Source organism: Bordetella ansorpii, from assembly GCF_900078705.1.
GTDB classification, from domain to species: domain Bacteria; phylum Pseudomonadota; class Gammaproteobacteria; order Burkholderiales; family Burkholderiaceae_B; genus Bordetella; species Bordetella ansorpii_A.
This window is the reverse complement of sequence record NZ_FKIF01000010.1, coordinates 569,636-627,306: the sequence shown is the minus strand read 5'-3', so window position 1 is coordinate 627,306 and position 57,671 is coordinate 569,636. Positions and strand designations below refer to the sequence as shown.

40 protein-coding genes are annotated in these 57,671 nt (G+C 69.1%); 20 read left to right on the top strand and 20 right to left on the bottom strand.

What is annotated here, in order from left to right; translation table 11 throughout:
- Positions 1 to 32 precede the first annotated feature (32 nt).
- The 5 genes from A6745_RS27135 to A6745_RS27115 all read right to left on the bottom strand — a co-directional run bounded on the left by A6745_RS27135 (position 33) and on the right by A6745_RS27115 (position 16,220).
- Positions 33 to 653 carry an RNA polymerase sigma factor gene (locus A6745_RS27135; protein WP_066134561.1) on the bottom strand — a complete coding sequence of 207 codons (621 nt, stop codon included), beginning with the start codon at positions 651 to 653 and terminating at the stop codon, positions 33 to 35.
- A 241-nt stretch (positions 654 to 894) separates the two neighbouring features.
- Positions 895 to 13,719 carry a filamentous hemagglutinin family protein gene (locus A6745_RS27130; protein ID WP_197488242.1) on the bottom strand — a complete coding sequence of 4,275 codons (12,825 nt, stop codon included), beginning with the start codon at positions 13,717 to 13,719 and terminating at the stop codon, positions 895 to 897.
- A gap of 145 nt (positions 13,720 to 13,864) precedes the next feature.
- Positions 13,865 to 14,866 (bottom strand): FecR family protein, encoded by a 1,002-nt coding sequence (locus A6745_RS27125; RefSeq protein ID WP_066134557.1) that lies wholly within the window; start codon positions 14,864 to 14,866, stop codon positions 13,865 to 13,867.
- Positions 14,867 to 14,982: 116 nt separating this feature from the next.
- Positions 14,983 to 15,492 (bottom strand): RNA polymerase sigma factor, encoded by a 510-nt coding sequence (locus A6745_RS27120; protein ID WP_066134554.1) that lies wholly within the window; start codon positions 15,490 to 15,492, stop codon positions 14,983 to 14,985.
- A gap of 2 nt (positions 15,493 to 15,494) precedes the next feature.
- Positions 15,495 to 16,220, bottom strand: coding sequence for a secretin and TonB N-terminal domain-containing protein (locus tag A6745_RS27115; protein ID WP_066134553.1), 726 nt, complete (start codon positions 16,218 to 16,220; stop codon positions 15,495 to 15,497).
- A 422-nt stretch (positions 16,221 to 16,642) separates the two neighbouring features.
- Here A6745_RS27115 and A6745_RS27110 point away from each other — a divergent pair, with 422 nt between their 5' ends.
- The gene (locus tag A6745_RS27110; protein ID WP_066134552.1) at positions 16,643 to 17,128 is read left to right on the top strand and encodes a nuclear transport factor 2 family protein; all 486 of its coding nucleotides are present in this window, start codon (positions 16,643 to 16,645) and stop codon (positions 17,126 to 17,128) included.
- Positions 17,129 to 17,263: 135 nt separating this feature from the next.
- On the opposite strand, the gene ntrC is transcribed toward A6745_RS27110, so the two are convergent.
- The 5 genes from ntrC to rdgB all read right to left on the bottom strand — a co-directional run bounded on the left by ntrC (position 17,264) and on the right by rdgB (position 23,463).
- Positions 17,264 to 18,754, bottom strand: a complete 1,491-nt coding sequence (ntrC, locus tag A6745_RS27105; protein ID WP_066134549.1) for a nitrogen regulation protein NR(I) — start codon at positions 18,752 to 18,754, stop codon at positions 17,264 to 17,266.
- Positions 18,754 to 19,818 (bottom strand): nitrogen regulation protein NR(II), encoded by a 1,065-nt coding sequence (gene glnL / locus A6745_RS27100; protein WP_066134546.1) that lies wholly within the window; start codon positions 19,816 to 19,818, stop codon positions 18,754 to 18,756. Before glnL ends, ntrC begins: the two co-directional genes overlap by 1 nt.
- Positions 19,819 to 20,014: 196 nt before the next feature.
- A complete protein-coding gene (gene glnA / locus A6745_RS27095; RefSeq protein WP_066134544.1) occupies positions 20,015 to 21,427 on the bottom strand; it encodes a type I glutamate--ammonia ligase in 1,413 nt (470 codons plus the stop codon).
- 173 nt (positions 21,428 to 21,600) lie between these two features.
- Positions 21,601 to 22,830 (bottom strand): radical SAM family heme chaperone HemW, encoded by a 1,230-nt coding sequence (gene hemW, locus A6745_RS27090; protein ID WP_066134541.1) that lies wholly within the window; start codon positions 22,828 to 22,830, stop codon positions 21,601 to 21,603.
- A 9-nt stretch (positions 22,831 to 22,839) separates the two neighbouring features.
- Positions 22,840 to 23,463, bottom strand: a complete 624-nt coding sequence (gene rdgB, locus A6745_RS27085) for an RdgB/HAM1 family non-canonical purine NTP pyrophosphatase (protein ID WP_066134539.1) — start codon at positions 23,461 to 23,463, stop codon at positions 22,840 to 22,842.
- Positions 23,464 to 23,576: 113 nt separating this feature from the next.
- Between rdgB and A6745_RS27080 the strand changes: the two genes are divergently transcribed.
- Positions 23,577 to 25,403, top strand: a complete 1,827-nt coding sequence (locus tag A6745_RS27080) for an EAL domain-containing protein (RefSeq protein ID WP_066134537.1) — start codon at positions 23,577 to 23,579, stop codon at positions 25,401 to 25,403.
- A 110-nt stretch (positions 25,404 to 25,513) separates the two neighbouring features.
- Here A6745_RS27080 and A6745_RS27075 read toward each other — a convergent pair whose 3' ends face one another.
- Together A6745_RS27075 and A6745_RS27070 are read right to left on the bottom strand one after the other, a co-directional pair.
- Positions 25,514 to 27,169, bottom strand: coding sequence for a methyl-accepting chemotaxis protein (locus A6745_RS27075; RefSeq protein ID WP_082853326.1), 1,656 nt, complete (start codon positions 27,167 to 27,169; stop codon positions 25,514 to 25,516).
- A gap of 128 nt (positions 27,170 to 27,297) precedes the next feature.
- Positions 27,298 to 28,221, bottom strand: a complete 924-nt coding sequence (locus tag A6745_RS27070; protein WP_066134531.1) for a LysR substrate-binding domain-containing protein — start codon at positions 28,219 to 28,221, stop codon at positions 27,298 to 27,300.
- A 151-nt stretch (positions 28,222 to 28,372) separates the two neighbouring features.
- Between A6745_RS27070 and A6745_RS27065 the strand changes: the two genes are divergently transcribed.
- From A6745_RS27065 to A6745_RS27050, 4 genes are all read left to right on the top strand, one after another.
- On the top strand, positions 28,373 to 29,536 hold the full coding sequence (locus A6745_RS27065; RefSeq protein ID WP_066134528.1) for an acyl-CoA dehydrogenase family protein: 1,164 nt from the start codon (positions 28,373 to 28,375) through the stop codon (positions 29,534 to 29,536).
- A gap of 8 nt (positions 29,537 to 29,544) precedes the next feature.
- A complete protein-coding gene (locus A6745_RS27060; RefSeq protein WP_066134525.1) occupies positions 29,545 to 30,942 on the top strand; it encodes an MmgE/PrpD family protein in 1,398 nt (465 codons plus the stop codon).
- A 221-nt stretch (positions 30,943 to 31,163) separates the two neighbouring features.
- The gene (locus A6745_RS27055) at positions 31,164 to 31,625 is read left to right on the top strand and encodes a DUF2844 domain-containing protein (protein WP_066134524.1); all 462 of its coding nucleotides are present in this window, start codon (positions 31,164 to 31,166) and stop codon (positions 31,623 to 31,625) included.
- Positions 31,622 to 32,950 (top strand): DUF3443 domain-containing protein, encoded by a 1,329-nt coding sequence (locus A6745_RS27050; RefSeq protein WP_082853325.1) that lies wholly within the window; start codon positions 31,622 to 31,624, stop codon positions 32,948 to 32,950. Before A6745_RS27055 ends, A6745_RS27050 begins: the two co-directional genes overlap by 4 nt.
- 137 nt (positions 32,951 to 33,087) lie before the next feature.
- Here the strand turns inward: A6745_RS27050 and rph are convergent, their stop codons facing one another.
- A complete protein-coding gene (rph, locus tag A6745_RS27045; protein ID WP_066134906.1) occupies positions 33,088 to 33,831 on the bottom strand; it encodes a ribonuclease PH in 744 nt (247 codons plus the stop codon).
- A 115-nt stretch (positions 33,832 to 33,946) separates the two neighbouring features.
- Here rph and A6745_RS27040 point away from each other — a divergent pair, with 115 nt between their 5' ends.
- Both A6745_RS27040 and A6745_RS27035 read left to right on the top strand, forming a co-directional pair.
- On the top strand, positions 33,947 to 34,894 hold the full coding sequence (locus A6745_RS27040) for a YicC family protein (RefSeq protein WP_066134522.1): 948 nt from the start codon (positions 33,947 to 33,949) through the stop codon (positions 34,892 to 34,894).
- Positions 34,895 to 35,231: 337 nt separating this feature from the next.
- Positions 35,232 to 36,860 carry a methyl-accepting chemotaxis protein gene (locus A6745_RS27035; protein WP_066134519.1) on the top strand — a complete coding sequence of 543 codons (1,629 nt, stop codon included), beginning with the start codon at positions 35,232 to 35,234 and terminating at the stop codon, positions 36,858 to 36,860.
- 31 nt (positions 36,861 to 36,891) lie between these two features.
- Here A6745_RS27035 and A6745_RS27030 read toward each other — a convergent pair whose 3' ends face one another.
- The 4 genes from A6745_RS27030 to A6745_RS27015 are packed head-to-tail and all read right to left on the bottom strand — an operon-like array spanning position 36,892 to position 41,007.
- Positions 36,892 to 38,001, bottom strand: a complete 1,110-nt coding sequence (locus A6745_RS27030; RefSeq protein WP_066134512.1) for a VWA domain-containing protein — start codon at positions 37,999 to 38,001, stop codon at positions 36,892 to 36,894.
- On the bottom strand, positions 37,998 to 39,089 hold the full coding sequence (locus A6745_RS27025; protein WP_082853322.1) for a DUF58 domain-containing protein: 1,092 nt from the start codon (positions 39,087 to 39,089) through the stop codon (positions 37,998 to 38,000). The genes A6745_RS27030 and A6745_RS27025 overlap by 4 nt, the downstream gene beginning before the upstream one ends.
- Entirely contained in the window at positions 39,067 to 40,080 is a 1,014-nt protein-coding gene (locus A6745_RS27020; RefSeq protein WP_066134509.1) for an AAA family ATPase, read from the bottom strand. The genes A6745_RS27025 and A6745_RS27020 overlap by 23 nt, the downstream gene beginning before the upstream one ends.
- A 12-nt stretch (positions 40,081 to 40,092) precedes the next feature.
- Positions 40,093 to 41,007, bottom strand: a complete 915-nt coding sequence (locus A6745_RS27015) for a S1C family serine protease (protein WP_066134502.1) — start codon at positions 41,005 to 41,007, stop codon at positions 40,093 to 40,095.
- A gap of 70 nt (positions 41,008 to 41,077) precedes the next feature.
- Between A6745_RS27015 and A6745_RS27010 the strand changes: the two genes are divergently transcribed.
- The gene (locus A6745_RS27010; RefSeq protein WP_066134499.1) at positions 41,078 to 42,133 is read left to right on the top strand and encodes a VWA domain-containing protein; all 1,056 of its coding nucleotides are present in this window, start codon (positions 41,078 to 41,080) and stop codon (positions 42,131 to 42,133) included.
- A 467-nt stretch (positions 42,134 to 42,600) separates the two neighbouring features.
- Here A6745_RS27010 and A6745_RS27005 read toward each other — a convergent pair whose 3' ends face one another.
- On the bottom strand, positions 42,601 to 44,901 hold the full coding sequence (locus A6745_RS27005; protein WP_066134497.1) for an NADP-dependent malic enzyme: 2,301 nt from the start codon (positions 44,899 to 44,901) through the stop codon (positions 42,601 to 42,603).
- 119 nt (positions 44,902 to 45,020) lie between these two features.
- On the opposite strand from A6745_RS27005, the gene A6745_RS27000 reads away from it, so the two are divergent.
- The gene (locus A6745_RS27000; RefSeq protein ID WP_066134496.1) at positions 45,021 to 45,998 is read left to right on the top strand and encodes a LysR substrate-binding domain-containing protein; all 978 of its coding nucleotides are present in this window, start codon (positions 45,021 to 45,023) and stop codon (positions 45,996 to 45,998) included.
- Positions 45,999 to 46,019: 21 nt separating this feature from the next.
- Here A6745_RS27000 and A6745_RS26995 read toward each other — a convergent pair whose 3' ends face one another.
- Positions 46,020 to 47,510 carry an AMP nucleosidase gene (locus A6745_RS26995; protein WP_066134905.1) on the bottom strand — a complete coding sequence of 497 codons (1,491 nt, stop codon included), beginning with the start codon at positions 47,508 to 47,510 and terminating at the stop codon, positions 46,020 to 46,022.
- A 165-nt stretch (positions 47,511 to 47,675) separates the two neighbouring features.
- Between A6745_RS26995 and A6745_RS26990 the strand changes: the two genes are divergently transcribed.
- The 4 genes from A6745_RS26990 (at position 47,676) to A6745_RS26980 (ending at position 51,099) form a co-directional block, all read left to right on the top strand.
- Complete coding sequence (locus A6745_RS26990) at positions 47,676 to 48,038, top strand: hypothetical protein (RefSeq protein WP_066134491.1); 363 nt, start codon at positions 47,676 to 47,678, stop codon at positions 48,036 to 48,038.
- 153 nt (positions 48,039 to 48,191) lie between these two features.
- Positions 48,192 to 50,282, top strand: a complete 2,091-nt coding sequence (locus A6745_RS26985; RefSeq protein WP_066134490.1) for a TonB-dependent receptor — start codon at positions 48,192 to 48,194, stop codon at positions 50,280 to 50,282.
- A 77-nt stretch (positions 50,283 to 50,359) separates the two neighbouring features.
- Complete coding sequence (locus A6745_RS28895) at positions 50,360 to 50,512, top strand: hypothetical protein (RefSeq protein WP_156513568.1); 153 nt, start codon at positions 50,360 to 50,362, stop codon at positions 50,510 to 50,512.
- Positions 50,509 to 51,099 (top strand): C40 family peptidase, encoded by a 591-nt coding sequence (locus A6745_RS26980; RefSeq protein ID WP_066134485.1) that lies wholly within the window; start codon positions 50,509 to 50,511, stop codon positions 51,097 to 51,099. Before A6745_RS28895 ends, A6745_RS26980 begins: the two co-directional genes overlap by 4 nt.
- Before the next feature lie 29 nt (positions 51,100 to 51,128).
- On the opposite strand, the gene A6745_RS26975 is transcribed toward A6745_RS26980, so the two are convergent.
- Positions 51,129 to 51,896: an SDR family oxidoreductase gene (locus A6745_RS26975; RefSeq protein WP_066134481.1), complete on the bottom strand. Its 768-nt coding sequence runs from the start codon at positions 51,894 to 51,896 to the stop codon at positions 51,129 to 51,131.
- Between the two features lie 147 nt (positions 51,897 to 52,043).
- Between A6745_RS26975 and gmk the strand changes: the two genes are divergently transcribed.
- From gmk to A6745_RS26945, 6 genes are all read left to right on the top strand, one after another.
- On the top strand, positions 52,044 to 52,676 hold the full coding sequence (gene gmk / locus A6745_RS26970; RefSeq protein WP_156513583.1) for a guanylate kinase: 633 nt from the start codon (positions 52,044 to 52,046) through the stop codon (positions 52,674 to 52,676).
- Between the two features lie 57 nt (positions 52,677 to 52,733).
- Positions 52,734 to 52,937, top strand: a complete 204-nt coding sequence (gene rpoZ / locus A6745_RS26965; protein WP_025516363.1) for a DNA-directed RNA polymerase subunit omega — start codon at positions 52,734 to 52,736, stop codon at positions 52,935 to 52,937.
- A gap of 20 nt (positions 52,938 to 52,957) precedes the next feature.
- Positions 52,958 to 55,243 (top strand): RelA/SpoT family protein, encoded by a 2,286-nt coding sequence (locus A6745_RS26960; RefSeq protein WP_066134475.1) that lies wholly within the window; start codon positions 52,958 to 52,960, stop codon positions 55,241 to 55,243.
- A 138-nt stretch (positions 55,244 to 55,381) separates the two neighbouring features.
- Positions 55,382 to 56,290, top strand: coding sequence for a DUF2167 domain-containing protein (locus A6745_RS26955; RefSeq protein WP_066134472.1), 909 nt, complete (start codon positions 55,382 to 55,384; stop codon positions 56,288 to 56,290).
- A 7-nt stretch (positions 56,291 to 56,297) separates the two neighbouring features.
- Positions 56,298 to 57,029: a site-2 protease family protein gene (locus A6745_RS26950; protein ID WP_066134469.1), complete on the top strand. Its 732-nt coding sequence runs from the start codon at positions 56,298 to 56,300 to the stop codon at positions 57,027 to 57,029.
- 21 nt (positions 57,030 to 57,050) lie between these two features.
- A complete protein-coding gene (locus A6745_RS26945; RefSeq protein ID WP_066134466.1) occupies positions 57,051 to 57,599 on the top strand; it encodes a hypothetical protein in 549 nt (182 codons plus the stop codon).
- Positions 57,600 to 57,671 lie beyond the last annotated feature (72 nt).

Genomic DNA, 57,671 nt, shown 5'->3' with positions numbered 1-57,671 from the left:
CGCCGTGCTCCCCTCGAGCCGGAGGGCGCCGGTCACCGGGATGCCAGGCGCGCGACCCCGCGCGGGCGGGCAGCGGCCGCGTGGGGGGACGCCGGCAGCAGGCCCGCCTCTGCCTGCCTCCGCCAGCGCCGGGGCAAGGCCCGCCGCGGACCGCTGACGCCTACCCGCACGGTTTCCCCGCAAGCCTGCGCGCAGTAGTCCAGGGCCTGCCGCAGCACGGTATCGACCCGGCGCAGGGACATGCCGTGCCGGTCCGCCACTTCGGTACGGGTCTGGTCTTCCAGCCGCAGCGCGGACAGCACAGTACGGTGTCCGGCCGGCAACCGATCCATCGCGCGCTCGAGCGCCGCCAGGCCAGACCGCGCCTGCGCAACGGTTTCGGGTCCCGGCGCGGCGTCGGGCAACGCGTCCATGCCGTCCTCGTCCAGGCAGTGATGCAGCCCCGGTCGCTGGGTCCGCAGCATGTCCATGGCCACGTTGCAGGCGACGCGATAGACATAGGCTTGCGGGTGCCTGATCGACGCCGGCACGCTGGCGTCTCCCAGCCGCAACCAGGCTTCGTGCAGGCAGTCGCTGGCCAGGTCCTCACTGTCCAGGCGACGTTGCAGGCGGCGCTGCAGCAGCGCATAGTTGGAAGCCAGGACTTCCCGCAACGTGGGAACAAAACCGCAGACATCCTTCGTCGCCTGCCCCTGTCCGTGCTGGCTTCGTGCCGGTAACGCCGCCTTGTGTAGGGGCTGGTGCCGGACCGGTTCCGCCGCACCGGCCGCATACCGGCAGGCGTCCCCTGCCCAGCCTCCGGTCGAAGCGATGCACCCATCGCCCCAGCCGGGATTCGGGCTGGACTCCCCGCCCCCGCTATGGATCCCGATCATGTCCATGACCTGGGTCGCCTCAACGCTCTTGCGCGAGCAGCCGGCGCTGCTCGTCGGTCAGGTGCGCCATCAGCTCGGGACGCAGCGTATCGCCATGCCCCAGCACCCGCACCCGGCCCCCGGCATCCGCGCTGGGCTCGACCGCGCGCGGCGCCGAGCCGCCCGGCGGCAGCGCCGGCCGCGAGGCGGGCTCGTTGCCGAAGCCCAGCACCTGCACGCTGATGATGGACGGCAGCGCCTTCTGGGCCGCTGCCCGCGACCGCGCCACGGCATCCTGCGCCGAGGTCGCCGCGCTGGTGGCGGCCGCGCTGGCGCTGGTCAACGCGCCCACGTTCACCGCGGCCACCACCGGAATGCCCTTGGACTCGCCCTGCACCTGGATGTTGGCCGCGTTGACCACCTGCAAGGCCGCGATGTTGACGTTGCCCGACACGCGAATTCCCGCTTCGCCCGCGTCGATCGTGCCCAGCGGCGCGATCAGGTCCACGTCGCCCGCCGGCACCTCCGGAATCGGATTCAGCGTGGCGATGCCGGCCCCGCTGCTGGGCACCGTGGGGCTGAGCGCCACGTTGCCCACGGCATCGTAGACGCGCCTGGGTGGCGTGTAGACCACGGTGGTCTTGGCGCCCCGGCCCGCGTTGATGTCGCCTTCGGCAGACCAGGCCAGCACATGACCGCCGAAGGTGGTCATGATGCGGCTCTGGCCCAGCAGGATGCTGGACTGGGCGTACATCTCGATATCGCCGCGGCCCTGGGTGACGACGCCGGCCGTGGACGGCGGCGCTTCGCCCTCCAGGCCCACGAGCTGCAAGCCGCCCGGCGTCAGCACCTGGATGCCGCCGCCGAAGTCGGTGTGCAGGCCGGCGCCGCCGTACATGGTGAAGTCGCCGCCATACGACACCGCCCGCCCCTGCGCATCCATTTCCGGGAAGAACGCACTGACGGCGCGCCGGCCGCGCAGGTAGCTGCCGAAGCGCGGGCCCGCCTCGTCGTTGTACTCGCGGCCGCCCTTGCGCAATTCGGCGAAGAACAACTGGCGTGCGTAGCTCTCGCGTTGTGCGGGCGCCAGGGCCTCCAGCGCGGCGCGCGCACCGTCCGCATCGCCTTCGTAGCCCTGCACGTCGCGCAGCCAGTTCACCAGGTACAGCTGACTTTCCTGGCGATAGTCCTCGGCCAGGCTGCGGTACGGCTGTTCCGTATCGGCGTCGCGCAGCGCCTGCCGCCGGGCCAGCTCGGCGGGGGCATCCTCCGTCGTGCCCGCGTAGCCGTATTGGGCGCGCAGCCAGCCGGCCAGCGTCAGTTCGCCGCCGTAAGTCTGCGCCACGCGGCCGGGCTGGCTATCCAGGCCGTTGCCGGGCTCGGACGTCATGGCATTGGCGGCATCCAGATAGCGCGCCAGGAAGCCCGTGTAATCGGGTCCCGCCGCGCCCACGCCCGCCAGCACCGCGATGCTGGCGCCCGGGCGCGTATCGCCGCGCACCAGCGGACCGAGGCTGCGCACGCTGGCCACGTCGTCCTGGCGGAACTGGCGGCCGGCCTGCAGCACCACCGCGCCCGGCCCCGCCACAGTGAAGCCGGCATGCACGATGTCGCGCCCGGCCTGCACCACCGATACGTCGCTGGCGTTGTTGTGCAAGGCGATCCCGTTGAAGTCCAGGATGTCGCGGCCGGCGCGCACCGCCAGCGGCGTGGCCGCCTCGAACCACTGGGCCAGGGAGACCGTCGTCCAGTCCTGGTAGCCGCGATTCAGCATCGAGGTCGTGCTGCCCGCCTTCACGCCCACCACGTCTCCGTCCACCGCATAGAAGCGCGCGGGCGTGCCGTCGCCGGCATGCAAGGCCCGCTCCTGCGGCGAGTTGGGACCGAAGACGAACAGCGGGTAGGAGCCGTTCGACGCGCCGCGAATGGCGTCCTTGGACGTGTTGGACAGCGTATCCGCGGCGGACAGCAGCCCCGACGCGAAGGCCGGCCGCAGCGGGTTGGGCAGCGTCGCGTCCGCGCCCGACAGGGTCACCGCGGGGCCGCCATTGGCCAGCACCGAGCCTCCCGCCAGGAACGACAACTCTCCGGACGCGGACGGCGCCAGCATCAGGGTATAGCGCCGGCTGCTCAGATTCGTGGGAACCACGGGCAGGATGACGTTGCCGTCGGCCGCCACCGCGCGCAGGACGGAGGGATAGACGATGTAGTAATTCGCGACGGTACTGCTGCTGGCGTAATGGGTGACTTCCCAGCCGAGATTCGACCCTTGTTCGTAGTTGCCGTGGACGCTGATCGGCACCAGATTGCCGCCCGCCGACAGCAGGTTCACCGCCGTGGCGCCAGTCCATAGCGAGAACCAGCTCTCGCCGCCGGCGGACTCGGGCTCGGCCGCGCCGATCTTGCCATAGGGCGTGGTGTTCAGGAGCTGCGTGCGGCCAGGATCGCCGGTCCCGGCCAGCACCAGGTCGCCGCGCGTCTGCAACCAGGCCGGCGCATCGCCCAGCATGAGCACAGGCCCCCCCATGCCCAGTCCGCCGGACAGCGCGAAAGGATCGCTGGCACGCAGGCCAGCCCCGTCGCCGTAGTACCGCGACACCGCGCCCACCTTGCCCGCCGACAGCGTCAGGTTGCCGCGCAGGTTGGTCAGCACGCCATTGAGATCCAGGTGGTCGATGGAGCCGCCGCCCGATCTGAAGGCCCCGCCGTTGCCTGTCGCGCCGTCGCTCTGCTGCGTGGCGCGCACGTTGGGATTGAGCGCGCCGCCGATGCGCAGATCCAGGTCGCCGCCGCCGGTCAACACCAGCTCGCCGTCGACAACGCGCCCGCTGCTGCCCACGGCGGCCACCAGGCCCTGCGAACGCGGGGTGGCGTCGGACAGGGACACCAAGGCATCGCCGCGCGCCTCGCGCACGCCGGCGTGGCGGTCGGCCGAAAGACTGAGATTGCCGCCGCCCAGGGTGCCGAACCCCGTGAAGCCCACCAGGCGCGGCTGGCCATCCACCCGTTCGAAGCGGTTGGCGTACGTACCGAAATTGATCCACCAACTGGTGGCAATGTCCTGCACGCCGGGGATGTCCTGGCCGCCCTGCCGCCAGAGCCAGTTGCCGACCGCCGAGCTGGCCTGCCGCGACCAGTCCTGGCCCGGATAGCTGACGCCGTTCTGGGCATTGTCGCCCCACGCATCGCCATACACGTCGCGGCCCGCGGACACCGTCAGGTTGCCGCCCTGGTCGGGATACCAGGCGCGGTAGACCGACATGGCCTCGGCGAATCCGCTGTCCTGGTAAGGCCCCAGCGCGCTGCCTTCGGTGACGCCGCCGCGTGCCAGTTCGAAGCGCGCATCCGCGGCGCCCACCGACGTCGGCGTGCCGGCGGTGTAGACACCATAGACGGACATCATGCCCACGTCCCGACCGGCCGCCATGGACAGATCGCCCGTGCCGGTGCGCAGCACGCTGAAGGAAGGCGTGCCGTACCGGTACGCGTATTCGGTGATGACCTCGGGCTCGCTGCCCGCATCGCCCACGCAAAACCCGGCCGTCGCGCAGGAGTCCTCGAACGAGATGCCGAACCAGTCCATCCAGCCCAATTGGTAGTTCGTCTGGAACCAGTTCTCGGCCTCGGCGTAGGTCATGCCCAGCAGTTCGGGCATGGCGTTGGCGTCCACCCAGGCCTGCGTCAGGCGTGGTCCGCTGCTGGCGGTGCAATTGCCGCCGTCATGCGAGCAGAAGTCCTCGAAGGACTCGCCGAACCAGTCCATCCAGCCCATACCGTAGGTTTCCTGGAACCACGCCTGCGCTTCGGCGGCCGTCTTGCCCGCCAGTTCAGGCACTCCATAGGCAATCGCCGCAGCTTCCGACAGACGCATATCGCCGCCAATGATGGTGCGCCGGGTAAAGCTGGCCAGACGGCCGTAGTGGGTATCGGCCAACACGATGTCTCCCGTGCCCAGCGCATTGCGCGAGCGCACGTCGGCCGACTCCAGGTCCGACCCCGCCACCAGTGTCAGGTCCCAGGACGTGGCCCCCGCCGGCAGCATGGGCGCCACCGCCCAGTTGCGGCCCTGCGTGCCGTCGGAATCGACCGGGCGCAGGTTGACCGGCGCGTCGCCCGGCAGTTCGACCTTGGTCTGCGACGGGATGATGGCGCCGCGCGCCAGCACGATCTGCCCGCGGGCCGTCAACGCCGTCGGCAGCGCGATGCCCTTGGGCCAGGTGAAGGCCTGCACGCTGGCGGCGCTGCGCAAGCGGAAGCCCGCCCCCAGTTGCGCGCCGCTGCCCAGCGTGACCGCATTTTGCAGAACGGTGCCCGCCGCCAGCACCGTGCCGTCGGCCAGCGTGACCTGGCCGGTCAGCACCAGGCCGGCCGACAGGGCCAGCTCGCCCGCCAGGGTGACCCCCACGGGCAGTTCGGTGCCCGCGGGCAGCGTGGCGGCCTGCGCGGGCAGGTCGTAGTTCAGCGCGCGGCCCGCAGGGAAGACCGTGCCCGTGTCCAGGGTGACACTGTCCACCGGGATGACGAGGTCGCCGCCGAACGGGGTCTGCCCGGTCGTCGGGTTGTAGCGGCCTTCGACGAGCAGCCAGCCCTCCTTGTCGTCCGGCGTGTCGGGCGGCGGCGCGAAACCGTCGTTGATGCTGCCATGGATGTTCAGGTTGCCGCCGGCGCGCAGCACCAGCACGCCGGGCTCGCCGAAGCCGCGTCGCGAGATATCGGCATGCGGTCCGTAGCGGTAACCCGACAGGTCCAGGTCGCCCACCACCGTGAGATCGCCGTCCGCCGTGGCGCTGGCGATCTCCACGCCGGGACGCAGCCGCGCGCCCAGGCGGGACAGCGTATCGCCCAGCGCCGCGTTGCCGCTGGCCAATTGCATGAAATCCAGGTTCTCCTTGTGGATGCCCTGTTCCTCGTTGCCGAAGTAGCCCTGCGAGATCAGTTGCGGCCGCTTGTGGTTGATGTCGAGCTCAGCCGCCAGCGGCGCATCGGTATAGCGGCGGAAGGCGTTGACCGCCACGAGGCCGGCGCCCTGGATGACGGGCGTACCCGCCACATTCAGCGCCACGCCGTTGGCGCCGTCGCCCGATCCGGCCAGCGCGCCGCGCGCATCGTTGCCGCCCGTGCGAAGCACGTTCAGGTCCAGCGTGCCGCGCATCACGCCGTCGTGCCGCTCGGGCTGCGCGGTGCCTGCCCGCAGGTCGAAAGACGCGCCCGCGCCCAGCGCCAGGGTGCCCTGGCGCGAGGTCAGGTCGATGATGGCGCGGTTCGGGCTGTCGATGATCTTGCCGTAGCTGTCGCGGCGCAGGTGCGTGCCGTGCGCGTCCAGCTGGCCGTTGATCGTCAGGTCGCGTTGCGCGGCCAGGTAGATGCTGCCCACCTGCACGCCGCTGGCGTCGATGCGGCCGTTCACGGTGAGACTGCCGCCGTCGGCCACGATCTCGACGTGGCGCGCGCGCACCTCGTCGCCCACCGTCAGGTCGCCCTGCTTGACCTGGAAGCGCCGCGCGCCGAACGCGCCGCCGTCGTTCAAGCGGGTGTTCAGACCCTGGAAGTCGGCCAGGGTCTGCGCACGCAACGTGATCTCGGCGGCGTCGTAGGGCACATAGGTGCCGCCCGCGTCGTACAGGCCGCTGGCGCTGCCCAGCACGGCGCCGGCCAGGTCGAGGTAGCCCGCCGATGCCCCCAGCGCGCTCGCCTGCAAACGGCCGCCGCGGTTGTAGCGCGCGGACAAGTCGATCACCGAGCCGGCGGCCTGCGTGATGTCGCCCTCGGCGCTCTTCATCACCAGATCGCCGCCCCAACTGTATTGCTTGACGTCGTGCATGACGATCTCGCGGCCCGCCAGATCGAGATGGGCCGCGTCGCCCAGCACGATGTCCTGCTGCGCGTCCAGCGTCAGCTTGCCCGAGGGCAGCGCCACGGTGGTGTCCAGCGAGATGCGCCGCGCCGCCAGGCTCAGCGAACCGCCCAGGGCATTGCTCGTGCCGGGCGCGGCGCCCGTGCCCCGCACCGTCAGCGCGCCGCTGGCGCGCACATCCAGCACGGCGCCCGCCTCGGCGGTCAGCAAGGGCGTACGCACGACGATGTCGCCGCCGCGGTACTGCCAGCCTCGGCCGGCCTCGTAGCCATCTACCGCATGGTGCACGGCCAGGCTGCCCGTGTCCTGGGCCGTGATCCGCGTGGCGGCATCCAGCGTCAAGGCCGAGAAGCCCAGCACCAGACGGTTGGCCGGCACCAGCGAGGTCGCCGTGCGGTACGGCGCCGCGTCGAAACGGATGACGTCGGCGGAGATCGCCAGCGTGCCGTCGCCCAGGCGGTCCAGCACCGCGCCGCCAGGCGCGGCGGGTGTGTCGTAGCCGGGGATGCCGGTCGCCGGATCGGCCGTCAGCGATCCGGCCCACACCAGTTCATTGGCGCGGATCGTCGCCGTGTCGTCCGCCGCGCCATAGCCATGGATGGCCGGCGCGCCCAGCACCAGGCGCTGCAGGGACGACGCGCCATTGGCGACGCGTGTGTCGAGCAACATGGACCCGAACACGTTCACGGACTCGCCCGCCGTGAGGATCAGGCTTTCCAGCGCGGGCGTGCCCAGCGCCGTATTGCCGCGCAGCAGGCGGTCCAGCACGTCCTGGCTCATCGCCATGCCAGGCGGCAGCACGCCCGCCGCCTGGGCAGCCGCCAGCGACTGGGTCGATCCCAGGTTCAGCGAAGACACGCTCAGCATCAGGTTGCGCGTGCCGTATTCGACGGCCTCGCCCATCGAGAACACGCCGTTGGTGGCCACGGCGATCGAGCCCTCGGACACGATGCGCGCCATGCCCTCGCACTGCGACAGGCAGGCGCCCAGCTCGATGCGCGTGGCATTCTCGAACGAGGGCGGCAGCAACGTGACATCGCCGTTGGAGACGACCAGCGCGCCCGTGCCCTGCGTCTCGATCAGCAAGCCGTTGCGGGCATCCATCGGCATGGCGCCCTGGCGCAGGGTGCTCAGCGTGGCGCCCGGCTCGACGACGATGCGCCCTGCCGCGCCGCTGGCCAGCACGATCTCGGCGGCCTGCAGCGTGACGCCGTTGCGCACGATCACGTTGCCGCCATCGCTGCCGCTGCCCAATCCCTGGCGCCCCGAGCCGTAGGTCCCATACAGGGCCCCGCCCACGACCATCCGGACCGGCGCCAGGGCATTGAGCGCGCTGGCGGACACCGCGGCGGCGCGCTCGCCCAGGATGGGCGACTGTCCAGGCGCGAGCACTTCGATACCCTCGGCGGCGCCGCTGACCGTCAGCGTGCCGCCATAGCCGGCGCTGCCCGCCGCGGGCGCGAAGCGGGCCTCGCCGTCCACACGCAAGGCCTGTCTGCCGTTCATGCCCGCGCCGGCGCCCAGCGTCAGCGTCAGCGTGGCAGCGTCCGCCGGCAACATGGCGCGCGGAATGCCGCGACGCGCCGCATCGGCCAGCAGGAACTGCGCGTACGAGGTCTCGTTGTACTGCGCATGACGCCGCACCACGGCGGCCGGCGTGACCAGCAGCGTGTTGGCCAGCGCGTTGCGTTGGCCCGTATGGGCCGTGCCCAGGAAGCCCTGGGTGGCCAGCGAGCCGCCCCGCGTGCGCGCGGTGACGGCGGAAGCATGGGGCGCGGCCGCGCCGATCTCGACGCGGAAGGCGCCGGGCAACAGCGCATAGGAAGACGGCAGCAGCGTGTAGGTGCCGGCCGCCAGGCCGGGCAGCGCGTGCTCGATCGTCACCTGGCGGCCCACGGCCGGCAAGCCCGCGCCGGACTCCGCCACCACCGGCGCATACGCACCTTGGAAGGACGGCACGATGGCATAGACGCCGTTACCGGAGGATGCGAATCCCATGGCCGGATTGCTGTCGGCCATTGCATGCGCGAGGATGTCGATGGAGCCGCCGCGGCCGCTGACGAAGGCCGCGCCGCGCAGCTCTCCCCCACCCGAGAGATCCAGGACCGCGCCTGGCTCCACCGCGATCTCGACGCCGTCGATCGCCACCCGGCGAGAGATTCGGTCATCACTGGCTCGCCCGCCCGCCGGCGTGGGGTCGATCGCGGCGCCGGCATAGCGATAGTTGATGCCGTCGGCGGTACCCCCATAGGGCATGTCCAGGCCCACCGCGCTGACGGAGGTCACGCTGCCCGGCAGGAAGCTGACCTTCGACGGACCGATGTCGGTGCCGCTGACGGTGATCTGACCCAGCGGCGCGCGCAGCACGCCCCCCTGCTCGATGGTGGGCGCCTTGATGGAAAGCACGCCGAATGCCGAGTACGGCTGGTCGGGCAAGGTGCCATCGGCGCGGCGCAGGGTGAGCACCGCATCCGGATTGCGCACGTTGTCCAGACGGAACCCATAACCCACGGTGATCCCGCCCGCCGCGCCGGTCACCGGGTAGAGCTGCGCGGCCACGACGGTCAGGGTATTCGGCGCGGACAACAGCGTGCCATCCCCCGTCGAGACGGGAATGTTCCTGTGCAGCCGGATATCGCCCCGACTGGCGATCAGCACGTCGTCGTAGTGGTTGAAGTTCAACGCGCCGCGCAGGTCGATCAGGTCCGCGTCCAGGCGGGCCTGGTGGCCGCGCTTGAGCCAGCCCGTGGTCAGGCCAGGGATCGCCTCGCTCGGATAGGTGTACGAATCGCCGCCCTCCACGATCTGGAAGCCCGCCGCGTCCAGGAACAGGTGCGGCGCGGCCAGGCGCAGCGAGGTGCCGGCCGGCGCGTCATCGTGCACGGACGGCACGCCGACCAGGCGCAGGCTCTGCGGCAGGGAGAGATCCACGTCGCCCTGGATCAGGGTCGTGGCGAACAGCGAAAGGCTGCCGAAGCCGCCTGCCTGGATGCGGTCCACGCCCAGCGCAGCGGTGCCATAGGCCAGCGCCGGATCGCTGTCGCCCGCGCGCACCCCTTCGCCCAGCACGCTGTCGCCCTGCACTTGGGACAGCATCAGCGAACGGGGCGGCAGCACCTCGGGGCTCACCGAGTTCTTGAAGTAGAACGCGCCGCCCAGCGCCACGCCCAGCAGGCCGCCCGCCGCTTGCGCGCCGCCCGCGGCCGCCCGCAACCGGCCATCGAGATACAGGCTGTTGGCCGACGCCAGGATGATGTTGCCGCCCTGGGAGGCCACGGTCGTGGCGCCCCGACCCGGCAGGTCCAGCACCGCCTGCGTGCCGGAGGCGTCCAGCAAGGCGCCGGGGCGCAGGATCAGGTGACGGTCCATGTAGCGTCCGCCATGCGCGATCAGCGATCCGGTCTCCCAGTTCAGCGTACCGCCGATCTCGATGCTGCCGCCGTCCTGCACGATGCCATAGCGCCGGCCCAGGCGATCCATCGCCACATGGCTGCGTCCGGCCACGTCCAGCACGGCGTGCTCGCCGATCCAGACCGATTTCGCATTGGCCACGCCGTCGAACGCCGCAATGTCGGGGCGCACGTCGTCGATCGAGATCCGGCCGCCCGGCGCCACCAGGCTGCCCAGCACGGTCATCTGGTCCGCGCCGCGCAACGTGATCGACTGCCCAGGATCCACGGCGACCCGCGCGCCCTCGCTCACCTCGATGGCGCCGCCCTGACCGTTGCGCTCCGAGCGCAGCGTCAGGCTGGCGCCCTGGCGTTGCGTGAGCACCGCCTTCGCGGGATCCTCGTCGTAGAGCGGCGGTGTCCATAGCGACAGCGCCGCGTCGCGCGCCGCGCCCGGCGCGGGCGTCTGGCCTGAGGTCTTGCGATAGACCGGCATGGCCACGTCGATGGCCGCGTCCTCGGCCACCGTCACGCCGCCGTGGCCGTTCACGGTGTATTGGGCGAAGCCGGCCTGGAACAGGCCAGCGTCCAGCCACAGCGCATCGGCACCCTGCGCGGCCTGCCGCTGGCCGCCCAGCACGATGACGCCAGCGCTGGCCACCGACAGCGTGCCGCCACCGGCGATGCCGAAGCCTTGCACCTGGCCGTCGAAGGCCAGCCGTCCGCCCACGGGCAGGGTCTTGTCGCTGAGCACGTTGGCGGCCAGCGTGACGCTGCCACCGCGCCCGCCCAGCAGCCTGCCATCCGGCAGCAGGACGCCACCCGCCGACACATCGATCACACTGCCTTCGGCGCTGCCGACATCGCCGGTGCCCTGCAGCGACACGCTGCCGCCGTGGCGGTGCACGCTGGCCGCCAGGGCCTGCGCGCCGTCCAGGCCGTCGCTCCACAGGCCGCTGGCGTCCAGGCGTACGCCTTCGGCCACGTCCAGGCGCGTCGCCTGGCCTGCCTGCGGCGCCAGCCCCACGTTCTCGATACGCTGGCCATTGGGCTGGTTCAGCACATTGCCGGCCTGGATGCTGCCGCCACGGCTGACCACGTCGGCACGGATGTCCACCTGCGGGGCATACAGCGTGATGCTGCCGCCGGCCGCCGTGTTCAACGTGGCGTCGATGGCGATGTGCTCGCGTGCCGCCAGCCGGATGGCGCCCAGCGGCGATTGATCCAGCAGCGCGGTGTCCAGGCGCAGCACGCCTTTGCGGTTGTCGGGCAATGCGGCAGACAGATCCAATTCCTGTGCGATCGAAGCGACATCCTGCTCGACGACGATCCGACCGATGTTCTGGCTGGTCGCGCCCAGCGTGGGGACGAGGGTGCGATTGCGAGCGTCGTAGTAATAGCGCCAGTCGCCCACCACGAGCTGCCCGGGGCGCGACTGCGCGCCGTGCGATTGCCCGTAGCCCTCGGCCTCGGGCAGCGGCGCTTCCGTCTGCCGCGCGCCCTGGAACGTCTCGCCCACCAGCCTGCCTTCCAGCACCGCACTGGCCGTGGACACCACAAGCGTGCCCGCATCGCGGCCCACCGTATAGCCCGGCTCGAAACGCGAGGTCGGCGCGATCAGCGGGTTGTAGTAGTAGCGCGTGGCATCCTCGCCCCAGCGCGCCGACACGGCCTCGTAGCCGCGATAGACGCCCTTGTACAGCAGGTCGCCCGGCGCGCGGTCGGCCGTGTACAAGCGGCCGTCCTCGCCGCGCAGCCACGTCATGTTGATACGGCCGGACTGCACGTCCAGCGTGCCGCCCGACAGGTTGATGAGCGAACCCGCCTGCGTCACCACCTCGCCGCCGTCGAAGCGCACGAGGCCGCCCTGTGCCAGCCAGTGGCTGGCCGGCACCGAACGGTTGCTCAGGTAGCCGCCGACCTCCAGCAGGCCGCCTTTCGTGTACCAGCGCGCACTGTCGTAGCCGCCCGTGCCAGCCGGCACGTAGACCAGATCCCGGATGTCCACCCATGCATCGCTGTTGGCCAGCTTGCCGCTGTCGCGGTTGCCCGGCGCGTCGCGCTGCTCGTTGCCCTGGATGTTGATCTTGAGGTTGTTCGACTCCATCGACACCGGCACGCCGATCGCACCGGACACGTCGATCTGCGCGCCGTCGCGCACCAGCGTGCGCGTGCCGGCGCGCGCGGCCACCTGGCCGCCCGTGGCCAGCGTCAGCGTGCCCGTCTGGAAATCCACCGAGCCGGCGCTGTCGATCTGTACCAAGGAGAGATCGCGGCGATAACGGTCCGCCGCCTGGATGTCGGCGCTGGAGACCTGAGACGGCGCCAGCAGGCTGTCGCGCTGGCCATCCAGCGCCGTGGACGTGCTGGCGTCCAGCAGGATGGCGTTGACCGCGCCTTCGCGCAGCGTCACCGCGCTATCGGCGCCCGTGGCCGTCAGGTGGATCGTGCCGCGCGCGTCCACCGACGTCGTGGTCGCCAGCACGCCAGCCTGTTCGACCTGATTGGCGGCCAGCGTCACGTCGCCCAACGGCGACTGGATGAGACCCGTGTTGCGTACCGTGCCCCCACCGGACACCAGCACTTCGCTGCCGCGCGTGGTCGAGGCGAGGTTCCCTTCGGAGCCTTGCCCTCGGCGGATCACGAAGCTGTCGCCGGCCGCCAGCAAGGCCTGCCCGCGCGGCGCATGGATCGTGCCGGCCTGCTCCACGTCCTTGCCCAGCAGCAGCGTGTAACCGCCGCCTTGCGTCACCGTAGCCGGCACCGTGGTGCGAATCTGCGCACCTTGATGCACTTCGATCTTGCCCAGCGCCTCGGTGAACGTGGCCACGGTGCTGTCCGTCCCATAGATGCCACGATCGATGAACTGCTGGTCGCCGATCTTCGCCGCCGCCGCCACCAGGTTGCGCACGTCCACCTGCGCGCCGCCGCCGAACACGATGCCGTTGCGGTTGACCACCATGACCGTGCCGTCGCCCCGGATCGTGCCTTCGATCTGCGAGGGCCGCGCCTGCGGGTCGTTGACACGGTTCAGCACGGCCCAATCCGCCTGCTGGCGGAAATCCACCGTGGTGTTGCGGCCGACGTTGAAGGTTTCCCAGTTCAGGATGGCGCGGTCGCCCGTCTGTTGCACCGTCACCGTGGTCTTGCCGTTGGCCACGCTTTTCACCGGGGCCTGCGCGTTGCGCCAACCCGCGGTCAGCGCGTTGCTGTCGACCTTCAAGCCGCCGTCGATCAGGCCATCGGGAATGCCGCCGCCCGTCGCCACCGCCGCGTCCCGAGCAGCCGCTTGCGCGGCCTGCTGCGCGGCAATCGCCTGCGCCGCCACGTTCAAATTGCCGATCGAACGATCCAGCTTCTGCCGCGCGGCCGCCTGCTGGGCCGCCGTGCCGTTGCCCACGCCGACACCGGCCGACTGCGCCCGCGCCCGCGCATCGGTGCTGAACCCCGCGCCCTTGCTGGACCCCGACGCCGCGAACCAGGCCTGCGCCTGCGCATCGCCATGGCCGATGAAGCCGCCCGCGGCAGCCGCCAGGGCCAGCGCCACCGGAGCCAGGCGCAAGGCGCCGCCTCCCTTCAATCCGGATTGATGCTTCGCGTCACGCCCGACCATGCTGCCCATGTGCCTTTCCCGCCGAAAGTTGAGGCGGCCGATGCGGGCCGCCGTATCCATCCGGATCATCAGCCCCCACCTCGCGGCGCCGGCATGTCGATCCCCTTACCTGGAAAGACACGCGGGCTTTGGCAAACCCGTAAACTTTTTTGCGTCAGCTCAGCAACAGCACGCCCGCCGGCAATTCACGCGCGTGCAAGCCGAAAGTGTGCTGCAACTGCAGAATGGCTTCGTCCAGCACCGCCGTGCGGAAACGGCCAGACACCGGCGTCTGGCGCTTGGCGTCGTTCATCAGCACCACGCGGCCCGGCCGGTAGCGGTTGATCTCGTCCACCACCTGCGCCAGCGGCGTGCGATGGAACACCAGTTCGCCGCGCCGCCATGCGGACACGTCCTCGGGTTCGATGCCCGCGACGCCGCTGAGCGACTGATCGTCATAGACCAGTTGCTGGCGGGCCCGCAGCGTGCGCGCGCCCAAGGGATGCTCGACCCGCACTTCGCCATCCAGGCAACTGACGCAGGCCTGGCCGTCCAGATAGCGCACCTGGAAATGGCCTGTCTGCGCCCACGCCCGGCCAGCGCCCGCCTGCACGCCGAACGGGTCTCCGGGGCCGGTCAGGTCGATGGCCGCCTCGCCATCCAGCAGTGCGATGCCCGGCGTCCCATCCCGGCCCGCACGCCGGATGCGCGTGTCCGTGTTCAACACCACGTTGACGCGCTCGGCGAGCGCCACCGCGCGCTGCTCGCCGGTGGCGGTACGGTAATCGGCGCCCCACAGCCCCGGCGCGGGCCACAATCCCAAGGGCGGATGGAACACCGCCACGCCGGCGGCCGTGGCCATCGCCCCGGCCGCCGCGCCCAGGAAGGCGCGCCGGCCACGCCTGCGCGGGCCGTCCTTCAGCCGCTCATGCCGCGCCGCCGCGCGCGCGTCGGTGCGCAGCAGTTCGCCGGCCACGGGCTTCATGGCATGCCATTGGCGCCTGGCCGCCTCGAAAGCCGCCGCATGCGCGTCGCTGGCGCCTTGCCAGCGGCGAAACGCGCGCATTTCCGCCTGCGTGACGTCGCCCAGCACCAGGCGGTTGAGCCAGATGCCCGCTTCTTCGCGCAGCGTGTCGGGGTCGGGTGCCGCGCCGGCGTACGACGTGGATGCAGTCATGCGAGGGTTACCTTGGCCGGCCACGCCGGCGCGCCCGCGCGGCGGATGCGATGCCGCCGCACGGCAATATTCGGGTTTTCATAAGGAAGACACGTGAGCATGCTGAAACCCGCAAATTATTTTCTCGCGCCCAGGCGGGCGGCGAAGAAATCGTTGGCGCGCTTGAGCTCCAGCTCGACCGTGCGCAGCGACACGCCCAGGCGCTCGGCCACCTCTTTCTGCGTCAGGCCCTCCCAGCGCACCAGCAGCACCACGTCGCGGCGGCGCTGCGGCATGCGCTGCATGGCCGCCACCAGCTCGGCCATGTCCGAGCGCGCGGCGGCGATGTGCTCCGGTCCCGCAGCGGGATCGGCCAGCTCCAGCACCGAGTCCAGTTCGCTCTGCGGCACCATGGGGCTCTGGCTGCGGATGTCGTTCAACGCCGTATTGACGGCCATGCGCAGCAGGAAGCCGCGCGGATTGAGCACCGGCGACTGGTTCTCCAGCCGCTTCACGCGCAGCCAGGTGTCGTGCAGCGCGTCGTCCGTCAGGTCGGGGCTGCGCAGGAAATGCATCAGCCGGCGCCGCAGGTCGCCGTAGTTCTTGGACAGGAAGTCCAGCAGCAGGAGCCTGACTTCTTCGGACATGGCTAGCCGCGCGCTCCCGGGCAGTGGGCACGGTCGGCGCGGCCGGGCAGGATCAGCAGGGTGACGGGCTGGACCAGTTCCGCGGGCGGCGGCTGGCCGATGCGCACACTGCCCAATGCATCCAGCAAGGCGGCGTCGCGGCGCGGATCGCCGGTCGAGCCGACCAGCCGGGGATCGCCCAGGCGGCCGGACTGCGTGACTTCGAAGCGCAGCACCGACTGGTAGTTCGGCGCGGCCGTCAACGGCCGGGCGCACAGGGCCACCCAGACGCGGTCCTGCAGCAGTTCGTCGTAGGCCGCCAGGCGTGCCTGCGCCACGGGATTGCGGCCAGCCGCGTTGCTTCCCTCGTCCGCCGGGTCCGCCTGGCGGATGACGAAGGCGGCCACCCGGCCGGCAACGGCCTGCTGCGCGGCCAGGCCCGTGCCCGCCAGCATGTGGCGCAAGGCGCGCTCGGGCGTGTAGCGGCCGCGCACCGGCGCGGACGTGCGGTCGGCGACCATGGCGCTGCTGAACAGGGCCGAGCGGCCCGTCACGACGGCGAACTGATCCAGTGCGGCCTCCAGGGGCTGGGCGGGGATGTCGAAAAGCAAGAGCGCCTCGTCGGCGGACTGCGCGGCGTCGGCATCGACGATTGCGCCTCCCGCCGGCCAGGCGCACAGGGGCGCGGCCAGTCCGGCAACGCCCAGCGCCCAGGCGGCGGCCCGATGACGGTTCAGGGGGACGGGCATGCCTGCCGCACTGAAGCCCCGCACGGGGCGGCGCCGATGAACCAAGGGCATGCTGACGCTGCGAACGGTCGCACCGGCAATGTTCTTACCCCACCCTGAAAAACACCGCATTTTGCGGGCGAGGAATGACGGTTTTGTTACGGTTCGACGTTCGGTCATGCGCGAACCCGCGCCCCGCCGATCCTGCAAGAGCCCCGGGCGTCCGGACCGCGCGCCGCGGCGCCGGAGCGTCCCGCGAGTCCTGTCCTCTCGCGCACGGCCCGCCCGTTGCGGCATCGCCCCGCGCCGTCCCCTTCTGGACGGCCATCCATCGCATTGGGCAAGGATGGAAGAGAAACCCGCCTTCGCAGCGAACCGGCCGCTTCCTACCATGACGATAGGACGGCGCACGCCCGCGCCTTCTTCACCGAAGGAGATCCGGCATGGCAATTCGCACCTTTCCCCTCGCCCTGGCATCGGGCCTGCTGCTGAGCATGGCGCTGACCGTGACCGCGCACGCCGAATCCGCCCGCGGCGGCCCGGCGCAAGCCAACGAGAAACTGGTCAGGCAGGCCTTCGAGCGGTGGCGGCTGGGCCAGGGCTCCGTCTTCGACCTGCTGCACGATGACGTGCGCTGGACCGTGGCCGGCAACAGCCCGGTCTCCGGCGTCTACCGCTCGAAGAAAGACCTGATGAACACGGCGGTGGCCCCGATCACCGCGCGGCTGTCCACGCCCATCGTGCCGCAAGTACAGCAGGTGCATGCCCAGGGCGACGCGGTGATCGTGGTCTGGCAGGGCCGCGCCACGGCCAAGGACGGCAGCGCCTACGACAACAGCTACGCCTGGCACATGAGGATGCAAGACGGCAAGATCGTGGACGTCCTGGCATTCCTGGACACCTGGCGGCTGGCCCAGTTGCTGGACTGAAGGCACCCGCTTCGGGCGCCGTGCGCACGCCAGCCCGCATGGCGGCGCGGCGTGCCCTCGATGGCGCCCCGAAAAAAGGCGGGCCCCCGCAAGGGCCCGCCCACACCAGGACGAACAGACGACCGGCGTGTACGCCTATTCGTCCTCGATGCCCAGTTCGCGCAGCTTGCGCGTGATCGTATTGCGCCCGATGCCCAGGCGCGACGCCGCTTCCACGCGGCGGCCACGGCTGGCGTCCAGCGCGCTTTGCAGCAGGATCTTCTCGAACTGCCGGGTCAGCGTGGCCATGACGGCCGGCTCGCCGCGCTCCAGGCGGCGCTGGGCGTCGCGCAGCAGCGCGTCCTGCCAACTGCCGGCCGGAATCGGCTCATCCGGATAGACCACGCCGCCGCCCGTCACGGGCGACTCGGCCAGCGCCACCGCGCGCGCGGGCGGCGACACGGCGGGCGACTGCTCCACCGCGCGGATCTCGGGCGGCAGGTCGTTGCGGTCGATGGTCTGCCCCGGCGCCATCACCGTCAGCCAGTGGCAGAAGTTCTCCAGCTGCCGCACGTTGCCCGGGAAATCGAAGCGGGTCAGTACCGCGGTGGCCTCGGGCGTGAGGCGCTTGACCGGCACGCCCAGCGAACGCGCGCTGACGCCCAGGAAATGATTGGCCAGCGCGGGTATGTCTTCCACGCGCTCGCGCAGCGGCGGCAGCCGCAGGCGGATCACGTTCAGGCGGTGGAACAGGTCTTCGCGGAACAGGCCCTGCTCGACCCGCTGCTCCAGCGGCTGGTGCGTGGCGGCCACGATGCGCACATCCACGCGCACCGGCTGCGCGCCGCCCACGCGGTAGAAACTGCCCTCGGCCAGCACGCGCAACAGGCGCGTCTGCAGTTCGATCGGCATGTCGCCGATCTCGTCCAGGAACAGCGTGCCGCCATGCGCTTCCTCGAAACGGCCGCGGCGCAGCGTATTGGCGCCCGTGAAGGCGCCACGCTCATGGCCGAACAGCTCGGCTTCCAGCAGGTCGCGCGGGATGGCTGCGGCGTTCAGGGCCACGAACGGACCGTTGGCGCGCGCGCCATGGCCATGCAGCGCCCGCGCCACCAGTTCCTTGCCCGTGCCGGATTCGCCGGTGATCAGCACCGTGACCTTGGACTGGGCCAGGCGGCCGATCGCGCGGAACACCTCCTGCATGGCCGTGGACGAGGACTGCGTCATCATCCAGCGCTCGCCGGTCTGCTGGCCCTCGGCCTGCGCGGGCGACTCGTCGTGCGGCTCGGATTCCTGCATGGCGCGCTGGATCAGCGCGACCGCTTCGTTGATGTCGAAGGGCTTGGCCAGGTAATCGAAGGCGCCGCCCTGGAAGGCGGACACGGTGCTGTCCAGGTCCGCGAAGGCCGTCATCACGATGACGGGCAGCCCGGTATAGCGTTCCTTGATCTGGCGCAGCAGCTCCAGGCCGTTGCCGCCGGGCATGCGGATATCGGAAACCAGGACCGAGGGCGTCTCGCGCGTCATCGCGTCGAGCACGTCCGAGGCCTGGAAGAAACTACGGGTGGCGATACCGGCGCGCGCCAGGGCTTTTTCGAGCACCCAGCGTATGGCCTGATCGTCGTCGACAATCCAGACGGGTTTCATCAGAGTGGGGGCTCCATCGGTAGGACCAGCCGAAATTCGGTATGCCGCGGCCGCGACTCGAATTCGATGATGCCGCCGTGCTGTTGCACGAAATCCTGTGCCAGGCTAAGGCCCAGGCCGGTACCGCCCGGCCTGGCGGTGACCAGGGGATGAAAGATGCGGTCGCGGATGTGTTCGGGCACGCCCGGACCGTTATCGATGATGGACAGCACCAGCGCCAGCCGGTGATGCCGGTGCGCCAGCATCACCTGGCGCGCCACGCGCGTGCGCAGCGTGATCTGGGCCGGCGGCACGTCGGGGCCGGCCTTCTGCAGCACCAGTTCCTGCGCGGCATTGCGCGCCACGTTCAGCACCGATTGCATCAGGCGCGCGGCGTCGCCGTGCAGGTCGGGCACCGAGGCGTCGTAGTCGCGCACCAGGCCCAGGCCATCGCGGAACTCGGCCTGGATCAGGGCGCACACGCGCTCGCAGATCTCGTGGATATTGACCGGCTTGGCGTTCAGGGGCACGCGCTGCGGACCGCTCAGGCGATCGACCAGCGCCTGCAGGCGGTCGGCTTCGGAAATGATGACTTGCGTATATTCCGTCAGCGCCGCGCTGGGCAGCTCGGCCTCCAGCAATTGGGCGGCGCCACGCAGGCCGCCCAGGGGATTCTTCACCTCATGCGCCAGGTTGCGCAGCAACTCGCGATGCGACTCGATCTCTTCGACCAGGCGATGGTTGCGGTCGGCCAGCGTGCGCTGCTCGATCTCGCGGGTTTCTATCATGACGGGCCACGGTTGCCCGGTAAGCGCCACGGTGGTGACGGTGACTTCGACCGATTCGGTGGCGCGACGCAGGGACGTCAGTTGCCGCACGTCGGCGAACTTGCCCGCGACCGCTCCGTCGATGGAGGATTGCAGGTCTTCGGGATGGTCGTACAGGCCGACCGCGGAAAGCCCGCGCAACTGCTTGCGCGATCTGCCGAACAGGTCTTCGGCGGCGGCGTTGGCGTATTCGATATAGCCGCGCTCGTTCACGAGGAAGACGGACGTGGCGAGCAAATCAAAAGCGTCTACATTCATCGCTGAAGCACCAGAGCCGTGAGGCGGGCATCCTGCCGGCCAGGCCAGCCGGATGCCGCGGGAAACCACGGGCAGGCGCGAGGCCTGCCCGCGGGCAACGGCTTGCCGCAAGGCGGAAACGCCGCCTTGCGCGCCAGCGGGACGAGCCTGCCGGCCGTGCCGTGGGGGCTGGCCGCCAGGCCCGCCCCAGAGCCCATTACAGGCTGTAGTACATGTCGAATTCGACCGGGTGCGTCGTCATGCGCAGACGCTGCACGTCGGCTTCCTTCAGCGCCAGGTAGGCATCGATCATTTCGTTGCTGAAGACGCCGCCGCGGGTCAGGAACTCGCGGTCCTTGTCCAGGGCTTCCAGGGCCTGATCCAGCGACGCGCAGACGGTCGGGATCTTCGCGTCTTCGTCCGGCGGCAGATCGTACAGGTTCTTGTCGGCGGGATCGCCGGGGTGGATCTTGTTCTGCACGCCGTCCAGACCGGCCATCATCAGGGCCGAGAAGGCCAGGTACGGGTTGGCCAGGGGATCCGGGAAGCGCGTCTCGATGCGGCGGCCCTTCGGGTTGCCGACGTACGGGATGCGGATCGAGGCCGAACGGTTACGGGCCGAGTAGGCCAGCTTGACCGGGGCTTCGAAGTGCGGAACCAGGCGCTTGTACGAGTTGGTGCCGGGGTTGGTGATGGCGTTCAGCGCGCGGGCGTGCTTGATGATGCCGCCGATGTAGTACAGCGCGAATTCCGACAGGCCGGCGTAGCCGTTGCCCGCGAACAGGTTCTGGCCGTCCTTCCAGATCGACTGGTGGACGTGCATGCCGGAACCGTTGTCGCCGACGACCGGCTTGGGCATGAACGTGGCGGTCTTGCCGTAGGCGTGGGCCACGTTGTGCACGACGTACTTCAGGATCTGGTTCCAGTCGGCGCGGCGCACCAGGGTGCTGAACTTCGTGCCGATTTCCAGCTGGCCGGGAGCGGCCACTTCATGGTGGTGCACTTCGACGGGCACGCCCATCTGTTCCAGCACCAGGCACATTTCCGAACGCATGTCCTGGAACGAATCGACCGGGGGCACGGGGAAGTAGCCGCCCTTGACGCCCGGACGGTGGCCCATGTTGCCGCCTTCGAATTCCAGGCCGGTCGACCAGGGCGCTTCCTCGGACTTGATCTTGACGAAGGTGCCCGACATGTCGGTGTTCCACGTCACGCCGTCGAACACGAAGAATTCGGGTTCCGGACCGAAGTAGGCGGTGTCGCCCAGGCCGGAGGACTTCAGGTAGGCTTCGGCGCGCTTGGCCAGCGAGCGCGGGTCACGGTCGTAGCCCTTCATGTCCGACGGTTCGACCACGTCGCACGACAGGATCAGGGTCGACTCTTCGCGGAACGGATCCAGGTTGGCCGTTTCCACGTCGGGGATGAGCAGCATGTCGGACGCTTCGATGCCCTTCCAGCCGGGGATCGACGAACCGTCGAAGGCCTGGCCGCTTTCCAGCTTGTCCTCGTCCACCGTGTGGGCGGGCACCGACACGTGGTGCTCGCGGCCAACGGTATCGGTAAAGCGGAAGTCAACGAACTTGACTTCGTTGTCGGCGATCAGTTTCAGAACGTCTTGGGGGCTTGCCATGTCATCTCCATTGATAAAAACGTCGTAGGGCAAAGTCGGCCCGACTGGCAATGACATTCAAAGCAATAACCGTGCCAGGGCTGAACCTCGGGATTCCCCGCAGACGAGACCGGATTGGCCAAAACAAAGCACCACAACGGTGCAAATCATGGTGCGGAATGCACCAATATAGATCAATCGGTGGACAGGAACATTTCCTGCAGATCGTTCAGGAAGCTCCAACCCAGGGCAGTGGCGCGCAACCGGGTGGGATCGGCGTCCAGCAGGCCCCGCGACGAGGCTGCTTCCAATTGGTGCGCGATGGCGGCGAGCGACAGGCCGGTGCGCTCGGCGAACAGGCTGGCGGCCACCCCGTCCTTCAGGCGCAACGCATTCAGCATGAACTCGAACGGCAGTTCGCCGGCCCGCACCACGCGATCCTCGGCGATGTGGCTGCCGTCGTGGCGCCCTGCCCGCTCCATCCACGACTCCGGCTGGCGGGCGCGGGCCTGCCTGACGATACGGTCGTGAAATGACAGCTTGCCATGCGCCCCCGGCCCCAGGCCGAGGTAGTCGCCGAACTCCCAATAATTGACGTTGTGCCGGCTGCGCGCCCCCGCCCGGGCGTAGGCGGACACTTCGTAGCGCCGCAGGCCGGCGGCGGCCAGCTCGGCCTCGACCGCGTCCTGCATGGCCGCGCCCAGGTCGTCGTCGGGCAGGCCGTCGGGCGGGTACTTGGCGAACACCGTGTTGGGTTCGAGCGTCAGGTGATACATGGACAAATGCTCGGTGCCGAACGACAGCGCCTGGCGCACATCGGCCAGACAGGCCTCCAGGCTTTGATGCGGCAGCGCGAACATCAGGTCCAGGTTGACCCGCTCGGCGGCCCGCTGGGCCATCTCGATGGCGGCGCGCGCCTGGCCCGAATCATGGATGCGGCCCAGGCGCTTCAACTGCGCATCGTCGAAACTCTGGATGCCCAGCGAAAAGCGCGTGACGCCGCTGGCCGCGTAGTCGCGCAGGCGGGAGGCCTCGGCGGCGCCGGGATTGGCCTCCATCGTGATCTCGGCGTCCGGCAGCAGGTTCAGGCAGGCGCGCAGCATGGCCAGCAGCTCGTCCAGGCCGGCGGCCGACAGCAGGCTGGGCGTGCCGCCGCCCAGGAACACCGACACCACCTGCCGGCCCCAGACCAGGGGCAGCGACTGCTCCAGGTCGGCGCGCAGCGCATCCAGATAGGCCCGCTCGGGGATCTCATCCGCGGCGTGCGAGTTGAAGTCGCAGTACGGGCACTTGCGCACGCACCAGGGCACGTGCACGTAGACCGACAACGGCGGCAGGCTGGTCAGGGTGGCCGGGCCGGCCGGCATCACCGCGCGCGGCCGCGCAACGGTGCCTTCGGGATGCAGGATGATGGTGCGGGACATGCGAGGAAATCAGCAGAGAGCGAGCTTGTCCAACAGTTGGCGCAGCGCGCGCGCGCGATGGCTGACGCGGTTCTTCTCGTCCGGGTCCAGCGAGGCGGCGGTGGCGCCCAGCTCGGGCAGGTAGAAGTGCGGATCGTAGCCGAAACCGTGTTCACCCTCGGGCATGTCCAGGATCTCGCCGTGCCAGACCCCCTCGCCGATCAGCGGCTGCGGATCGTCGGCGCTGCGCACGTAGACCAGCACGGCCACGTACCAGGCGCGCCGGTCGGCCTTGCCCGCCAGATTGCTCACCAGCAGCGCGTTGTTGGCGGCATCGCTTTTCTCGCCGCCGGCGCGCTGCGCATAGCGTGCCGAATAGACGCCCGGCGCGCCGTCGAGCGCGGCCACGCACAGGCCGGAGTCGTCGGCCAGCGCCGGCAGGCCGGTCTGCCGGCTGGCGTGGCGGGCCTTGGCCAGTGCGTTCTCGACGAAGGTGACGTAGGGCTCGTCGGCGTCGGCCACGCCGAGTTGGCCCTGCGGCACCAGTTCGATGCCCACCGGGGAAAACAGGGCCGCGAATTCGCGCAGTTTGCCGGGGTTGCCCGAGGCCAGCACGACGCGGCGGGGCGTAATGGAGTCAGAGGAAGCGTTCATCGGTCTGATTGTATTAGCTATGCTGCAACACGCCCGGGCACGGCCACATTATGGACACAATGTGAGGCCACCATGAGGGCCGCACCAAATCGTCAAGGCCAGCAAGCCCCATCATGCAATCACCCCCAGCCGGTCCCGGCCGCGCGGAAGATCTGGCAAAGATTCTGCGGCAAGAACTGCTCACCCCGCATTACCAACCGGTGGCCGACCTGTTCCATGGCCGTATCCATGGATATGAAAGCCTGATCCGAGGCCCCGCCGGGCATCCCTTGCACATGCCCGATGCGCTGTTCGCCGAGGCCCGCGCCGCCGGGCGCTACCGCGAACTGGAAATGGCCTGCCTGCGCGCCGGCCTTTCCGGCTATGCCCAGGGCGGGCTGCGCGGCAAGCTGTTCCTGAACATGTCGGCTGGCGGCCTGATCCAGTACTGGCGCGAATGGAGCCGCCGGATGCCCGGGTTCCTGCTGGGCGACAGCGGCGTATCGGCCGACAGCATCATCATCGAGCTGGCCGACTACGACCCCGCCCAGGACGACATGCACACGCTCATCCAGGCGCTGGATTGCCTGCGCGAAGGCGGCATGCGCATCGCGCTGGACGACTACGGCGTGGGCCACGCCAGCCTGCGGCTGTGGGCCGAACTGCGTCCCGACCTGGTCAAGATCGACCGCTATTTCTTCAACGGCATCGGCGCCGACGCGCCGCGCCAGCAACTGGTGCGCTGCCTGCTCAGCGTGGCCCAATCCCTGGGCACCCCCGTGCTGGCCGAAGGCATCGAAACCACCGAAGACATGGCGGTGGTGCGCAACCTGGGCATCCGCTACGCGCAAGGCTGGCTGCTGGGCCGCCCCGCCACCCGCGCCGCCACCGAACTGCCCGAAGCGGTGCAGGGCCTCCTGAACCTGCGCCGGCCCGCCCCCGACCTGTCGGGCAGCACTTACGACACCGTGGCCAGCCTGCGCGTCGAAGCCCCCGCCGTGCGCCGCGACGGCCACACCAACGACGACGTGCACCGCCTGTTCCTGGAACGCACCGACCTGCATGCGGTGGCCGTGCTGGATGGCGAAGGCTATCCCATCGGCCTGATCAACCGGCGCGACTTCTCCGAGCAGTACGCCATGCGCTACACGCGCGAACTGTTCGGCCGCGACCTCTGCTCGTCCTTCATGAACCCCGAGCCGCTGCTGGTCGATCTGGACACCTCGGTCGACCGCCTGGCGCCGGTGCTCATCTCCGAAGACCAGCGCTACCTGCGCGATGGCTTCATCCTGACGCGCCACGGCCGCTACGCCGGCCTGGGCACGGGCGAGGCCCTGGTCCGCGCCGTCACCGAGATCCGCCTGGAGGCCGCGCGCTACGCCAACCCCCTGACCGCCCTGCCCGGCAACATCCCCATCAGCCGCCACATCGGCACGCTGCTGTCCGGCACCGAAGACTTCGTGGTGGGCTACTGCGACCTGGATAATTTCAAGCCGTTCAACGACGTCTACGGCTACTGGCGCGGCGACGACATGATCCAGTTGGTGGCCGAGGTCATCAAGCGCCACTGTGATCCGCAGCGCGATTTCGTGGGCCACGTCGGCGGCGACGATTTCGTGGTGCTGCTGCGCAGCCGCGACTGGCGCGAGCGCATCGAGCGGCTGATCACCGAGTTCAACGAGCGCGCGCGCGGCCTGTACGACGACACGGGACGGCGCAACGGCGGCATCGAGACCGAGGACCGCTACGGCGTGCCGCGCTTCTTTCCCTTCGTCACGCTGGGCGTGGGCTCGCTGATGGTGCGGCCCGTGCTGTGCGGCGAGGTGCGGCCGCAGGACATCGCCTCGGCCGCCGCGCAGGTCAAGCACCGCGTCAAGCACGGCCGCACGGGCATGATCGTCGAAGACTACCCGCCGGTGCGGGTGCCGCAGGCGGTGCTCGACAGCTATCGCGACGCGTAGCCAGGCCGCCGGCCAAGCCGCGAGCGAAGCCCCATGCAAAGGGCTGCCTGGCTGGGCAGCCCCGATCACACCGCCCCTTCATCCGGCAGGCATTGCCTGCCAAAAGGGGATCAGGCCGGCAGATACCTGGGCTGCGCCGCCAGGCGCGGGGCGCCCACGTAGTGCGGCACCTCGGCCGGCTCCTGCCCGGCCACCAGGTCGTCTTCCAGGGTGAAGACCGACACGGCCTTGCGCAGCACGACGGCCTGTGCCGCCAGCGACGCCACCGCGGCGGCGGTTTCTTCCACCATCGCGGCGTTTTCCTGCGTATTGCGCTCGATCTCGGCCACGGCCTGGTTCACGGCGGCCACGCCCTCGGCCTGTTGCGTGCTGGCGTCCGAAATGCCGGCGACGATGCCGGTGATGCGGTCCACCGACTCGACCACCTGCTTCATGGTCTGGCCGGCGTTGCCCACCTGGCGCACGCCCGAATCCACGCGCTGGCTGGCGTCGTCGATCAGTTCCTTGATCTCGCGCGCGGCTTGCGCGCTGCGTTGCGCCAGCGTGCGGACTTCGCCCGCCACGACCGCGAAGCCACGGCCCTGGGCGCCGGCGCGGGCCGCCTCGACGGCGGCATTCAGGGCCAGCAGGTTGGTCTGGAACGCGATGCCGTCGACCACGCCGACGATTTCCGCGATGCGGCGCTGGGCCGTGGCGATGCCCTGCATGCTGCTGACCGCCTCGTCGACCGCCGAGCCGCCACGGCGCGCCAACTGCGAGACGTCGAGCGCCTGCTGGTTGGCGGTGGCGGCATCCTGCGCATTGCCCGTGACGGTGGCGGCCAATTCGGTCAGGCTGGCCGAGGCTTCCTGCAACGCGCCGGCCTGCCGCGAACTGCGGTCGGACATGTCGTTGCCGGCCTCGGCGATCTCGGTGGAGCCTGCGTGGATTTCCTCGACGCTGTGGCGCACGGCGGCCACGGCATTGGTCAGCCCGCTCTGCATGCGGCCCATGGCGGCGTACAGGACGCCCACCTCGTTGTTGCCGCGCGCGGCCAGCTTGCCGGTGAGGTCGCCGTCGGCGATGCGGTCGAACTGCTTGCCGGCCTCGGTAAGCGGACGCAGGATGGCGCGGCGAAAGCCCAGTCGCACCAGCAGCGCGATGACGAACACGCCGACCAGCATCAGGACGGCGGCGGTGATGGCGCGCTCCTGCGTGCGGGCGGCGACCTCGACGGCCTCGCGGCCCACGGCGCGCGAATAGCCCTGGTACTTGTCCACGGCGGCGATGTAGCGCGCGCTGATCTTGGCCATCGCGTTGTCGGCCAGCATGTTGGCCTGGATGCCGTTCCATCCCGTGATGGCCTTGTGCAGCGGCGTCATCACTTCGAGGTCCAGCGCCTTGCTGGCGTCCATCACTTCCTTGTACAGGACCGCCCCGTCCTCGGCCGTGTCGGGATTGTCCGCCAGGCGCTTGAGGCTGGCGCGCGCCGCTTGCAGCAGCTTGTCGGCGCTGGCCAGCGCGGCATTGCGGGGTTCTTCCTGGCCGCCTTCCATATAGGTTTTGGCCACGGCCAGATCGGCGCGGGCCTGGAACAGCCGGCTGTTCAGGTCGCCGAGATCGCTGGCGCGCTCGATGTTGGCGCGGCCCAGTTGTTCGATGGCCTGCCGGTCGGCCCGCAGCGTCCAGATGGCGGCCGCCGCGGCGATGGCGAACAGCGCCACGAACATGACAAGGGTGGCCGTCAAAGCCGTGCTGATTTTCAGACCATTGAGACTTTTACGCATTGGATACCTGCCAAATCCCGCTCAGAGCGCGGGTTGCGCACGATTTTGCAGTGCAACTTTGGCAGTTTCTTGACATTTGTTTACGTTTCTCGCTTAAGGCAAATAGAAACGTAACTCAACGTTGCCAATTAGTCGGCAGTGGCTCTTTCCCCAGGGGGGACATCCTCCACCAGTTCCTTGACCAGATCGCGGGCAAAGGCCGGCAAGGCGTCCAGATCCTTCACGCAGATGTGCAGCCGGCGCAGGGCCCACGCATCGGTCAGCGGCACGATCGCGATGCCCAGGCTGCGCGCATAGCGCAGCGCCGCCGATTCGGGGATCACCCCGATGCCGACACCGCTTTCGATCATGCGGCAGACGGCCTCGAAATTGCCCACTTCGATGCGGAAGCGGAAGATCCGGCCCAGGGCCGCCGCCGCCTGCACGAGGAACGGATGAATGGCGCTGGCCTCCGACAGCCCCACATAATCGTCGCCCAATGTGTCAGCGAACGACACGGATCCCTCGCCGGCCAACGGATGGCCACGCCCGGTGACCAGCACCAGCCGGTCGCTGCGGTACGGGATGAACTGCACCTTCGGGTCGGCGCCCTGCCCGGCCGCGGCAATGCCGATGTCGGCCGAGCCCTCCGCCACCGCGCGCACCACCAGGTAGCTCAGCCGCTCGCGCAATTCGACGTTCACGTCGGGATGGCCGGCCAGGAAGCGGCTGAGCACCGCCGGCATGAACTCGGTCATGGCCGTGGTGTTCGCCAGCACACGCACATGGCCCTTGATGCCGCGCGCATATTCCTGCATGTCGCCGCGCAGTTGCTCGACCTGCTGCATGACCGTGCGCGCGTGGCGCAGCAGGGCCTCGCCCGAGGGCGTCAGCGTGGCACCCTGGCTGGAGCGATACAGCAGCTGCGTGCCGAAGTATTCCTCCAGGTTCTTCACGCGCGTGCTGGCGGCCGGCAGCGACAGATGCGATTTCTCGGCGCCTCGCGTCAGGCTGTGCCAATCGCCGATGTGGACGATCAACTGCAGGTCGGTCAGGTCGAAATGCGCAGCCATCCGGGCCGGCCTCCTATGTTCTCTTCGGGAATCGATAACCCGGTATTCGGCAATCTTAAATTGGCAGTGCGGCGGGGCTGCGGCAAAGTCGAGGCGTAGCAGCCCATGCTGGGCGCCATCATAGAAGATCGCCCCATACCACCATTACCCCATGTCCGATACCTCTCCCCACGCCTTTGATGACATCCGCAGCGCGGTGCGCGACCTGTGCGCGCAGTTCCCCGCCGAATACTTCCGCAAGGTCGACGAAGAACGCGGCTATCCCGACGCCTTCGTGCGCGCCCTCACCGAGGCCGGCTGGCTGGCCGCGCTGATCCCTCAGGAGTACGGCGGCTCGGGCCTGGGCCTGACCGAAGCCTCGGTCATCATGGAAGAGATCAACCGCAGCGGCGGCAACTCGGGCGCCTGCCATGGCCAGATGTACAACATGGGCACGCTGCTGCGCCACGGCTCCGACGAACAGAAGCGCAACTACCTGCCGCGCATCGCCAGCGGCGACCTGCGCCTGCAATCCATGGGTGTCACCGAGCCCACCACCGGCACCGACACCACGCGCATCAAGACCACCGCCGTCCGCCGCGGCGACCGCTACGTAATCAACGGCCAGAAGGTCTGGATCTCGCGCATCCAGCATTCCGACCTGATGATCCTGCTGGCGCGCACCACGCCGCTCGAACAGGTCACGCGCAAGGCCGACGGCATGTCGATCTTCATCGTCGACCTGCGCGAGGCCATCGGCCACGGCATGGCGGTCCGCCCCATCGCCAACATGGTCAATCACGAGACCAACGAACTGTTCTTCGACAACCTCGAAATCCCCGTCGAGAACCTCATCGGCGAAGAGGGCAAGGGCTTTCGCTACATCCTCGACGGCCTGAACGCCGAGCGCGCGCTCATCGCCGCCGAGTGCATCGGCGACGGCTACTGGTTCGTCGACAAGGTCACCGCCTATGCCAAGGAACGCGTGGTGTTCGGCCGTCCCATCGGCCAGAACCAGGGCGTGCAGTTTCCCATCGCGCGCGCCTTCATCAATGTCGAGGCCGCCAGCCTGATGCGCTACGAGGCCTGCCGCCTGTTCGACGCCGGCCAGCACTGCGGCACGCAGGCCAACATGGCCAAGCTGCTGGCGGCCGACGCCTCGTGGGAAGCCGCCAATGCCTGCCTGCAGTTCCACGGCGGCTTCGGCTTCGCCAACGAGTACGACGTCGAACGCAAATTCCGCGAGACGCGCCTCTACCAGGTCGCGCCCATCTCCACCAACCTGATCCTGTCGTACGTGGCCGAACACGTGCTCGGATTGCCCCGCTCCTTCTGAGGCCCATCATGTCGGCATCTCCCAGCGCCGTGGCGCCCGCTTCCCCCGTCTCGGCCCATCCCAGCGCCGAGCTCGCGGCCTTCGCCGCCAACCTGCGCTTCGAACAGATCCCCGCGGCGGTCCTGCGCCGCACCGAAGACCTGCTGCTCGACGGCCTGGCCTCGATCCTGGCCGGCGCGCGCGCCCGTCCGGTGCAGGCCATCGAACGCTACGCCCTGGCCATGGGGCCGCAGTCCGGCCCGTCCGAGATCCTCACCGCGCGGCGCGGCTCATCGCCCGTGTTCGCCGCCATGGTCAACGCCGCGGCCTCGCATGTGGTCGAACAAGATGACGTGCACAACGGCTCGGTGTTCCATCCCGCCGCCGTGGTCTTCCCGCCCGTGCTGGCCCTGGCGCAGGCGCTGGGCAGCTCCGGCCGCGACGTGCTGACAGCCTCGGTGGCCGGCTACGAAGTCGGCATCCGCGTCGGCGAATTCCTGGGCCGTTCGCACTACAAGATCTTCCACACCACCGGCACGGCGGGCACCATCGCCGCCGCCGCCGCCGCGGGCCGCCTGCTGGGCCTGGACGCCGCCCGGATGCTGCATGCATTCGGCTCGGCCGGCACGCAGGCCGCGGGCCTGTGGGAGTTCCTGCGCGATGCCGCCGATTCCAAGCAGTTGCATACCGCCAAGGCCGCGGCCGATGGCCTGATGGCCGCCTGGCTGGCGCGCGAGGGATTCACCGGCGCGCAGCACATCCTCGAAGGCCCGCAAGGGATGGCGGCCGGCATGTCGCGCGACGCCGATCCGGCCCGCCTCACCGACCGTCTGGGGCGGCGCTGGGCGCTGGCCGAAACCTCGTTCAAGTTCCACGCGTCGTGCCGCCATACGCACCCCGCGGCGGATGCCCTGCAGGAAGCGATGCGCGCCAACGGCCTGCGCGCCGACGACATCGCCCGCGTGGTCACGCACGTGCACCAGGGCGCCCTCGACGTGCTGGGCCCGGTCACCGATCCGCGCACGGTGCACCAGTCCAAGTTCTCGATGGGCACCGTGCTGGCGCTTATCGCGCGTGGCGGCCGGGCCGGCCTGGCCGAGTTCGACGCCGCCTTGCAGGACCCCGCCGTGGCCAGCTTCCGCGATCGGGTCGAAATGCAACTCGACGAAGAAGTGGACAACGCCTATCCCGGCCGCTGGATCGGCAAGGTCACGGTGCACACCCGCGACGGCCGCAAGTTCGAGGCGCGCGTCGACGAACCCAAGGGCGATCCGGGCAACACGCTCAGCCGCCCCGAGATCGAGGACAAGACGCTGCGCCTGGGCGTCTACGCGGGCGCCGCCACCGAAGGCGAAGTGCGCACGCTGATCGACATCGTCTGGAACCTCGAACGCCTGGAGCGCGTGGGCGCGCTGCTGCCGGCCTGAAGCGCCGCTGAAATTAATAACAATCTTGCGATGAATATCCCCAGATCCCTCGATCATTTGTGAATATTTAAAATGAACGAATATCCGAAAGTTGATGTAACCTCCGGATATGTCTGTACTTTATCTGTCTGTTCGTCGCATTTTCGTCAAGAAATGCCTTTATTATTCGGCACACGTCGCCGCTGAACATTAAAAGACGGCGCAAGTAAATAAGGACTTTCATGGCGAAATGGCATTATGCAGTGCTGGCGAGCATCGCTTGCGCTGCCCTGCCGGCGCACGCCGAGCTGGGGGGCACCCCGACTTGGCCGGCGCCGCAGATCGACACGCTCCAGGCCCGCGCACTGGCGGCCACCACTCCCCCGTTCAACGTCATCCAGACCCTGCTGCCCACGGGCACCACGGTCCGCGAGTACGTCACGCCCAGCGGCACCGTCTTCGGCGTCGTCTGGGACGGCCCCGACATGCCGCCCCTGAACACGCTGCTGGGCGCCTATTTTTCCACCTATCGCCAGGCCCTGGACGCGCGCCGCGCGGCCCGGCGCGGCGGCGCGCCCGGTCCCGTCCAAGTCGAAGAAGCCGGCCTCACCGTACAGAGCGGCGGCCACATGGGCTCATTCATCGGCCGGGCATACCTGACCAACTCCATTCCCTCTGGCGCCACCGCAGCCGACATACGATGAACACGAAGAATCTGATGCACAAGGCGCGCTGGGTCACCGCGGCGTGCCTGATGATGCTGCTCGCCGCTTGCGGCGGAGGCGGCGGTGATGACGGCGGCGACGCCGACGGCGGCAACTCCGTGTCCGGCGACAATGCGGTGACAACCCCCGCTGTCGACCCCAACGCGCCCCTGCCCGGCTCGCCCTCGGCCCGGCCCACCGACAGCAGCGCCGTCAACGCCATTCCGGTCACGGTCAGCAATGGCGCGGACAAGCCGCGCAACTTCCCCACGGTCAGCGTCACGATCTGCGCGCCGGACTCCAACGCCGCGAGCGCCTGCGCCACCATCGACAACGTCCTGGTGGACACCGGCTCGTACGGCCTGCGCCTGTTCGCTTCGGCCGTGCCCTCGGCCACGCTGGCCACGCTCACCGCCCAGCGCGACGGCGCGGCGCGCATCGCCGAGTGCACGCTGTTCGTCGACAGCAATGCGTGGGGCGGCGTGCGCAACGCCGATGTGCGCCTGGGCGCGCAGACCGCCCAGAACGTGCCGATCCACATCTGGGGCGATCCGGCCATCGGCGGGGCCGTGCCGGACGCCTGCGTGCAGAACAGCTATCTCGGCAAGGTGTCCGACCTGGGCGGCAACGGCATCCTGGGCGTGGGCGTGGCGCCCGCGGATTGCCCCGCGTGCAGCACCACGGCCAACCCGCGCTTCTATTATTCGTGCAACGGCGCGGCCTGCTCGCCCATCACGCAAGCGGTGGCGAACCAAGTCGGCAATCCGGTCAGCCGCTTCGCGCAGCACAACAACGGCGTGGTGCTGCAGATGGAGCCCATCGGCCCCAATGGCAAGAAGGTCGCCACCGGCACGCTGGTGTTCGGCATCGACACGGCCGACAACAACACATTGCAGGGCAAGGGATCCCCCGTGCTGCGCACCAACTCGGCGGGTGACTTCGACGTGATCTACAAGGGCAACCGCATCCGCGGCTTCACGGATTCGGGCTCGAACGGCTATTTCTTCAGCGACGCGTCGATCCCGCACAGCCGCAACAGCCCCGACTTCTATGCGCCCTCTGCCACCCTGTCGATTTCGGCGACGCTGCTGGACCGGGGCGCGCCCGCCGACGCGGCCGGCACCGCCCTGGCTTTCGACGTGGCCAACGCCGACGCGCTGTTCAAAACGGGCAATGCCGCCTTCAACAACCTCGGCGGCGAAATCGCCGGGCTGTTCGACCTGGGCCTGCCGTTCTTCTACGGCCGGCACGTGTACTACGGACTGACGGGCATGGTCTCGGCGGGCGGTGGCACCGGGCCGTACGTGAGCTACGTGTCGAACTGATCGCGCTCAGACCCGGCCCCATCGGCTGAAGCCCGGAAGCCCTGCTTACGGTGCGCGGCATGGCCGCCCGCACCGCCAGCGCCTGCCCAGGCTTCAGCGGTCGGCCCGGCGCTGCCCGACGGGCGGCCGGCCACTGGTCAGCCGTCCAGCGCGCCGCGCTGCATCTGCACCAGCTGGGCGATGCCCCCTTCGGCCAGCGCCAGCATCGCATCCAGTTCGGCCCGCGTGAAGGTGGCCTCCTCGCCGGTGCCCTGCACTTCCACGAAGGCACGGCTGCCGGTCATCACCACGTTGACGTCGGCCTGGCAGGCCGAGTCTTCCTGGTAATCCAGGTCCAGCACCGGATGGCCGCCCACCAGGCCCACCGAGACCGCGGCCACGGCATCGCGGATCGGATCGGCCTGCAGGTCGCCGCGCCGCATCAGCAGCGCGATGGCGTCGGAAGCCGCCACCCAGGCGCCGGTGATGCTGGCGCAGCGCGTGCCGCCATCGGCCTGCAGCACGTCGCAATCCAGGTGCAGCGTACGCTCGCCCAGCGCCTTCAGGTCGAACACGGCGCGCAGGCTGCGGCCGATCAGGCGCTGGATTTCCTGCGTGCGGCCGCTTTGCTTGCCGCGCGCGGCCTCGCGGTCGCCGCGGGTATGCGTGGCGCGCGGCAGCATGCCGTACTCGGCGGTCACCCAGCCCTCGCCGCGGCCCTTCAGGAACGGCGGCACCTTCTCCAGCACGCTGGCCGTGCACAGCACATGCGTGTGGCCGGCCCGCACCAGGACGGAGCCTTCCGCATAGCGCGTGTAATGGCGTTCGAGCGAAAACGGGCGCAGTTCGTCGGGGCGGCGGCCGGACGGACGGGCGGCGGACGTGGCGGTATCGGGGTTCAGGCTCACGGCGGGCTCCGGAAAGTTGGCAAATGGGGCCATTGTACGAGGGGCGCCAGTGGTATCCTGCTCGTTTGCAAGCGGCGCCGCAGAGCGCCCGGCTTTACCAGGACACGCCATGATCCGTAGCATGACCGCCTTCGGCAACGCCCGAGCGGACCTCGAACAAGGCTCGCTCGCGCTCGAATTGCGCAGCGTCAACAGCCGTTACCTCGATCTCTACTTCCGCCTGCCCGACGAGCTGCGCCATGCCGAAACGCCGCTGCGCGAACTGCTGACCAGCAATCTGGCGCGCGGCAAGGTCGAGGTGCGCGTCTCGTACGCCCGTGCCGCCGGCGCCGACCTGAACACGCTGGATGCCGCCTGGCTGCAACGCCTGGCCACCCAACTGGAAGCCGCGCGCCAGATCCTGCCCGAAGTGGCCGCGCCGCGCCTGGCCGAACTCTACAACTGGCCCGGCCAGCGCAACGCCGACGCGCTCGATCCTCAAGCCTGGGGCGCCGCCTGCCTGCAGGCCGCCCAGCAAGCCCTGACCCAGATGCAGGAAGCGCGCGCCCGCGAAGGCGAGCGCCTGGCAGGCATGATGCGCGAGTGCGCCGATGGCGTGGCGCGCATCGTCGACAGCGTCGACACGCACCTGCCGCAATTGCTGGCCGACCACCGCGAAAAACTGGCCGCCAAGCTGCGCGAATCGGTCGAAGCGGCCTTCCCCGGCGGCTTCGCCCACATCAGCGGCCCCGAACTTTCCGAGCGCCTGGCCCACGAAGCCAACCTGTTCGCCCTGCGCATCGACGTGGCGGAGGAACTGTCGCGCCTGCGTTCGCACCTGGAAGAACTGCGCCACCTGCTGGGCGCTGGCAGCGGCGGCGGCAAGCAGCCCGCCGGCAAGCGCGGCGGCCCGGCCGGCGGCAGCGCCGGCAAGCGCCTGGATTTCCTGTTCCAGGAAATGAACCGCGAGGCCAACACCCTGGGCTCCAAGGCCGGCAGCATGGAAGTCACGCGCGCGGCCATGGACCTGAAACTGCTGATCGAGCAGATGCGCGAGCAGGCGCAGAACATCGAATAAATCGCGATCCGGGTTCTTTCCGGCACCCGCCCCGGCGGGTGTCTTGTCTTGGGCAGCCGGGTCAGGCCGAACGGGTCCCGCTGCGCCGAGTGCCCGCATGGCCCCGCATTCTTGCCAACCCCTGCGGAGTATTGCGAATAGCGCGATGTTCGCAATTGAGATAAAACTCCGACGTCCGCCATCCGCCCCCCACCAGGGAAAACGCACCGTATCGTGTCCCGGGTCGGCATCCGGCGCCGCGGACCGCATCGCCAGACCTTGCATCACCCATAACCAGACGCGGCCCCCAGGCCGCGCACCCTTGTTGCAGCATAGAAGCACCTGGAGGGGACTATCCGTGTCAGCAATAGGCCATCTTGCCGCCCGGCGCCTGGCGGCCGGCGGCGCCTGCACGCTGTGCGGCGTCTGCGCCGCGGCCGCGGCGGGCGCCACCACCACGCAAACCCTGCTGCCGGCCGCGCTGGCCGCGGTCGTCACGCTGACGGTCAGCCTGTGGTGGCGCGGCGGCGGTGGCCGCCGTGCCGACGCGCAGCGCCTGGAACAGGCCGGTGCGCAGGTCGATCACATCGTGATCGGCGCCGCCGAAACCTCGCACTTCATCGACGCCATCAAGCGCCAGGTGGACCGCGACCTGCAGGCGACCGAGCAGATCACGGCGCGGGCGGCGCAGACCGCGCAGGCCACCGAACAGATCGCGCAGAGCGCCGCCGATGCCTCGCGCGTGGCCGCCGAGGTACGCGGCCAGAGCGCGGCCGGCCGCGCCGAAGTGGACCAGGGATGGCGCCTGATCGACCAGGCGCGCGAGGATGCCCGGTCGGCCAGCGAGCGGATGGCGTCGCTGCAGGAGAAATCCCGCCACATCCATGGCATCACCACGACGATCAACGAGATCGCCATGCGCACCAACCTGCTGGCGCTGAACGCCGCCATCGAGGCCGCGCGGGCCGGCGAGCACGGCCGCGGCTTCGCGGTGGTGGCCAGCGAGGTACGCCAACTGGCGCTGCGCACCAAGGAGGCGACCGACGACATCGGCGCCATGGTGCGCGAGATCGCGCAGCAAGCCGAGCATGCCGCCGACGGCATGGCCGCGTTGACCGGCAAGGTGATGGACGCCGCCCGCAACGTGCAACGCATCAACGGGCTGCTGGGCGACATCGAACGGTCGGCGGGCGCATCGCAGCAGGCCGTGCAGCAGATCGCCGAGGCTTCGCACGAGCACGTGGCGACCACGCGCGCCATCGCCGAGACGGTGTCGCACATCCGCGACGGCATGCTCGCCACGCACGACGAGCTGCCGCGCGCCACGGGCTCGGCCATGGTGGTCAGCGAGCGCGGCGAGACGCTGCTGGGCGCCATGGCCGAACTGGGCGTGCGCACCGTGCACGACCCCGTGCGCGCCGCCGCGCAACGCGCCGCGCAGGCCGTGGGCGCCCTGTTCGAACGCGCCATCGCCGAAGGCCGCATCACCGAAGCCGCCTTGTTCGACCGCCATTACGTGCCGATTCCCGGCACCAACCCGCAAAAGCACGCCAGCGCCTTCGATGCCTACACCGACCAGGCGCTGCCGCCCATCCAGGAAGGCGTGCTGCAGGACCTGCCTTGGCTGGCCTACGCGGGCGCGGTGGATGACCGCGGCTACTTTCCCACGCACAACCGGAAATTCTCGCAGCCGCTCACGGGGGACTACGACCACGACCTGGTGCACAACCGCACCAAGCGCATCTTCACCGACCGCTGCGGCTCGCGCTGCGGCAGCAACACACTGCCGTTCCTGTTGCAGACCTACAAGCGCGATACGGGCGAGGTGATGCACGACCTGTCGGCGCCGATCCACGTGAACGGCAAGCATTGGGGCGGCTTTCGCATCGGATACCGGTCGGAGGAAGCGGCCCGCCGCACGGTCGGCGAATCCGCCATTGCGGTACCTCGGGCACGCGGCGCCGCGACGATGGCGGCGCAGAAATAGGGTTGCCTGCCTGGCGGGCAACCGCGCGACGCTATACCACCCGGCCGAACCACCACAGTGACAGCATGGCCGCGCAAGCCGCCAGCAGAGCCCCCAGCGCGGTGAAGACGGCCGTGATCTCGACCATGTTCGTGCGGTCGTAGGCCAGGCGGGCGCTCAACGACCGATAGACCTGCTTCAGTCCCTTGGCGTCGTCCACCCGGAAGTAGGACGCGCCAGTGACATCGGCAACCTTCTTCAACACGGCATCGTCCAGCCGCACCCGCGCGGACCAGCCCTCGACGGACAGCACCGCCCCCTCGGCGGTGCCGATGCCCACGGTGTAGATGCGCACGCCGTGCCGGGCCGCCAGCTCGGCCGCCTGCAGGACGTCCCGTCCGGCATTGCTCTCTCCGTCGGACATCAGCACGATCGCGCCCGGCTCGTACGACCCTGGCGCGGCCTCCTGGCGGCTCGGCGGCGGGCCTTCGTAGTCGGCGCCCTGCCCGGGGCGGGCAGCGCCCGCGCTGGCGCCGGCGGCCGGCTCGCGCGGCGAACGGTTGGGTGGCCCCGCCTGCGGATTCAGGAACTCGGAGGTGTCGACCGTGCCGCGCGGCAGCAGCGTGCTCAATGCGATGGCCAGCCCGTTGCCCAGGGCCGAACCGCGCTGCGGCTGCAAGCGGTCGATGGCGGCGCTCACCTCGTCCTTGCGGCGGCTGGGCGGGTGGGCCACCGCCGCCGTGCCGGCCACGGCCACCACGCCCACGCGCACGCCGGCGGGCTGCTCCGCCACGAAGGCCTTCGCCGCCTGCCGGGCGGCCTGCATGCGGCTGGGCTTGACGTCTTCGGCGCGCATGCTGCCGGACATGTCCATGGCCAGGATCACGGTCTGCACCTTCGACGGCAACCGCAGCATGGCCTGCGGCCGGGCCGTCGCCACCAGCAACGCCGCCACCGCCAGCAATGCCAGCAGCGGCGGGACATGCCGCCGCCAGCGCGATCCCCCTTGCACGACCAGCCCCGCGGCCTGCAAGGCAGGAAAACGCATGGCCTGGCGGTTGCGCCGCGCGTGCCATGCATAAAGCCCGGCCAGCACCGGCGCCAGGCACAGCAGCCACAAGAGGCGCGGCCAGATGAAGCTGAATTCGGGAAGCGCGTTCATGGCCGGCGCTCCTGGGCCGGCCGCATCCAGGCTTGCCCGCCAGCCAGGCCGGCCATCGGCGCGCGGCCGGGAGTGCCCGCGCCGGGCGTCGCGACCGGGGGCCCGCGCCGCCCGCCGCGCTCGCGGCTGCGCTGGCGCGCGAACCGCAGCAAGGCCAGGTCCAGCCGCGCATCGGTCGGCAGCACCAGGCAGTCCACCCCTGCCCGCGCGAAGACCTCGCGCAAGCCGGCCTCGCGTGACTCGGCCGCCGCCTCGAAACGCTTGCGAAAGCCCGCATCGTGCGTATCGACGAACATCTGCTCGCCGCTCTCGGCATCCTGCAGCACGACCAGGCCCAGGTCCGGCAGGCTGAGTTCCAGCGGATCGACCAGACGCACCGCCACCACCTCATGGCGCCGCGCCAGCATGCCCAGCGGCGCCTCCCAGCCAGGCTCGCTGATGAAGTCGGACACCACGAACACCACGCCGCGCCGCGTGGCCACCGCCTGCGCGTGGGCCAGCAGGTCCGCCAGCCGAGTACCCCCCTCGGCCTGGGCCTTCTTCCCGCCTTTTGAGGCCGCCGCCCGCGTGGCGCGCATGCGCGACAGCAGATGCAGCAGATGACGCCGCCCCGCGCGCACCGGCACCACCGACGGCGCCTGGCCCGCCCCGCCATACAGCACCGCGCCGATGCGATTGCCATGCTTGACCAGCAGCCGCGCCATCACCGCGGTGAAATCGTCCAGCATGGCGCGCTTGCGCACCGCGCCCGAACCGAAGTCCACCGACCCGCTCAGGTCCAGCAGGAACCAGGCCGCCACCTCGCGGTCTTCCTGGAACTCGCGCACGTGCGGCGACGACAGGCGCGCCGTGGCATTCCAGTCGATATGGCGCACGTCGTCGCCGGGACGGTACTCACGCAGGTCCGCCACGTCCAGGCCGAAGCCGCGCAGCAGCGTGCGGTAGTCGCCCTGCAGCAGCCCGTCCAGCCGCCGCACCACCGTCCATTCCAGGCGTTGCAGCAAGGCGTCGGCATCCGCGGCCGATGCGATATCGGCCGGCACGGCTGGCGGGGGAGCCGCCCGCTTATTCCGCCGCCACCCGAACATGGGATTCCAGGGGACGTTCCGGCACGGGCACGGCCCGCAGGATGCGCGCGATCAACTGGTCGGCATCGATGCCTTCCGACAGCGCCTCGTAGGTCAACACCAGCCGGTGGCGCAGGACGTCGGGCACCAGATCCACCACGTCCTGCGGCAGCGCATACTTCCGGCCGCGCAGCAGCGCCAGGGCGCGCGCCCCTTCGACCAGGCCGATGGTGGCGCGCGGGCTGGCGCCGTACGACACATGGCGCGCCAGTTCGTCCAGCCCGCACAAGGACGGCTTGCGCGTGGCCGCCACCACCCGCACCGCATACTGCACCAGTTCCGGATCCACGTAGACCTGCCGGCATTCGGCCTGCAACGCCGCCAGTTGGTCCGGCGTGGCCAGCGCGTTGACCATGATGCGCGGCCCCGTCACGCGGTTGACGATGACCACCTCTTCTTCCTCGCTGGGATAGTCCACCAGCACCTTCATCATGAAGCGGTCGACCTGCGCCTCGGGCAGGGGATAGGTGCCCTCGGTCTCGATGGGATTCTGCGTGGCCATCACCAGGAACGGCGACGGCACCGCATGCGTCTCGCCCGCAATCGTCACCTGGCGTTCCTGCATGACCTCCAGCAAGGCGCTCTGCACCTTGGCCGGCGCCCGGTTGATCTCGTCGGCCAGCAGCAGATTGGCGAACACGGGGCCGAGCACCGTGGAGAACTCGCCGGTGCGCTGGTTGTACATGCGCGTGCCGACCAGATCGGCCGGCAGCAGGTCGGGCGTGAACTGGATGCGCTTGAACACGCCGCGCATGGTCTGCGCCAGCGTGTTCACGGTCAGTGTCTTGGCCAGGCCCGGCACGCCTTCCACCAGCAGATGCCCGCGCGCCAGGATGGCCACCAGCACCCGCTCCAGGAAGTGATCCTGCCCGACCACCACGCGCTTGACCTCGAACAGCAGGCGTTCCATCAGAGGGTCGCCGCCCACGGTATTGAAGGCTGTGTCGTTCATGGAATTCCGTGTCTAGAAAGGAGAGAAACCGACGGCGCTGCCGGCGCTTTCGATGGTGGTGGCGAAACCGATGCCGACGAAGGTGCCGCTCTGCGTGGGATTGAGAATGGCGGTGACGATGCCCACCACCTCGCCGTTCATGTCGACCAGCGGCCCGCCCGAGTTGCCAGGGTTGGCCGCCGCGTCGAACTGGATCAGGTCGGACAGGTTCTGCTTGTGTTCCGCCGAGACGAACTCGCGGTTCAGGCCCGACACCACGCCCGCCGACACCGACGGCCCGATGCCGAACGGAAAGCCGATCGCCACCACCTCGTCGCCCGGCGACAGGTTGCGGCTGGAGCCCAGCGTGGCGGCCGGCAGATCATCGGGAATGGATCGGGGCCGCAGCACGGCCAGGTCTTTCTCGGGCGTGGCGCCGACCAGCGTGGCCTCGGACTCCTGTCCGTCGTGGAACGTGACCAGCAGCCGGCGCGCGCCGGCCACCACGTGATAGTTGGTCAGGATCATGCCCTCTTCCGTGACGACCACGCCGGAACCCACGTTGCGCATCTGGGGCCTGGGGGCTTCGGGGGGCTTGTCGCCCGCGCCGGCCTTGTCGGCGCGCTCGTTCTTCGCGCGCGCCTGGGGCTTGCGTGGGGGTTTCCTGTCGGCAGCGGGCTTGTCGGCGGCGCCCGGGGCGTCGGCCCTGGGCGGATCTTCATCGGGAAAACCCTGGATCTCGACCACCGATTGCCGGACCACGGCCGCGGCGCGCGCGGTGCGCGAGGGCAGACTTTTGGTTTGCAGGGTATGCAACACCGCGGCGTCGATGTCGTCCTGCGTCAGGGTGTGCGGCGCCGGCTGCACCAGCCAGGTGCATGCAAGACCGGCTGCGAAGGCCAAGGCAAGGCCTGCTGCCGCCCATCCGAATTTCGCAACCCGTTTCATCGATGCCGAAGCTCCGCGCCGCCGTCGAACTACAGTACCATCGTCCTACCCCTGCGCCAAGGAGCACTGCATGCAGTTTCTCTGGCCCGACATGCTTTGGCTGCTGCTGGTCCTTCCTGCGCTGGCGGCGGCATACGTCTACATACTGGCCCGGCGCAAAAAAGCCGCCGTCATCTACGCCAGCCTGGCGTTGCCGCGCGCGGCCATGGGCCCCGGCCAGCGGCTGCGCCGCCATATTCCTCCCGCGCTGTTCCTGCTGGCCCTGGGCGCGGCGTTGCTGGCGTGCGCCCGGCCCAGCGCCACGGTCACCCTGCCGTCCGACGCCTACACGCTGATGCTGGCGATGGACGTGTCACGCAGCATGGACGCCACCGACATTCCCCCCACCCGAATGGTCGCCGCGCAGGAAGCCGCGCGCGCCTTCGTCGCCCAGTTGCCGTCCAGCGCCCGCGTGGGCATCGTGTCCTTCGCGGCGGCCGCCACGCTGGTGCAGGCGCCCACCGAATTCAAGCAGGACATGATCGACGCCATCGACCGCTTTGAACTGCAACGCGGCACGGCCACCGGCAGCGGCCTGCTGATGGCCCTGGCCACGCTGTTTCCCGATGACGGCATCGACGCCAGCGCCATGCGCTTCGAGAACGTGCCGCCGCAAGGAAATGGCAAGCCCATGCCGCTGGGCCAGGCCCAGGCCGCGCGCGAACGCCCGGCCCAGCGCGAGCCGGTGCCGCCCGGTTCGTACACCAATGGCGCCATCATCCTGCTGAGCGACGGCCGGCGCACCACCGGCCCCGATCCCATGGAGGCCGCGCGCCTGGCCGCCGACCGAGGCGTGCGCGTCTACACCGTGGGCTTCGGCACGCCCAAGGGCTCGGCCACCCTGGACGACGGCTGGTCGTTCTTCATGCAATTGGACGAGACCACCCTGCGCGCCGTGGCCAAGCTGACGGGCGGCGAGTACTTCCAGGCGGGATCCGCGGCCGACCTGGGCCAGGTCTACAAGCAACTGACCACGCGGCTGGCGCTGGAAAAGCGCGAAACCGAGATCGGCGCGTTGCTGGCGGGCCTGGCGGCCCTGTTGATGGTGTCGGCGTGCACGCTGTCGATACTGTGGTTCAGGCGCTGACGGCAGGGCCGGCCAGGGCCTGTCAATCCCGGGCGTCGCCATGGCATGGCCGCGCACCGTGATGTCCAGCGCCGTCGCCTGCCGCCGCAATTCAGGGCCGTACGCGGCCAGCAGGTCCACTGCGGCATGTTCGCGCAGCTCCTCGGAGGTGGCCTGGGCCAGCCATTGCCGCGCCCGCCGCTTCGGCCGGGTAGCCGTCCAGCGAGAAATGGGACACCATCCACGCCGCGTGTTCGGGCTGATGCCGCTGCGGGTCGAAGCGGTGCGCCGGCAGGTCCCGCGGGTGCGACGCCACGAACCGCGGCCGGGACCAGGCGGAAACCGTGGAATAAGTGCGGGCGCATACAGAGAGATCCCGCCGTGACGCGTGAAAGAGGAACGGAATCAAGATCGGCCTCTGCGTCATCGTTCTTCATGCCCGCCGGATACGCCGCGAAACGCTCACGGCGCTTGCCCGGCGATGTCCCTCAGCCCGCCGGCTGCTCGACCCGGTTCGCGTCGATGACGGTCAGCGCCGCCATGTTCACGATACGGCGCACCGTGGCGCTGGAGGTCAGGATGTGCACCGGGGCGTTCACGCCCAGCAGGAACGGGCCGATGGCCACGTTCGCGCCCGCCGTCGCCTTCAGCAGGTTGTACGCGATGTTGCCCGAGTCCACGTTCGGGCAGACCAGCAGATTGGCCTCGCCCTTGAGCGTGGACGACGGCAGCAGGCGCATGCGCAGCGCCTCGTCCAGCGCGCAGTCGCCATGCATCTCGCCGTCGATCTCCACGTCGGGCGCGGCCTGGCGCACCCGTTCCAGCGCCTCGCGCATCTTGCCGCCCGAAGCCGAGCTGCCGGTGCCGAAGTTCGAGCGCGACAGCAACGCCACCTTGGGCGCCAGGTTCAGCTGCGTCATCTGGCGTGCGCCCGCCACGGTGAATTCCGCGATCTGCTCGGCCGTGGGGTTGTCGTTGACGTGCGTGTCCACCAGCGCCACCGTGCGCTCGTTCAGCAGCAGGATGTTCATGGCGGCGTAGGTCTTGGCGCCCGGACGCTTGCCGATCACTTCGTCGATGAAGCGCAGGTGTTCGTGGTACTCGCCCACCGTGCCGCAGACCATGCCGTCGGCATCGCCCAGGTGCAGCATCATCGCGCCGATCAGCGTCAGGCGGCGGCGCATCTCCACGCGCGCCATTTCCTTGGTGATGCCGCGGCGGCACATCAGCTCCCAGTACGTCGTCCAGTACTGGTGGAAGCGCTCGTCGTACTCGGGGTTGGTCACCTCGACGTCCTGGCCCAGGCGCAGGCGCAGACCGTACTTCTCGATGCGCGACATCAGCACCTGCGGACGGCCCACCAGGATGGGACGCGCCAGCTTCTCGTCGACGATCACCTGCACGGCGCGCAGCACGCGCTCGTCCTCGCCCTCGGTGAACACGATGCGCGACTTGGCGCCCTCGCGCACCATGCGCTTGGCCGCGCCGAACAGCGGCTTCATGAACGCGCCGGAGTGATACACGAACTGCTGCAGCTGTTCGACGTAGGCATCCAGGTCGGCCAGCGGGCGCGTGGCCACGCCGCCGTCCATGGCCGCCTTGGCCACCGCCGGCGCGATGCGCACGATCAGGCGCGGGTCGAACGGCTTGGGAATCAGGTAATCGCGGCCGAACGAGATGTCGTAGGTGCCGTAGGCGGCCGCCACCACTTCGTTCTGCTCTTCCTGCGCCAGCTTGGCGATGGCGAGCACCGCCGCCATCTCCATCTCGCGCGTGATGGTGGTCGCGCCCACGTCCAGCGCGCCACGGAAGATGTACGGAAAGCACAGCACGTTGTTGACCTGGTTCGGATAGTCCGAACGGCCCGTGGCCATCACCACGTCGTCGCGCACCGCGTGCGCCACTTCCGGCAGGATCTCCGGCGTCGGGTTGGCCAGCGCCAGGATCAGGGGGTTGGCGGCCATCGTGGCCACCATTTCCGGCTTGAGCACCCCGCCCGCCGACAGGCCCAGGAACACGTCCGCGCCGGCAATCACTTCCGCCAGCTTGCGCGCCCCGGTGGGCTTGGCGTAGCGTGCCTTGTCCGGGTCCATCAGCGTCGTGCGGCCTTCGTAGACCACGCCCTCGATGTCCGTCACCCAGATGTTCTCCAGCGGCAGGCCCAGGTCCACCATCAGGTCCAGGCAGGCCAGCGCCGCCGCGCCCGCGCCCGAGGTGACCACCTTGACCTGCCCGATGTCCTTGCCCACGACCTTCAGGCCGTTGATGAACGCCGCGCTGACCGTGATGGCCGTGCCGTGCTGGTCGTCGTGAAAGACCGGGATCCTCATGCGCTCGCGCAGCTTGCGCTCGACCGTGAAGCACTCCGGCGCCTTGATGTCTTCCAGGTTGATGCCGCCGAACGTCGGCTCCAGGCCCGCGATGATGTCGACCAGCTTGTCCGGATCCGTCTCGTTGATCTCGATGTCGAACACGTCGATGCCGGCGAACTTCTTGAACAGCACCGCCTTGCCTTCCATCACCGGCTTGGACGCCAGCGCCCCGATGTTGCCCAGGCCCAGCACCGCCGTGCCATTGGTGATCACGCCCACCAGGTTGCCCCGGCCGGTGTACCGGAAGACATTGGCCGCATCGTCGACGATCTCTTCACAGGCCGCCGCCACGCCGGGCGAGTAGGCCAGCGCCAGGTCGCGCTGGGTGACCAGCGGCTTGATGGCGTTGACGGCGATCTTTCCGGGCTTGGGAAACTCGTGGTAATCGAGGGCGGCTTGGCGATTGTTGGTGTTCATGACGTCCGATTGTGTAAATGAAATGACGAACCGGTGACAATGCTACGCCCCATCCATAAGGTGATTATTTGGTTTTGCTATGATTCCATCACTTATTCCTAATGCTTTGACCTGTCCCCATGGCTGACCTTCCGTCCAGCGAGGCCGCGCGGCGCCTGACGGCCCGCCTGAAGATGCGGCACCTGGCGCTTTTGTTACAGATTCGGCAGCATGGCTCGCTGACCCGGGCGGCCGAGCGCATGGCCATCAGCCAGCCGGCACTCACCAATACCCTGACCGAGCTGGAAGGCATGTTCGGCGCCCCCCTGTTCGAGCGGTCGGTGCGTGGCATGACCCCTACGGCCCTGGGCGAGGTGGTGCTGGGCCGCGCCCAGGCCATGCTGCAGGACCTGCAGCGCATGGTCGACGACATGGACGCGGTGGCCGCCGGCCACGCCGCCCACCTGCACGTGGGCGTCACCCCATTCATTCCCGGCCGCATCCTGTCGGCCGCCGTGCACCAGGCCCGTCCCGATGGCCAGCGCCTGACGGTCACCCTGCACGAAGGCGCCATCGCGCAACTGCTGACGCAACTGCGCGATCACACGCTGGATCTGGTGATCGGCCCCGCGGTCGCCGGCCTGGACCTGTCGCAGCTCGCCTTCGAAACGCTGTACCGCCAGCCCCCCCGCCTGATCGCCAGCCGCCGCCTGGCCGCGCAACTGGGACGCCATCGCCTGGACTGGCGCAGGCTGGCGGAACTGGACTGGATCCTGGGCGCGCCGCAGACCGGCATGCGCGCGCAACTGACCGACCTGTTCCTGGGCGCGGGCGTACCGCCCCCCATGCCGGTGGCAGAGAGCGGATCGCCCCGCCTGATCGGCGAAATGATCAGCGCCAGCGAACGCGCCATCTCGATCCTGCCGGCGGACATCGCGGAAGAACTGGGCCGGGTGACCGGCGTGGCGATCATCCCCTACTCGTTCAACTGGAGTCCGCCGCCCACCGCGCTCTACAGCCGCGCGGGCACGGCGCCCCGCGCGGCGGAACGCCTGTTTTCGGCGGCGTTGCGCGAAAGTTGCCGGCTGTACTACCCGGATGCCGGCACGTTTGGCTGAGCCACCGGCAAGCGCGCTTACTTACTGGAACGCCGTCTCCATGAACGTGCGCAGCTTGCGCGAGTGCAGCCGCTCGGGCGGCATTTCACGCAACAGTTCCAACGCGCGGATGCCGATCTCCAGGTGCTGGTTGACCTGCCGGCGATAGAACGCGCTGGCCATCCCGGGCAGCTTCAGCTCGCCATGCAGGGGTTTGTCGGACACGCACAGCAAGGTGCCGTACGGCACGCGGAACCGGAAGCCATTGGCGGCGATCGTGCCCGACTCCATGTCCAGCGCGATGGCGCGCGACTGCGCGAAACGCTGCACCAGTTCCCCCTGGTCGCGCAGTTCCCAGTTGCGGTTGTCGATGGTGGCGACCGTGCCGGTGCGCATGATGCGCTTCAAGTCCCAGCCCGACAGCCCCGCCACCTCTTCCACCGCCTGCTCCAGCGCCACCTGCACCTCGGCCAGCGGCGGCACGGGCACCCAGGTGGGCAGGTCGGCATCCAGCACATGGTCGTCGCGCACATAACCGTGCGCCAGCACGTAATCGCCCAGCCGCTGCGAATCGCGCAGGCCCGCGCAGTGCCCCAGCATCAGCCAGGCATGCGGACGCAGCACGGCGATGTGGTCGGTGATCGTCTTGGCATTGGACGGCCCCACCCCGATGTTCACCAGCGTGATGCCCGAATGATTCGGCCGCACCAGGTGATAGGCCGGCATCTGCGGCAACCGCGCCATGCCGGGCGTCGGAGGCTCGGCATCGCCCCGGCGCGTGATGCGGTTGCCCGGCTCGACCAGGGCCTCGTAATCGCCCTCGCCCGACGCCATCATCGCGCGGGCCCGGGCGCAGAACTCGTCGACGTAGAACTGGTAATTGGTGAACAGCACGTAGTTCTGGAAATGCGCGGGCGCCGTCGCGGTGTAGTGCTGCAGGCGATGCAGCGAATAGTCCACGCGCGTGGCGGTGAACGGCGCCAGCGGGCGGCGTTCGCCCGCCTGCCCGCGCCAGGTGCCGTTGACGATGGCGTCGTCCGTCACCGCCAGGTCGGGCACGTCGAACACGTCGCGCAGCGGGCGGCCCAGCTTCTCCAGGTGCTCGCCTTCCACGTACGCGCCATCCGGGAAGGCGAAATGCAGCGGAATCGGCATGTCCGACTCGCCCACCTCGACCGCCGTGCCATGGTTCTGCAACAGCAGGCGGATCTGCTGTTCCAGGTAATCGCGGAACAGGATGGGTTGCGTGATGGTGGTCTGGTAGGCGCCCGGCTCGGCCACATGCCCGTACGACAGGCGCGAATCGATCAGGTCATGGGTGCCCACGGTGATGCGCACCGCGGGGTAATACACGCGGGCGCGGCCCGCTTCGTCGGTGCGGGCCAGCACGTCCTGGAAAACCTGCCGCAGGAAGGAAGTGTTGCGGTCGTAGATGTGGATCAGGCGCTCGACCGCCGCGCGGGCGTCGTCGAAAGTCTGGAACGGAATGGGATCGGGCCGGCGCAGGGTGTTCGGTCCGGGGGCAGCGTGCATCATCGATTCGGCTCCTGAAGCGCCGTGCCGGCGTGCGCCGGCGCGGCGAACTTGTGGCCGATTATGCCCGAGCCGGCCGACCGCCGTATGCACGCTCCGATGCGGCGGTCGCTTTTCAAAAAAGAACAATATATCATTACAAAACTTACCACTGCCTCTCCCGTCATGCCCGTGCGCCGCATCGGCCCTCTTGCGTTCCTGCCCAGGCAGCCGTTGGCTCGCCTGGCGGCGCTGCTGTGGCTGCTGGCCTGCATCCTGGGCACGCCCGCGGCGGCGACGCTGCACGTGCTGTCGCACGTGGCCAGCACCGCCGCCAGCACCCGGGACGACGCGCCGGCGACGCACCACGACGACCAATGCGAGCTCTGCGCGGCCTGGCATGAACTGGGCAGCGCACTGCCCAGCACGCCGCCCTTGCTGCCGGCCGCCACGCCACGCGCCCTGCCGCCGGTCCTGGCCAGTGCGCCGAGTCCCGGCACGGCCGCGCCGCGCTGGTTCCACCCGCGCGCCCCGCCGGTCCAGGCCTGAAACGTCCGCAAGCGCCTTCCCCCCGCGCTGCCCGCCCCGCGCTGCCGTTCCCTGGAAGTTCCGGCACGAGACGCGCCGACACGCGACCCGTCGGCGCATCGACTGGAACCGGGAGCCGCCCGGGCAGCCGTTCACTCCTGGATCACATCGACCATGCAAAACCGAATTCCGTCCGCGCCCCGCGCGGCCCGCGCCGCCGCGCGCCTGTCCCTCACCCCCCTCGCGCTGGCCCTCGCCCTGGCCAGCGCCTGCGCCCACGCCCAGAGCGACGCGGGCAGCGGCATCGCGCTGGCCCCGGTCATCGTCACCGGCAACCCGCTGGGCAGCGACGAACTGTCCTCGCCCTCCACGGTGGTGCAGGGCAAGGAACTGGATCTGCGCCGTGGCGCCACCCTGGGCGAGACGCTCAATGGCCTGCCCGGCATCTCCACCACCACCTACGGCCCCATGGTGGGCCGCCCCATCATCCGCGGCATGGACGGCGACCGCATCCGCCTGATGCAGAACGGCGTCGGCACGCTGGACGCGTCCTCGCTGTCGTTCGACCATGCCGTGCCGCAGGACCCCCTGTCGGCCGACCGCGTCGAGATCCTGCGCGGCCCCGCCGCGCTGATGTATGGCGGCAACGCCATCGGCGGCGTGGTCAACACCATCGACAACCGCATCCCCATGGAACCCATCGACGGCGTGCAGGGCACTGTGGCGGGCAGCTACGGCAGCGGCAGCCAGGACCGCAACGGCGGCGTACAGGTCGAGGGCGGCAACGGCACCGTTGCCATCCATGCCGACGTCTACGGCCGCAAGACCGGTGAGCTGCGCATTCCGGGCTATGCCCACAGCGCGTCGCAACGCGCGCTGGACCCCGCCGATGAAGACCAGGCGCGCGACCGACTGCCCAACAGCGACGGCCACGACGACGGCGGCGCGTTCGGCCTGTCCATCACCGGCGACCACGGCTATGGCGGCATCTCGTACAGCGGCTTCGAATCCGAATACGGCTCGGTGGCCGAGTCCGCCGTGCGCATCCGCATGCGCCAGGAACGGTTCGGCATGGCCGGCGAAATCCGCGACCTGGACGGCTTCATCAAGAGCGTGAAGGCCAATTTCGCCTACACCGATTACCAGCACAAGGAGATCGAGGACGGCGAGACCGGCACGATCTTCAAGAACCGCGGCTACGAAGCCCGCCTGGAAGCGCGCCACGCCGACCTGGGCCCGGTGCACGGCGCCATCGGCCTGCAATTCGGCCAGACGAGGTTCTCGGCCCTGGGCGACGAGGCCCTGGTGCCCACCACCGACACCGACAGCATGGCGCTGTTCCTGGTCGAGGAATGGAAGGTGAACGACCGCCTGACGCTGTCGGCCGGCGCCCGCGCGGACCACACGCGCCTGTCGCCCACCGCTGGCGGCAACGCACGCTTCGACGGCTCGGAGGAACGCGACTTCACCGCGGGCAGCGCCTCGCTGGGCGCGGTCTACAAGCTGGATCCGATCTGGTCCGTGGCGGCCAACGGCGCCTACACCGAACGCGCGCCCACGTTCTACGAGCTGTACTCCAACGGCCCGCACGAGGCCACGGGCCAGTTCCTGACAGGCGATCAGAGCCTGGGCAAGGAGCGAGCCTGGTCCGCCGACCTGGCGCTGCGCTACAGGCAGAATGCCAACCACGGCAGCATCGGCGTGTTCTACAGCCGCTTCGCCAACTACCTGGGCGAATTCAATACCGGACGCTATCGCAGCGACGACGGCGACGTGGTGGACGCCAGCACCGACGACGCGCTGCCCGAAGCCCGCTACCGCGGCGTGCGCGCCCAGTTCTACGGTATCGAAGCAGAGAGCGTGACCCGCGTGCTGGAGCGCAACGGCCACCGGCTGGACCTGGGCCTGACAGGCGACTACACCCTGGCCCGCAATCTGGATACCGGCGAGCCGCTGCCCCGCATCCCGCCGCTGCGCCTGCGCGTGGCGCTGGATTACGGCTACGGCCCGTTCGACGCCGGCGTCAGCGTGTCCAAGGCCTTCTCCCAGCATCGCCGTCCCGACGAAGACACCTCGACCGCCGGCTACTACAGCCTGGACGGCAGCCTCGGGTACCGCTTCAAGCTGAACGCCACGCAATGGCAGGCCTACCTGCGCGGTATCAACCTGACGAACCAGGACATCCGCTACGCGACCTCGGTGCTGCGTGACGTGGCGCCGCAAGGCGGCCGCGCCGTGCTGGTGGGGCTGCGCGGCAGCTTCTAGGCGTCATGGGGACGGACCCGCAGGCAGCAAGGGTCCGTTCCCATGCCCGGGCTTCTGAAATGGATTGGAAATACTTCATGAAATATGACGAACGCAATGAAACTTTATACCCCTATAATCGTCACAACTTTCAGGATGCTTCGGCGCAACACGCCGCCATCTTCTTCATTTGCGCCGGCTTCCCCTCGCTAGCCGCCGTCATCCGCGCTCTCTTGCCCGACGTCCAATGACTCCGCCACAGCGAAAAAAATCATTCACGATTCCGCTTACTTTTCCGCTGGCCGCCTCAGCCCTCGCCTTGAGCCTGCTGTCGCTTCCCGCCCAAGCCACCCTTTCGAACCCGCCCGCCCGCGCCAGCCTCGAAGGCCTGCGCCTGGTCGGTGAGGCCACCGTTCCGACGCTGCGCGACATGGTCGTGCGCGCGGGCATGGACGCCATCGGCACCCCGTACTCGTGGGGGGGCGACGATCCCGAAGACGGTTTCGATTGCAGCGGCCTGGTGCTGTTCGTGTATCGCGAGATCGCCGGCGTGACCCTGCCCCGCACGGCGCGTGCCCAGCGCAAGACCGGCAAGGCGGTCGCCCGCACGCAACTGCAGCCCGGCGACCTGGTGTTCTTCACCACGCGCGGCCGCCGTGGCGGCATCTCGCACGTCGGCATGTACATCGGCCGCGGCGAATTCGTGCATGCGCCCAGCCGGGGCGACTCGGTTCGCGTCGACCGCCTGGACAACACGTACTGGCACCGCAACTATGCGGGCGCGCGCCGCTACCTGAAGGGCAGCGAAACGCGGGTCGCCAGCGCCGGCCGCCCCTGAGGGCCGCCCGGGGCGCCGCAGCGCCGGGCCTACCCCCGCCCCACGAAGGGCATGGTCGTGGCCATGATCGTCATGAACTGCACGTTGGCATCCAGCGGCAGCGCGGCCATTTCCGCCACCGCGCGGGCCACGTGGCCCACGTCCATGCGCGGCTCGACGCGCGTGCTGCCGTCGGCCTGGAGAATGCCGGCCGCCATGCGGTCGGTCATCTCCGTCACGGCATTGCCGATGTCGATCTGCCCGCAGGCGATGCCGTCCTGGCGGCAATCCAGCGAGATCGACTTGGTCAGCCCCGTCACGGCGTGCTTGGTCGCCGTATAGGCGATGGAATACGGCCGCGGCGCATGCGCCGAAATCGATCCGTTGTTGATGATGCGGCCGCCGCGCGGGTTCTGCGCCTTCATCAGGCGGATGGCCGCCTGCGCGCACAGGAACATGCCGGTGAGGTTGGTGTCGACCACCTCGCGCCAGGTTTCCACCGGCAGTTCCTCGATCGGCACCGCCGGCGCGCCTCGCCCCGCATTGTTGAACAGCACGTCCAGCCGGCCATAGGCGCGCTGGGTTTCGTCGAACAGTTCGCGCACCGAGGCCTCGCGGGTCACGTCGGTGGGCACCACCAGCGCGCGGGCGCTGTCGTCGCCCGCCGCCACGCGGGTGTGTTCGAGCGGCTCGGGCCGGCGTCCGGCCAGCACTACGCGGTAGCCGCGCGCCAGGAACTCCAGGGCCACGGCGCGGCCGATGCCGGTACCGGCGCCGGTGACCAGGGCCACCCTGGCGGGTTGATCGTTCGTGTGCATGCCCATCTCCTTATTCTTCGGCAGGGGGAATTCATTGGCAGGGGAATCGGCGCATCCTAGCAGCAACGGCCCCGGACTTGCCGACAATCCGCAACACGGCCTGCCGATTTGCTATTCTTCGTGTCTTGCCGTTCTTGTTTCAGCCACATGACCCATCCGCCCGGAAACGTGTTCATGGTCGTCGCCCCCAGCGGCGCCGGCAAATCGAGCCTGGTTCGCGCCCTGCTCGACCGTGATCCTTCCATCATCCTGTCGATTTCGTGCACCACGCGGCAGCCGCGTCCGGGCGAGGCCGACGGGCGCGAGTACCGTTTCGTCACAACAGAAGCATTTACGCAGTTGCGCCAGGCAGAAGCCTTGCTGGAATGGGCGGAAGTGCATGGCAATTTCTATGGCACGCCGCGCGATCGCATCGACGCGGCCACGGCCGCCGGCCAGGACGTGCTGTTGGAAATCGACTGGCAAGGCGCCCGCCAGGTCAAGCAACGCTATCCGCAGGCCATCGGCATCTTCATCCTGCCGCCCTCCATCGAGGAACTGGCCGCCCGCCTGAAGGCGCGCGGCCAGGATGACGCCGCTGTGATCGAGCGCCGCCTGCTGGCTGCCGGCGGCGAGATCGCCCATGCGCCTGAATGCGAATATGTTATTATTAATCAAGAATTTAGCGTAGCGTTGTCCGAGCTGGGCCAAGTAATCAGTGCCGCCCGGTTGCGCTTTGCTTCCCAGGCCGCCCGCAATGCCCCGTTGTTCGCGCAATTGGGCATCCCCGCGGCGCACTAGCAGCCCTTCCCGCCGCGCATCCCTTCCTTCCATCCGTCGTCCCTCCAGGTATCGTCCATGGCCCGCATTACTGTCGAAGATTGTCTGAACCAGATCCCCAACCGCTTCAAGCTCACGCTGGCCGCCACGTACCGCGCCCGCGAGCTGGCCCAGGGCCACGCCCCGCGCCTGGACACCAAGGACAAGCCGACCGTGACCGCGCTGCGTGAAATCGCTTCGGGCCTGACCGGCCTGGAAATGCTCCGCAAAGTCCCGACCTGATCGGGCCCGCGAGGCGCGGCATGGCATTTCCCGGACTGAGACACGCATCGTCTGGACTGCTGGCCGCGCTACGCGCCGGTTCGCGGCTTGGCCGACGATCCGAACGCAAGCACCCTGCCGTCGGCAACAACGCCGCGGCACAGGCGGCGGAGCCCGTCGCCTCGCCGGTCGCCTCGCTGGCGCCGCTGACCGAAATCATCGGCAGCTATCTCGACCCCAAAGACGTCGAACGCGTACGCGAGGCCTATCGCTTCGCCGACCAGGCCCACCTGGGCCAGTTCCGCGCCAGCGGTTCGCCCTACATTTCGCATCCCATCGCGGTCACCGAGATCTGTGCCGGCTGGAAGCTCGATGCCAACGCATTGTCGGCCGCGCTGCTGCACGACGTCATCGAAGACCAGGGCATCACCAAGCAGGAACTGGCCGAGAAGTTCGGCCCGGAAGTGGCTGAACTGGTCGATGGCCTGTCCAAGCTCGAAAGGCTGGACTTCGCCACCAAGGCCGAGCAGCAGGCGGAAAGCTTCCGCAAGATGCTGCTGGCCATGGCGCGGGACGTGCGCGTCATCCTCATCAAGCTGGCCGACCGCCTGCACAACATGCGCACGCTCGAGGCCGTCAGCGCCGAGAAGCGTCGCCGCGTTGCGCGCGAAACGCTGGAAATCTACGCACCCATCGCGCATCGCCTGGGCCTGAACCTGCTGTTCCGCGAGCTGCAGGACCTCTGCTTCGCAGCCATTCACCCCAACCGCTACCAGGTGCTGTATCGCGCCGTGCTGGCGGCGCGCGGCAACCGGCGCGAGGTCATCGGCAAGATCGAGGACGCGGTGCGTACCGCCCTGCCCGCCGCCGGCATCGAAGCCGAGGTCACGGGCCGCGAAAAGACGCTCTACGGCATCTACCGCAAGATGCTGGAGCAGAAGAAGTCCTTCTCCGAAGTGCTCGACATCTACGGCTTTCGCGTCATCGTGCATACGCTGCCCGAGTGCTACCTGGCGCTGGGCACACTGCACCAGCTGTACCGCCCGGTGCCGGGCAAGTTCAAGGACTACATCGCGATCCCCAAGGTCAACGGCTACCAGTCGCTGCACACCACGCTGGTGGGTCCTTACGGCACGCCGGTCGAGTTCCAGTTCCGCACGCGCGACATGCACCACGTCGCCGAGGAAGGCGTGGCGTCGCACTGGCTGTACAAGGAAGACGAACTCAGCCTGAACGACCTGCAGAAACGCACGCACCAGTGGTTGCAGTCGCTGCTGGACATCCAGAGCCAGACGGGCGACTCGGGCGAGTTCTTCGAACACGTCAAGGTCGACCTGTTCCCGGATGCCGTCTACGTCTTCACGCCACGCGGCAAGATCATCTCGCTGCCGCGCGGCGCCACGCCGGTCGACTTCGCCTACGCCATCCATACCGACATCGGCAACCAGGCGGTCGCGGCCAAGATCAACAACGAGTTCGTGCCGCTGCGCACCGAACTCAACAGCGGCGACACGATCGAGATCATCACGTCGCCGGCCTCGCGGCCCAACGCGCAATGGCTCAACTACGTGCGCACGGGCCGCGCGCGCTCCGAGATCCGCCACTACCTGCGCACGGTCAAGTACGAAGAGTCCGTCGGCTTCGGCGAGCGCCTGCTCGCGCAGGCGTTCCAGGCCCTGCACCTGACGCTGCCGTCCGCCGACGATCCCCAATGGGAAAAACTGGCGCGCAGCACCGGCGCCAGTTCGCGCGACGAGATCCTCGCCGACATCGGCCTGGGCAAGCGCCTGGCGGCCGTGGTGGCGCGCCGCTTCACGCCCGACAATCCGCTGGTGGCCACCACGGCCGCCGCCGTCGACGAAATCACCTCCGCCCGCGCCGCCCCCATCCTCATCCAGGGCAACGAAGGCCAGGCGGTGCAACTGGCCACCTGCTGCGGCCCCCTGCCCGGCGATCCCATCATCGCCGGCATGCGGCTGGGCCAGGGCGTCGTGGTGCATACCACCGACTGCCCCGTCGCCATCCGCGCGCAAGCGCGCGAGCCGGAACGCTGGGTGCCGGTGGCCTGGGACAGCCAGACCGCCAAGCACCTGTCCACCCGGCTGGACATCATCACGCGCAACGAGCGCGGCGTGCTGGGCCGGCTGGCGGCGGAAGTCACCGCGGCCGACGCCAACATCGTGCACGTCACCATGCACGACGATGCGGTCTCCACGGTCTCGCTGCACCTTACCGTGCAGGTCGACAGCCGCAAGCACCTGGCCCAGGTCATCCGCGCCGTCCGGCACGTTCCGCAGGTCCAGAAGATCGTGCGTGTAAAAGGCTGACACGCCTTCGATACCGTCCGTTTCCACGGCGCGGATTCAGACAGATCCGGTAGCAAACGGCCCGCGAGCTTTCAGAAAATTGAAAGTCGCGGGCTTGGACAATGGAGCCCCTTTTCCCTACCGAGACCTGAAAACCCTATGCGCGCCCTGCTCCGCAGCCTGACGCTTGCCATCTCCCTGTCCGCCGCCTTCGCTCCCACGATCACCGCGGCCCAGAATGCCGCCGCCCAGAAAGAGATCGACGCTGCCTCGCAGGCCGCGATGGCCGCCGCGCAGGAAGGCCCGGCCGACATCGAGCTGGACGACCAGGCCACGCTGAAACTGCCGGCCCGGATGGTGTTCGTGCCGAAAGCGCAGGCGCAGCGCCTGATGCAGGCCCATGGCAACGGCACGAACCCCGACATGATGGGCCTGGTGCTGCCCACCGGCGAAGGCCAGTGGCTGGCCACCATCGATTTCGAGAAGGCCGGCTACATCAAGGAAGACGATGCCCGCGACTGGGATACCGACGAACTGCTGCAAAGCCTGAAGGACGGCACCGAAGAGGCCAACAAGGCGCGGCGCGAACGCGGTTTCGATGAAATCGTCGTGGGCGGCTGGACCGAGGTGCCGAAGTACGACGCCGCCTCGCACCGCCTGGTGTGGTCGGCGCTGGCCAAGAACAAGAACGGCCCGGACGAGGACCCCACCGTCAACTACAACACCTATGCGCTGGGCCGTGACGGCTACATCTCGGTGGACCTGATCACCAGCCAGAGCCAGTTGCCGGCGGACAAGTCCGTGGCGCTGTCCCTGCTGGACAACATCAGCTACGTCGAAGGCAAACGCTACGCCGACTTCAATTCGTCCACCGACAAGGTCGCCGAATACGGCCTGGCGGCGCTGGTGGCGGGCGTGGCGGCCAAGAAGCTGGGTCTGTTCGCGGTGATCGCCGCCTTCCTGGCCAAGTTCGCCAAGGTGGGCTTCATTGCCGTGGCCGCCGTCATCATGCCCCTCATCCGCCGCCTGCGCGGCAAGAAGCACCAGACGCCCCAAACCCCGGCCTGAGCGCGCGATGAAGCTGCTGCTGCTGCTGTTTTCCGGACTGAAGTTCCTGAAGTTCGGCAAGCTGCTGACGACCGGCGGCACCATGCTGCTGTCGATCGGTGCGTATGCGCTGGTATTCGGCTGGCGCTACGCGGCGGGCTTCGTGCTGCTGATCTTCGTGCACGAGATGGGCCACTACGTGGCGGCCCGCCAGCGCGGCCTGGAGGTCGGCGCGCCCACCTTCATTCCGTTCGTGGGCGCCTGGATCCAGTTGAAGGACATGCCGCACGATGCCGAAACCGAGGCCTATGTCGGCCTGGGCGGGCCATTGGCCGGCACCCTCGCATCGCTGGCCTGCTATTTCGCCGCGCGCGATACCGGCAGCGACCTGTTGCTGGCGCTGTCCTATTCGGGTTTCTTCATCAATCTGTTCAACCTGATTCCCGTGTCGCCGCTGGATGGCGGCCGCATCACCGCGGTGCTGTCGCCGCGCGTCTGGCTGCTGGGCGTGCCGGTGCTGGTGGGCCTGTTCTTCTGGTCGCCCAGCCCGATCCTGATCCTGGTGGCGATCCTGGCCCTGCCCAATGCCATCAAGGCGTTCAAGTACGACCCGAAGCTGCCCGAGAACCAGGCCTACTACGGCGCGGCCACGCTGGAAAGCAAGCTGACGTATGGCTGCGCGTACCTGGCGCTGGTGGCCTTGCTGGCCATCCTGTCGCATGATGTGCACGAGATGCTGTCGCACGTGCGGCGGTACTGATTCCCCACGAGGCATGCCCCCATGAGAGTGGACGTCACCGAACAGATACGAATCTGCGACGAGGTCTTGAACGACCTGCAGGACTACTTTCTGCTGGGTGACCTCCAGACCGTCCAGGACTTCAAGAACAGGCACGCCATCGACGACGACATGCTCACGCCGATGATCACCACGGAACTCGGCGACCGGATCGTCGAAGAAGGCGCGCTGCTGCCTTTGCCCGGCATCGCCAACCATCCGTATACGGTGATTTTCAACCGCAGCGGCAAGCCGGTTCTGGAATCGGCACGGCATCGCATCGTGCACCGGCAGGCCGGTTACCTGCTGGACGTCACCAGCGAGCGCATCTTTCTCTTCACCATCCCGTACCTGCAGCAGTGGGACAGCCGCCTGCCCCACCTGAAAGATCACCGGCCCTCGTTCGCGTTGCCTAATGGCATGTACGGCGTGGAAGTGCTGGCGGGCTACGCGATGATCGACGGCAGCGAAGAGCCCGTCATCGAGTTCGCCATCGGACCGGCCGATGGCGGATTCCATGCAGATTTCAGTTACCGCTACGAGCTGGAGTGAGCCGATTGCGCGTGCAGCAGAAATATCACAGTGGATGACACTCGGCTTGGCTTGAGCTTATGATTTGAAGCA

Coding starts and splice junctions, on each gene's coding strand:
- rdgB (WP_066134539.1), bottom strand. CDS start 23,463: ATGAACGCTTCCTCTGACTCCATTACGCCCCGCCGCGTCGTGCTGGCC.
- A6745_RS27040 (WP_066134522.1), top strand. CDS start 33,947: ATGATCCGTAGCATGACCGCCTTCGGCAACGCCCGAGCGGACCTCGAA.
- A6745_RS27000 (WP_066134496.1), top strand. CDS start 45,021: ATGGCTGACCTTCCGTCCAGCGAGGCCGCGCGGCGCCTGACGGCCCGC.
- A6745_RS27050 (WP_082853325.1), top strand. CDS start 31,622: ATGAACACGAAGAATCTGATGCACAAGGCGCGCTGGGTCACCGCGGCG.
- hemW (WP_066134541.1), bottom strand. CDS start 22,830: ATGTCCCGCACCATCATCCTGCATCCCGAAGGCACCGTTGCGCGGCCG.
- A6745_RS27010 (WP_066134499.1), top strand. CDS start 41,078: ATGCAGTTTCTCTGGCCCGACATGCTTTGGCTGCTGCTGGTCCTTCCT.
- A6745_RS27015 (WP_066134502.1), bottom strand. CDS start 41,007: ATGAAACGGGTTGCGAAATTCGGATGGGCGGCAGCAGGCCTTGCCTTG.
- A6745_RS26960 (WP_066134475.1), top strand. CDS start 52,958: ATGGCATTTCCCGGACTGAGACACGCATCGTCTGGACTGCTGGCCGCG.
- A6745_RS26945 (WP_066134466.1), top strand. CDS start 57,051: ATGAGAGTGGACGTCACCGAACAGATACGAATCTGCGACGAGGTCTTG.
- A6745_RS27070 (WP_066134531.1), bottom strand. CDS start 28,221: ATGGCTGCGCATTTCGACCTGACCGACCTGCAGTTGATCGTCCACATC.
- A6745_RS26985 (WP_066134490.1), top strand. CDS start 48,192: ATGCAAAACCGAATTCCGTCCGCGCCCCGCGCGGCCCGCGCCGCCGCG.
- A6745_RS26975 (WP_066134481.1), bottom strand. CDS start 51,896: ATGCACACGAACGATCAACCCGCCAGGGTGGCCCTGGTCACCGGCGCC.
- glnA (WP_066134544.1), bottom strand. CDS start 21,427: ATGGCAAGCCCCCAAGACGTTCTGAAACTGATCGCCGACAACGAAGTC.
- A6745_RS27005 (WP_066134497.1), bottom strand. CDS start 44,901: ATGAACACCAACAATCGCCAAGCCGCCCTCGATTACCACGAGTTTCCC.
- rpoZ (WP_025516363.1), top strand. CDS start 52,734: ATGGCCCGCATTACTGTCGAAGATTGTCTGAACCAGATCCCCAACCGC.
- ntrC (WP_066134549.1), bottom strand. CDS start 18,754: ATGAAACCCGTCTGGATTGTCGACGACGATCAGGCCATACGCTGGGTG.
- A6745_RS27060 (WP_066134525.1), top strand. CDS start 29,545: ATGTCGGCATCTCCCAGCGCCGTGGCGCCCGCTTCCCCCGTCTCGGCC.
- A6745_RS27020 (WP_066134509.1), bottom strand. CDS start 40,080: ATGAACGACACAGCCTTCAATACCGTGGGCGGCGACCCTCTGATGGAA.
- A6745_RS26980 (WP_066134485.1), top strand. CDS start 50,509: ATGACTCCGCCACAGCGAAAAAAATCATTCACGATTCCGCTTACTTTT.
- A6745_RS26990 (WP_066134491.1), top strand. CDS start 47,676: ATGCCCGTGCGCCGCATCGGCCCTCTTGCGTTCCTGCCCAGGCAGCCG.
- A6745_RS27065 (WP_066134528.1), top strand. CDS start 28,373: ATGTCCGATACCTCTCCCCACGCCTTTGATGACATCCGCAGCGCGGTG.
- A6745_RS27030 (WP_066134512.1), bottom strand. CDS start 38,001: ATGAACGCGCTTCCCGAATTCAGCTTCATCTGGCCGCGCCTCTTGTGG.
- A6745_RS26995 (WP_066134905.1), bottom strand. CDS start 47,510: ATGCACGCTGCCCCCGGACCGAACACCCTGCGCCGGCCCGATCCCATT.
- A6745_RS26955 (WP_066134472.1), top strand. CDS start 55,382: ATGCGCGCCCTGCTCCGCAGCCTGACGCTTGCCATCTCCCTGTCCGCC.
- A6745_RS27125 (WP_066134557.1), bottom strand. CDS start 14,866: ATGACTGCATCCACGTCGTACGCCGGCGCGGCACCCGACCCCGACACG.
- A6745_RS27080 (WP_066134537.1), top strand. CDS start 23,577: ATGCAATCACCCCCAGCCGGTCCCGGCCGCGCGGAAGATCTGGCAAAG.
- A6745_RS26950 (WP_066134469.1), top strand. CDS start 56,298: ATGAAGCTGCTGCTGCTGCTGTTTTCCGGACTGAAGTTCCTGAAGTTC.
- A6745_RS27055 (WP_066134524.1), top strand. CDS start 31,164: ATGGCGAAATGGCATTATGCAGTGCTGGCGAGCATCGCTTGCGCTGCC.
- A6745_RS27025 (WP_082853322.1), bottom strand. CDS start 39,089: ATGTTCGGGTGGCGGCGGAATAAGCGGGCGGCTCCCCCGCCAGCCGTG.
- A6745_RS27120 (WP_066134554.1), bottom strand. CDS start 15,492: ATGTCCGAAGAAGTCAGGCTCCTGCTGCTGGACTTCCTGTCCAAGAAC.
- A6745_RS28895 (WP_156513568.1), top strand. CDS start 50,360: ATGAAATATGACGAACGCAATGAAACTTTATACCCCTATAATCGTCAC.
- gmk (WP_156513583.1), top strand. CDS start 52,044: ATGACCCATCCGCCCGGAAACGTGTTCATGGTCGTCGCCCCCAGCGGC.
- glnL (WP_066134546.1), bottom strand. CDS start 19,818: ATGAATGTAGACGCTTTTGATTTGCTCGCCACGTCCGTCTTCCTCGTG.
- A6745_RS27115 (WP_066134553.1), bottom strand. CDS start 16,220: ATGCCCGTCCCCCTGAACCGTCATCGGGCCGCCGCCTGGGCGCTGGGC.
- A6745_RS27075 (WP_082853326.1), bottom strand. CDS start 27,169: ATGCGTAAAAGTCTCAATGGTCTGAAAATCAGCACGGCTTTGACGGCC.
- A6745_RS27130 (WP_197488242.1), bottom strand. CDS start 13,719: ATGGGCAGCATGGTCGGGCGTGACGCGAAGCATCAATCCGGATTGAAG.
- A6745_RS27110 (WP_066134552.1), top strand. CDS start 16,643: ATGGCAATTCGCACCTTTCCCCTCGCCCTGGCATCGGGCCTGCTGCTG.